This window comes from Nocardia sp. NPDC051787 (genome assembly GCF_040681325.1).
Classification (GTDB): domain Bacteria; phylum Actinomycetota; class Actinomycetes; order Mycobacteriales; family Mycobacteriaceae; genus Nocardia.
This window is the reverse complement of record NZ_JBFAYO010000004.1, coordinates 114704-171853: the sequence shown is the minus strand read 5'-3', so window position 1 is coordinate 171853 and position 57150 is coordinate 114704. Positions and strand designations below refer to the sequence as shown.

Sequence of the window (57150 nt, the reverse complement as noted above, 5' to 3'; positions counted from 1 at the left end):
ACGGATCTGGTGGAACTGTCCGGGCGATTGCATGTGCGAGGAGCCGTGACGGCGGAGCGGTTCACCTATTGGTCGCGCGGCCCCCGCGGGCCGATGCAGAGCACGGGTGTGCTGTACCTGCCCGAAGGCACGCCGCCGCAGGGCGGCTGGCCGATCGTCGCCTACGCGCACGGCACGTCGGGCATCGCCGACCACTGCGCGTTCACGCTGCAACCGCGGGACTACTACCTGACGTCGGTGTACCCGGAGCTCCTGCGCGCGGGGTACGCGGTCGTGGTCTCCGACTACGTCGGGCTCGGCACGCCCGGCATCCATCCCTACCTGGACGGGCACGCACAGGCCCGCAGCATCATCGACGGCGTGCGCGCCGCGCGTGCGGTGGCCGCCTCCCTCGGCACACGCTGGGCGGTATTCGGCCAGTCCCAAGGCGGGCATGCGGCGCTGTTCAGCGCCCAGCTCGCGCCCGGTGACGCGCCGGAGCTCGAGTTACGCGGCGCTGCCGCCACCGGGGCGCCGTCGAATCTGGATCTGGTGGTTCCGCTCGCCGGGCCATGGCTGCCGCGGTTGCCGCTGCAGAAGACCACCGCCTACTTCGGCATGCTGCTGGCCGGGCTGCGTTCCAGCGCACCCGAACTCGATATCGACGGGTATCTGACGCCGGCGGGTCTTGACGTGCTACGGATCGTGGAATCGGAGTGTGTGCTCGAGGCGGACGCAAAGGTGTCCGGTATCGGGATCGGCGCCATGCTGTCGCGGCCGCTGGACGATCCCACACTGCTCGCCGCATTGCGCGCGATGCTGCGGGTGCCGACGAGCGGTTACTCGGTGCCGCTGTTTCTCGGTCAGGGGCTGACGGACCTGGAAGTGCCCGCGCCGCTCACGCTGGAACTGATCGCCCAGTTGCGGTCCTCCGGAACCGATCTGCGCGTGGGCTGGTATCCCGACGATCATCTGGGTGCGGCCCGCGCAGCGTTTCCCGACGCGCTCGCGTTCCTGCACGCGGTGCTCGACCGTCCCTGAGTTCGCGTACTCAGCGCCAGAGCGAGCGGCAGGGTAGCCTGCGCAGGTCGGGTCGAACATCGCCGTCAACGGTGACGGTGATCCCGGCGTGCACGGCGGCCGAGGTGAACTCCCACGCCTCGGTCCGAGTCGCCGCGTATTCGAGGATCAACGCGTCCTCGGGGGTGGGTCCGTCGAAGTAGACAGTGATCCGCTGGGTCGGCGTCTCCTGGGTGTCATCGCATGAGCGAGCGTAGCGAGCGAACGAAGACACAGCCGAGCACTCGCTCGTGCTGGAGCCGAGCGCCGGCGGGGTGTCGGTATGAGCGAGTCTTTGCGCAGTGCCGTCCATGCCACCGTCTCCTTCCGGCCGGCGCGGCAGCCGCGCCGTACGACTGACGGTAGAGGGCCGCCAATGCTGAGAACATGTTCCAGGTTATCGGCTGGAAATGTCACAGATCGGGCACCCGGCGGTGGGGTACAGTCACGAGCCGGGCAGTGTCGCGGCCACCGGCTGGACAACCCAAACTTGTGAATTGTCAACATGTTCGCGGTGCAAGGGTGCCTTATGCGGGTCATGTTGTCGAGGATGGTCACAGCGTTGGATGATTCAGGAGGCACACGTTCGATGAGTCAGGACCCACGTTCGCTGGGTAGGGGAGTGGGGCGACGACGTCTCGCACGTGCGATCGGCGCGATGGCCGCGGGCATGGCGCTGGTAGTGAGCATGGCCGGTGCGGCAACCAGCACGCCGTTGTACCCGGAGCCGGATCCGGACCCCTTTTACCAGACCCCCGCGGACATCGCCGACCGCAAGCCGGGCGATGTGCTCGCGACCCGGGTGATGCCACCGCTGGCGGTCTTCCCGGAGACCACCGTCACCGTGGTGCGGTTCCGGTCGACCAATTCGGAGGGGAAGCCGATCGCCGCGACCACCACGGTGCTCACCCCGAAATCGCACCGTCCCGACGGTCCGCTGCTGTCCTTCCAGCACATCATCAACGGGCTCGGCTCGGAGTGCTCGGTCTCGCGGGTTCTCTACACCGGTGACCCGAACCTGGTCGTGCGGGAGGCGCCGGGCTGGAACGTGCTGCTCGCCCGGGGCTGGAGCGTCGCGCTGCCCGACCACCTCGGGCCGAACTTCGCGTATGGCGCAGCCAAACTCGGCGGGCAGATCACCCTCGACAGCCTTCGCGCCGTGAAGCAGGTCGCCGAGCTCGGGGTGCAGCGCAGCCCCGTGGCCATGGTCGGATACTCGGGCGGTGGTATGGCGACCGCGTGGGCGGCCGCTCTGCAGCCGAAGTACGCGCCGGAGCTGGACATCGCCGGTGCGGCCATGGGCGGTGTGCCGATGAATCTGGTGAAGATGCTCGAGGGACTGGGGTTGAACCCGCACCCGGTGTTCGGGCTGGCGCTGGCCGCGGGATTCGGGCTGGAACGGGAATATCCGCAGCGCTTCCCGCTCAGTGACCAGCTGAACGATCGGGGCTTGGCCGCTCGCGCGCAGATCGCCAACAGCTGCACCAACGACATCCTGGCCACGGGCGCCGGCCGCGGTGCGCTGGACTTCGCCAAGACGACCTCGATGATGAACGACGACACGGCGCGCGCGGTCGTCGAGGAGAACAGCCTCGAGCTCTATGACGGCGTGCCCAAGACGCCGGTGTTCGAATGGCATTCGCCGATCGACGGTCTCATCCCGATCGACTCGGTGGTCAACACCGACAAGCGGTGGTGTGCCGCCGGTGTCAAGGTGCAATCCGAGCAGATCCCGGTGCCCGACCACCTGACGGCGGCGGTTCTCGGCATCCCGGCGGCACTGAACTGGCTGGACGCCCGTTTCCGAGCGGAGCCCGCACCGAGTAACTGCTGATCGACCGGACGCGACGACCGAGCCGGACCCGTTGCCTGCGCACGGGTCTCGGCCGGTTGTTGCGATATGGATACGCGACAACACAACTCGAGTGCTTTCCCGCCTCGGGTTGCGGGTACTGACGTAGCCTGGCGTCCTGGCTCCCGGTCCGACAGGGGAGACTCGGGGGTCGAAAGCCCGTAACGCCCGGGTGCCAGAGGAATTAGCCGTCGCACCCAAAGGCGTGTGCCATGAGATATCTGCCTGCCGTTGCCGTCGCATTGCTCATCGCCGGTTCGGTCCTGGCCGCCCCTGTCGCCGCCGAGCCACCGCCCGCGCCGCCGCCCGACGTGTCCGGTGCGTTCCCGCCGCCCGGTGGGCTGCTGCCCGGTTTGCAACAGCTCATCGATCGGGTGATCCCACCGCCGCCGATCGCGCCCGTGCCGGAGTCGAGTTCGCCTACGCAGCAGGCCACCACACTGTCGCCGTCCCTGGCGGCGCTGCGCCTGGCCAGTATGCCCGCGGCCGTCGGTGACCCGATGTTCGATCTCCGTCCCGCGAACCTCGACGAGCTGGCCGAGGGCCAGGTCATCGAGGTGCGCGACGTCAGCGCGACGACGGCGCCGCTGATGCTGCTGCCGATCCGGCGCGCCCTGCTGGTGAAGTACCGCACGACCGATGTGCACGGCGCGCCGTCGTACGCCACGGCCACCCTGGTCGTTCCCGCGGCGGCCTGGCCGGGCCCGGGCCCACGGCCGGTGGTGGTGAACAACTTGCCGATCGACGCACTCGGCCGTGTCTGCACCCCGGGATACACCCTCGCCCACGGGCTGCATCCGGACACCAGCATTACCGACTTCGTTCCGCCCACAACGCACGTCGCGGCGCTGCGCGGATACGCCGTGCTGATTCCCGACCACGAGGGTCCGTCGATGGCCTACGCCGAGCCGATCGTGGCCGGTCACGCCGTGCTCGACTCGATCAGGGCGGTGCGTGGACTGCTGCCGGAGGAGTTCGGCGACAGCAAGTTCGGTATGGCGGGCTATTCCGGTGGAGCCATCGCGACACATGGGGCGGTGAAGCTGATCACCAGTTACGCACCGGAATTGGCGGAGGTGATCGTGGGCGCGGCGCTGGGCGGGGTGCCCGCGGACTACGAGATCCTGGCCCGCAGCATGAACGGGAATCTCGCCTCGGCGGTGTTCATGGGCGCGGTCTTCGGGATCGGCCGTGAGCGGCCGGAAATCCTCGCCAGGATGAACAACCTCGCCCAGTGGGTGGCGACCTCGCCGGTGAAAGATATGTGCGGCAGCAGCTATGGACTGGCGGGCCTGCTGATGCTGCCGATCGATGTCGCCGCGAATTACCCGGACCCGCTGAACTCGGCGCTGGCCGCGGACGTCTATCGGGTGACCAGGATGGAAGGCATGAAGTCGGCGGCTCCGCTCTATATCTACAACGGGGAGCAGGAGTTCTGGATCCCGGCCGAGGGTGCGCGCAACCTCTACTGGGAACAGTGCCGTCTCGGCGTGCCCGCGGTGTACCGTAGTGTTCTCGGTGAGCACATCATCGCGGGGGCGCTCGGTTATCCGGAGGCCATGGTCTGGCTGGACGACCGGCTGCGCGGGGTTCAGGCTCCCGACGAGTGCTGACCGTGTGACGGCGCCGGGGGAGGCATCCGGTAACGCGGTATGCCAGTGGTGTGCCGGTCCGGGCGGGGTGAAGCCGAGTTCCGAGAGGGCACATGAACGACAGCACGACCGCCGCGTCCGAGCAGGCAAAGGCATTGGTGGGACGGCATTACCGCTTGACCGACCATTACGAGGTGGGGCGCGAGAAGATCCGCGAGTTCGCGCGGGCGTTGCAGGACGGCCATCCGGCGCACCGATATGAAGAGGCCGCCGCGGAGTTGGGCTTCGACGGGTTGGTCGCGCCGCCGACCTTCTCCTCGATCCTCCTGCTGCTGATGCAGCGCAAGATGTTCGAGTCCGTGCTCACCGGCTACGATCTCGGCCAGGTCTTGCAGACCGAGCAGTCCATCCAGGTACACCGCCCGATCGTCGCCGGCGACCAACTGCGGTGCGACGCCTATATCGAGTCGTTCCGGCAATTCGGTGACAAGGACTTCATGGTCACCAAGAACGTGCTCACCAACCAGCACAAGGACGTGTTGCAGACCGCGTACAGCACCGCGGTGGCGCAGACCGGGGTGGATCTCGCCCCCGACCTGGGCGCCACTGTCGAAGGTGTGATCATGACCGGGCAGTCCGCGGCCGACCGGTCGGCCGCGGCGGCCACGCGGACGACCGACGAGGACGCCGGGCTGGTCGAGTGCTTCGACGAACCGGCACAACCGGATTCGTCCGGCCGGCCGCGAACGCCACGATCGATCCCCCTTTTCGAGGATTTGTCCGTCGGCATGGTGCTTCCCCCGCGAACGACGCTGCTCACCCGTGGCGATCTGGCGAATTACGCTGGTGTCTCGGGTGATTCGAATCCGATCCATTTCAGCGACCTGGTGGCGCGCAGCGTGGGCCTGCCCGACGTCGTCTCGCACGGACTACTGACGATGGGGCTGGGCGCCGGGTATCTCACATCATGGCTGGGCGATCCAGCCGCCGTGGCGAAGTATGCGGTTCGGTTCGCGACGTTCGCGCCGGTTCGGGCGACCGAGGCGAGCGCGATCGAATTCCGTGGCCGGGTCAAGGAATTGGATCCCGAGCGGCGCGCCGCCACCATCGCGCTGAGCGCCACTTCCGAGGGGCGCAAGCTGTTCGGCCGCGCGACAGCGACGGTGCTGCTGCGCTGATCCCTCCCGCCGGCATTTCGTCCAGGTGAGCAGCAGGGGCCGGTAGCCATCGCCGTGGGCGTACACCATGTCGGCATCGCACGTCGAATGGATCCGATTGCAGCCCAGCCCATCTCAGTACCACCGTCCGATGATCTTGCGAATGTGCTTGCACCTGCGCATACGCTTCGATTTCGACCGAGTTGGTGCTGGAGTGTGGAGAACGCACATGGGAGACTCGAAACATGCGTGCTTCGGTAGTGCGGCCTCGAACTGAAACCATCACTCGCGCAACGACTCCTGCCGTCGAGGGTGGCCCGACCGTTTTGCGGATGATTCTCGGCGGGCGGATGCGACGGCTGCGCGAGGCGTGCGGCATTTCGCTCGAGGAGGCGGGCGAGGCGATTCGCGGTTCGCATTCCAAGATCAGCCGGCTCGAGCTGGGCCGGACCGGGTTCCGGGAACGAGATCTGGTCGATCTGCTCGAGCTGTACGGGGTCACCGACGAGGATGAGCGCGCCGAGTTCAAGCGACTCGCCGAGCAGGCCAACACCTCGGGGTGGTGGCATCGCGACTCCGATTGGCTGCCGAAGTGGTTCGACACCTACCTGGGCTTGGAGCAGGCGGCACAGCTGATCCGCTGCTATGAGCCGCGCGTGATACCCGAGCTGTTGCAGACTCCCGACTACGCGCGCGCCCTGCTCGTTCTCGCCCATCCCCATGAGGACGAGGAGTCGATCGAGCGGCGGGTTGCCTTGCGGATGCGGCGCCAGGAGATCCTGGCCAGACCCAACGCGCCGCAGCTCTGGCTGATCGTCGAGGAGGCGGCGCTGCGGCGCAGGATCGGCGGATCGCAGGTGTGGCTGGCCCAGCTCGAGCATGTGCTACGGGCCGTGGACTCGCCGAACGTCACCGTGCAGGTGCTGGCCGATCACGTCGGCGGTCCCGCGCTCGCCGACGGCGCGTTCACCATGCTGCGCTTCGCCGAGGCGGATCTGCCCGACATCGTCTACCTCCAGCAGCTCACGGGTGCGCTGTATCTAGACAAGCACGCCGATCTCGCCGCCTATCGCGCGGTGGCGAACCTGCTTTCGGTCCACGCCGCGCCACCCGAGTACACCCGGGAACTCGTCGCGGCGCTACGCGAGCGCCAACCGGAGATCATGGATCAACCGTCGGGCTCCGCCTGACCGGATCCGCCGGCACACCACGAATACCCGGACGTACAAGGCATTTCGGCCATAGCTGGCGACCGGGCGCCCGTGGCACACTCGGGAGATGCCCCCTTCGAAGGTGCGACAGGCGATGGATTTCGGCTCCGGTAACAATCCTGTGGCCGGCGGCGGGCCCACGGTCCTGCGGATGATGCTGGGTGGTCGCCTGCGCCGCCTACGCGAGGCCCGCGGGCTCACTCGCGAAGCCGCGGGTGAGGCCATTCGCGGGTCGCATTCGAAGATCAGCAGGCTGGAACTCGGGCGCACCGGCTGCCGGGAGCGTGACCTGGTCGATCTGCTCGACCTCTACCGGGTGACCGACCCCGACGAGCGGGAGCGGTACCTGGAGCTGGCCAGGCAAGCCAACGCGTCGGGCTGGTGGGCCCGCGACAACGACTGGTTGCCGAAGTGGTTCGACACCTACCTGGGCTTGGAGCAGGCGGCGCGGCTGATCCGGGTCTATGAGCCGCGGGCGGTGCCCGAACTACTACAGACGCAGGCGTATGCCCGATCGGTGCTCGGCATGGCCCATGCCAGCGAGTCGGCGGAGTCGATCGAGCGTCGCGTCGCACTGCGTATGCGCCGCCAGGAGATCCTGTCCCGGCCGGAACCCCCACAGCTGTGGATGATCATCGAGGAAGCCGCGCTGCGCCGCAGGATCGGCGGCTCCACCGTCTGGCGTGCTCAGATCGAGCATCTGCTGCGGGCGCAGGAGCAGCCGCACATCACCATCCAGATCCTGGCCGACCACGTGGGTGGGCCCGCACTCGCCGACGGTGCCTTCACCGTGTTGCGTTTCGCCGAGCCGAACCTGCCCGACATCGTCTACCTCCAACAGCTGACCGGCGCGCTCTATCTGGACAAGGTCGCTGATCTGGACGCGTATTATGCTGTGCTGAACCAGCTTTCGGTACTCGCCCCGTCGCCGGAGCACACCCGGCGACTGCTGGAAGCGCTGCGCGACGGCGCCGCGCCGACCGTCGACGAACCAGGGGCCCGCGCACCCGCGTGACGACACGGCAGTGTGTGTTCGCGCGTGGAGCGGGCCGGGCCACAGCGAAGTATTGTCCCAATGGGACAATAAGGCGTAGGCTGTGTCCATGAGCGACGACGGAGTCGGTCTGGACGGCCGTCGGCTGCGCACTCGCCGCAGCCGCGAGGCGCTGTCGCGCGCGGCGTTCGACCTGCTCACCGAGCGGGGGCTCGACGCGGTCGCCGTGGAGGACATCGCGGTGCGGGCCGGCGTCACCCGGCGCACCTTCAGCAGGCATTTCGCCTCCATCGAGGCGGCAATTCTCGGCGATGTCGATCAGGACGTGCACCTGTTCAACGAGGCGCTGTGCCGTCGACCGCCGTCCGAGCCGCCCCTGGTCGCCTATCGCAACGCCGTCCACGACTGGCTCGCCACCGAGTACGGTGGCGCGCGCGCCGCGCTGCTGGCGCGGCGCTGGGCACTGTTCCAGCGTTTCGAGGACGAGCCCGAGCTGTTCGCCGGTTATCAGCGCATCCGCATCGACGGGCAGCGCGAATCGGTCCGGATCATCGCGGCGAGGCTGGGGGTGGATCCGCTGACGGACCCGCGTCCGGCCGCCGCCGTCGGCGCCGGTGCCGGCATGCTGCTCGCGGCGTTGCAGACCTGGGCGGCGGGCCCGGACCCGATGGGCCTGCCCGGCCTCGTCGAAGAGTTCTTCGACACCCTCCTGGCCCTCACTGCCGAATTCCGTTCCGAGGAGTCACCGTCATGTCTACCGGGTCGGTGAGCATGTACCGCCGGACGTGCCGACGCGTCGGGCTGGACCGAAATCCGCTGCGCCGCAGGGAAGACCGCCTGCAAACCGGGGTGGCCGCCCTGCTCGCCCTGGTGTTCTTGATCGTCGTTCCCGTGCTGGCGGTGACCGTCGGCGGTGCGGTCTACCGCGTGGAAACGGCCGCGGTGCAAGCCGAAACGGCGCGGCTGCGCCAGATCGACGCCACCGTGATCGAGACCGGGAAAGCGCCGCTGTACGCGCCGGTCATACCCGCACGAGTGTCCTGGAAGGACACCGAAGGCGTGACACACACGGCCGACTACCAGTCGACCACGGTGGTAGAGCCGGGTTCCACCGTGTCGATCTGGTTGAACGAAGGCGGGGCCATCGTCGAGCCGCCGTCCTCGACCCAGGCCGCCAGCAAAGCGGTACTGCTCACCGCGGGCGCGCTGCTCGGCGTCTCGGTCGTGCTCGGGGGCAGTTACTGGCTGCTGCGCCGCGGCCTGGACCGGCGGCGCCTGCGGCGGTGGGAATCGGAATGGGTGACCGCCGATCTCACCTGGGGGCACGGCTGAGCCCGAGTGCGGCGTGCCCGCCGGGCGAGGGTAGGGACCCGCGCAGCGGGCACGTCGCGTCCCGGGCCACAACGCGGCGAACGAGGGGCCCGGCACGGCTGCGACAGTAAGTCATGCGCGCACCGGTCCGCCCGTTCGGCGCCGATCATCGGAGATCCCACCACGGTCGCCTGGTTGCGTTGTGACACAACATAAACCGAGTGCGCACGGAGGCCGGATGGGGGCGGCACGCCGCGGCTTGTGCGATGTCCCAATCGCGGTCATCGGTGCCGATGAACCCTCCCGAGGGCGCGGACGGGGACTTCTCAGAGCGATCGAGACGGCTCTAGGGTGACCACGACGCAGCGCCGGAATGCGCGGTCGGCGCTGCGTCACCTACCTCGACCACCCGGAAACCACGAGGCCACAGCATTTCTGGCTGTCACGGTATTCGCCGAATTGCCCGAGTTCTTGTGATCCCGCCCAACGCGTCGGGCGGGTCCCTGATGAGTTACCTGATACGGTGGGGCATATCTCGATTTCATCACGATCAGTCGCTAACCTTCGGTAGGCATGATGGGCAGGCAGCCGAAAACGAGTACCGAGATGTTGACATCAAAACTTGTCGCACATCTGGCCGAGCACTCCGGCCACGACGCGTCCGGCGATGTGGCGACCGCCGCGCGAAACTGTTTGGCTGCGGCCGTAGAGCTCCTCGCTCCACGCAGGTCACCGGCTGAAACGCGGCCCCCGGAGATCGCCGGATTCGCTGCGCGCTGGGCGCGTGAGGGCATCGCGCTGGAAACGGTGCTCGGCGCCTACCACGAGGAAATCAAAAACGGATTGGAATTCCTCGCCGACCAGGCCGCCGACGAGCGGGCGGATCATTTTCTGGCTGGGGCGCGGCTGGCGGTCCACGTGCTGGAAATGGTGACCATGGCCGCGTCGACCGCCTATGTCGACGAGCATCGCGCGGTCGCCCGGGAACATCAGACCGCCGCTCAGACGCTGGTCTCGGCCTTGCTCGGTGGACAGGCGGTCGGCCAGCTCGCCCGGGAGACCGGCATTTCGATCGCGCGGTCCTACCAGGTGGTGGCTTTGGGCATTCCGCCGCACCCGGACGAGCGAAGACCTGGCGCGGGCGCGGTCGCCGCCCGCCGCAAGCTCCGCCGTGTCCAGGCCGCGCTGGCCGGTCCGCTCGGCTCCCGCGCGCTGTCGGTGCTGTCCGCCGCGGGCGGCACGGTGCTGGTGCCCCTGGATGACCCGCTCGCCCGCACCGGATCGTTCAGCATGACCGGCGAGGTCCTGGCCATGGTCGGCGACGGCGCCGAGGTGCCGTTGACCGCCGCGGTCGCGACCGGCCGCACCGCGCGCATCCCCGAACTCGCCGGTCGCGCGCACGACCTACTCGACCGGCTGCGTGCCGCGGGCGAGCCACCGGGGTTGTACCGAGTGGCCGAAGCGGACGACGCGCCGGGTTGTGAGCTACTCCAGCCGAGCCATATGAACATCGTCACCGCGCCCAACGATCACGTAATTGGACGCTCCGCATGACTTTTCGTCAGCTATTGTCACTGTGCCCTGTTGTCGAGGGTGAGCTAAGGAGTGCGAGTGACCACCGCGTTGTCCGATCGCCATATTCCGCGCGAACTCGAGCCCGCCGCCGAACACCTGTTCAATGACTATCTGCACAATCCCAAGACCCGGAATCCGCACGATTACGCGCAGTGGGATGATCGCTGCGAATTCACTGGGTGGGCCGCATTGTCCGGGAGCCTGGTCGATACGAATTTTCCGACGGTGAGCAGACCGCGATGATCACGAATCTGTGCATCGAAGATAGTCTGCCGTCCTATCACCGGCAGATCTCGGAGCCCTTGACCCTCGACGGCGTATGGACTGCCCGGTGCGGCGCGGCGCAACGATTCGAGGAGCAGCGCCAACGCGCGGCGGCCCGGAGGGCGGAATGGGCCACCGCGGCGCGATGAGGCTGCGCGGACCGATCACCGCGGCGATGGCGGTCATCGCCGCGGTGGCCGCTGCGCCCGTGCTCGCCGATCCGATGACGCCGACCCCGCCGACGTCGGCGACCCCGGCGCCCGCCGTCGACCCCGAGATGACCCGGACCGGCTTGATCTCGATCGAGAACGTCGCGCCGCGCCGGCAGCGGCTGGCGATCGCATCGGCGGCGATGCGCCGGATCATCACCGTCGACGTGCTGCGCGGCAGCGGCACGGGGCCCCGGCCGGTGCTGTATCTGCTCGACGGCGTCGACGGCGACGCCACCTCCGCCTGGCTGACCAAGGGAAATGCCGCGGAATTCTTCGCGGACAAGCCGGTGGATGTGGTGCTGACCGGCGGCGGCACCGGCAGTATGTACAGCGACTGGGTTCGCCACGACACCGCGCTGGGACTCAATCGCTGGGAGACCTTCCTCACCACCGAGCTACCGCCCATCGTGGAATCGCTGCTGCGCACCGACGGCCGCCGCGCGATCGCGGGGGTATCGATGGGAGCGCAGGCGGCGATGATGCTGGCGCAGCGCCATCCCGGCTGGTACCGCGCCGTGGCCGGGATGAGCGGCTGCTACTCCACCTCCGACCCGCTCGGCCACGCCGTCACCACCATCACCGTGGCCTCACGCGGCGGCAATGTCGACAACCTCTGGGGCCCGCCGACCTCACCGGAATGGGCCGCGCACGACAGCCTGCTGCACGCGGAAGGGCTGCGCGGCACCGGGATCTACCTGTCGGCGGCCACCGGCCTGCCCACCGGGGCCGACCTGGTGGCGGTCGCCAACTCGCCGACGATCGTGGAGGCGCTGCGCACCGCGGGTGGTGGTGTGGCGCTGGAGGCGGGCGCCCGAGCGTGCACCGAGCGATTCGCCGCGCGCCTGGCCGAACTGAAGATTCCCGCTACCGTCGAGTACTCCGCCGCGGGGATGCATACCTGGCCGGATTTCCAGGCCCAGCTGCCGAAGGTGTGGCAAGTGCTCGCGCCGGCGCTCGAGGTTCCCGAGTCCTCCTGAACCACGCCGCGGAATCTCCGCGGTGCGGCGGCGTTGACATCGGTATGACCTCGGCCCTGTCCTCCGTTCGGTTCTCCGTGCTCGACCGCTCGCGCGTCCGGCACGGCCAGAGCCATCCGGCCGCGCTGCGCGAGAGCATCGAGTTCGCTCGGCTCGCCGAGGAGTGGGGATACCACCGCTTCTGGGTGTCCGAGCACCACAGCGTGCCCGGCGTGGCGGGTTCGGCGCCGACGGTGCTCGCGGCGGCCGCGGCGGCCGCGACGTCCCGGATCCGGATCGGCACCGGCGGCGTGATGCTGCCCAATCATCAGCCTCTGGTCGTGGCCGAGCAATTCGGTGTGCTGGAATCGCTGTATCCGGGACGTATCGATATGGGCCTGGGCCGGTCGGTGGGTTTCACCGACGGCGTGCGGCGTGCCCTGGGGCACGACAAGCGCGATGCCGCGGACTTCGACGCCCAGCTCGCCGAGCTGCTGGCGTACTTCGCCGAGGGCGGCCGGGGCGTGCACGCCTGGCCCGCGGAGGGGCTGCGGGTTCCCGCCTTCCTGTTGGCGACCGGGTCCGGCGCCGCGCGTGCGGCCCGGTTCGGTCTGCCGCTCGTGATCGCCGCGGTGGGCGGCGAGGACCGCATGATCGAGGCCATCGAGCGATATCGCGCCGAGTTCCGTCCCGGGGTGGCGGGCGCGGAACCCTACGTGGTGGTCTCGGGATCGATCGTCATCGCCGACACCACTTCGCAGGCGTATCGGCTGTTGCTACCGGAGGCATGGTCCGCCGTGTACGCGCGCACCCGCGGCGAGTTCCCGCCCCTGATCCCGCCATCGGACATCGAGGCGCGCACCATGACCGATCGGGAACGCACGATCTTCCACGAGGGGCTGCGTGGGCACTTGTACGGCACCGAGGACGAGGTGGCCGACCAGTTGGAGCGGTTGGTGACCAGGACCGGCGCCGACGAGATCCTGGTGCATACCAGTACCTATGACCGCGCCGCCCGCTTGGCATCGCACCGCAGGCTGGCGCTGCTCACCGGCCTGCTGCGGGACCACGCCCGGGTCGACGGGCCGGATTCGGGCCGGGTCCACGCGGCGGCCTGATCAGTCGGCGGCCCGAATCGCTGGTGGGAACAGCACTTCGGCGGCGGCATAGCCGAACAGCTCGCGACCTTCGGTTCGTGCGTCCACCGCGATGGTCGCCCGTCGCCTGCGCGGATCGATCGAGGTGACCTGGCCGCGAAACTCTACCGTCCGGGTCGCCAAGGGGGGAATGCGCAAATAGTGAGTGTTGTGCGCGAACTGCGCGCGGAAACGGGTGAGCGCCGTGGGGTCGCCGAGCCAGGCACTCAGGAACGAGGCGGCCAGCCCGAGCTTCAGCATGCCGGGGGCGGCCACGGTCGGCAGACCGCTGGCGACGGCGATTCGTTCGTCGAATAACACCGGATGGGCGTCTCTGGTCACCCCGGCGTAGTTGACCAGGTCCCCGCGAGACAAGCGCACGGTCCGCGGGGGCAATTCCGTGCCCACCGCGAGGTCGGCGAAATCGACGTCCTGCTTCGATATCCGGCGTGCGGGAGCTGGTGCAAGGGAGTCGGCCGCGGCCGGGACGACGGCTTCGGTCCGGCCTTGTCGCGTCGCGATAGGGGACACGGCGACAGTGCGTACCGCCTCGGCCAGTTTCGGATCGCGACCGCCGGCGCGGGCGAGCAGCGCGCTGGAGCCGGTCTGCACCACCATGCCGTGCTGGTCGATGAGCACGCTCTTGATCGCGAGGATGTCGTAGTCGCCGTAGTGCCGGAACGATTCGACGTAGACGTCACAGGTCAGGCGGTCCCCGGCGACCAGCGGCCTGCCGAAGTCGAATACCTGGTCCTCGTGCAGAATCCGGGTCGGGTCGTACCCGGTGATCAGCGAATCCATGATTTCGCGGTGCACCCTGGTGAGAATTATCGAGCTGAAGGTCGCGGGCGCGACGAGTCCGGAATATCCGAGTTCCGCCGCGGCGGCCTCGCTCCAATGCACCGGATGGTAATCCTGGACGGCGCGGGCGAATTCCCGGATCTTTTCCCGTTCCACCCGGTAGGGGACGGCGGAACGATAACGACGGTCGACGAGCGCCCCCGCCTGATCAGCCGGATTCACGGCGGTCTCGTTCATGGTCGCTCCTGTATTGCGATGCGGTGTTGGTCGGCAGGCTCTGGTCAGGTGGGCGGGCCGATCCGCCGGAGCAGCGAAGACATCCGCTCCGCTGTCCCGGTTCCGACGATGCCGACGCCCGCGTCGAAGAGCCACGCCGCGGTCGATATGGCCGGCGGCGAACGGCACTCCGCCGCGCGAGCACCGACGCGTGTGATGGGAACCATGATGGCGGACACGGGACCTCCGAGCGGTTAGCCATCGGATGGCCACCGACGGCGAGGTGCAGGTTTATCCATGATGCCTCCGCGCGCCATGCGGAACTGTGATCGCTTGGTGATCTGGAGAATTCACCGTTTCGCCGCGGTCTTTTTGTGCTGCCTGCCCTATCGCTCGGCAATTCCGGCAATTGTCGTTGTCTTGTGGCGTATCCCTAGCCGCGCCAAAGGCATTCGTGAGGTCTCCAGACCCGATCGTTCCGCGTGGGTAGTCGCGTTGCGCGGTTCTAGCGTTGGCGCAGTTTCGGTCCCCTCGACCCGCACGAACGGTACCGGCCCTCGAACACCGTGGTTCTGCAGGAAGGCATGTAATGAAACGAAGTACCTACGGGCGCTCGTCTATCGCGGCGGTGCTGCTGAGTGTGTCGGTGCTCGCCGTCGGTTCGACCGGCGTCGGCGCGAACGCGGCGCCGCAGGAGCGGCCGACCGAGCAGACGCTCGCGGACTACATCGCCGCCGGTCGCAAGACCGCGCCGGTCGCCGACTCGGGCAGCGCGGGCACCGGCAGCGCGGGCACCGGCTCGGCGTGCACGTCGGGCAGTGGCGCGGGGTCCGGCAACGGTTCCGGAGACTGCTACGGCGGGTCCGGCAGCAGTTCGGGGTCCTCCGGCGGATTCGCGAGTGACACCGTGGGTTACGGGCCGCCGATGACGTCGTGGCTGGCCGCGTTCGGTTACGGGCTGACGCATCCGGACGCCGCCCCGCCCGGTGCCAACGATTGGAACTGCAAGCCGACGGCCGAGCATCCGCGCCCGGTGGTCATGGTGCACGGCACCTGGATGAACGCCTACAACGGCTTCGCGTTCATGGGCCAGCCGATCAAGGACGCGGGCTTCTGCACGTTCACCGTCAACTACGGCCGGTCCAACCTCCTCGAAGGGGGCGGTCTCGGTTCGGTGCTCCCCGGCGTGATGGGAACCGGCTATATCCAGGATTCGGCCAAGCAGCTGGCCACGTTCGTCGACCGGGTGCTGGCCGCGACCGGTGCGTCCGAAGTGGACATCGTCGCGCATTCCCAGGGCGGTTCGATGTCGAACTGGTACACCAAGTTCGAAGGTGGTGCCGCCAAAGTGAAGAATCTGGTCACCTACGGCGCAACGCACCACGGCACCAGCCTGATCGGCATCGGCGCGCTGGGCCGGGGGATCAACAACTTCGGCATCGACATCCTCGGATTCATCGAGATCTTCGTCGGCCACGCGGGAATCCAGCAGACGATCGGCTCGGACTTCGTCAACAAGCTCAACGAGAACGGCGACACCATTCCCGGTGTCGACTACACCATCGTGGGCAGCCGCTACGACGAGATCACCAACCCCTACGACCTGACCTTCTTGAAGGCGGCGCCTGGTGTGTCGGTGCAGAACATCACCCTGCAGGACGGATGCGAGCAGGACGTGTCCGACCACCTCACCATCATGTACTCGCCGCGCGCGCTGTCCATCGCATTGCGTGCGTTGGACCCGGTCGGCCACCCGACCTTGGAGTGCACCTTCAACCCCTGGCTGATCGGCGGCGGAGGCTCGCTCTGACCACCCGATAGACGTGCCTTCGTCGCGCGGCGTGCATTGTGCCCGACTCCGCGCCAGCTCGACGGCGGCACCGGCCGCCTCGCGTTCGCTGCTCGCCGGGACAGGATCCCCTCGAACCCGCCCCTGTCCCGGCGCGCACATCCCGGCGCGTGGCGGTGAGCCCACCGAGCGGACCTTCGCACCCGCCGCTCGGTGGGCGCCGGGGTGTCGACCCACGGCGTGCGCCGACCAGAACAGGAGCATCCGGCTATGACACGGAACGAGAAATTCTGCCGCCCTTGGATACCCGCCATCGCGGCGGTCGTGGCCCTGTTCGGGGTGGTTGCGGCGTCACCGAGCGCGACAGCGGACCCGCCGTCATCGATCACCGGCCGATGGGCCGAGGACGACCGCACCGTGCAGTTGCGGGTGTACTCCGCGGCGATGCGGCAGGACATCATGGTGAAAGTGCTGCGCCCGGCCGATCGCTCAGCGCCGCGGCCGACGCTGTATCTGCTGAACGGTGGCGGCGGTGGCCAGGACAGCGCGACCTGGCAGAAGAACACCGACGTGCTGCGCTTCCTCGCCGACAAGGACGTGAACGTCGTGCAACCCGTCGGCGGTCGCTGGAGTTATTACACCGACTGGCGCGCCCCCGACCCGAAACTCGGCCTGTACAAGTGGAAGACCTTCCTCACCGAGGAACTGCCCCCGCTGATCGGCGCGGAGTTCGGCACGACCGGTGCGAACGCCATCGCGGGGCTGTCGACGTCCGGAACCTCGGTGCTCCAGCTGCCGATCGCGAAACCCGGTCTGTACCAGGCGGTCGCGGCCTACAGCGGCTGCGCGCAGCTCAGCGATCCACTCGGACGCGAGTTCGTGAAGCTGGCCGTGGAGAGCTGGGGCGGCGGCGACACCGGCAACATGTACGGCCCGCCCGGCGACCCGATGTGGGCGGCCAACGATCCCTACGTGCACGCCGAGCAGCTACGCGGACTACGCCTGTTCCTGTCCACGGGTACCGGCGTGCCCGGAATGTACGACACCTACAACGGCACACACATGCAGCCCGGTCCGCGTGGCTATCTCAACCAGCTGGTCTTGGGCGGTGTCATCGAGGCGGCGGTGAACTGGTGCACGCACAACATGCGTGACCGCCTGAACGCACTCGGGATCCCCGCGACCTACGACTTCCAGCCCACCGGAACCCATTCATGGGGGTATTGGCAAGAGGCACTGAAGAAGTCGTGGCCGGTGCTGGCCGACGGACTCGGCCTGCCACACTGAGTTGCCGCTCATTCTTGCTGATCCAACACTGCGGAGGTGGGCCGTTTCAGCAGGTGGCGGGTGCAGAGTCGCCCGCAACCCGGAACTCGAACCGGATCGCTCCTGGGCTCTGGGCGGGCAGGACGATGGCCGCGCCGTGCCCGCGCGTCCATGTCCGGGGAACCAGGACGTAGTGGTCACCGATGCGACTGAGTGGCACCAGTCCGTCGTAGCGGAATCGGTAGGCCGAACCGGTGCTGCCATCCGTACCGCAGGCCGTCGTGCGGACATCTGATCGGGAAAGGTGCAGGTCCTTTTCGCTGTAGATGATGACGTGGGAACTGGTGGACAGTTGCGCGGCCCATTCCCGCGCCCGCGTCTGCCCGACCGCGACGGAGTAGTCGGTAGCGATCCAGAACAAATTGATACCGACCATGATGAACAGGATCGTCCATTCCGCCACGGTGGCCGCCTGCGACGGCGGGGGTGCGGTCGTGGGCAGGCGTTCCCGCAGACGTTTGCGGCGCAGCACGACCAGCATCCACAACACCAGCACGCCGGCGATGATCGACAGCGGCGCCACACATAGCCCTTTGTTGAGCGGGGTCACCACATATATCCGCGACACCCCATTGACGAGGACCGCAGCGGCGATCACCGCGATCACGGCGGTGGCCCATCGCGAGGGTTGGCGGCTGCGAATCGAATCCGGAAGCGAGATATACCCCCACAGCACGGCCATGCCGATGAGACCGACGAAAATCAGCGGCACGTACAGCGTGTCGACGGTGCGCATCAGGTACTCGCGGATGCTCGGATTCAGCGTCGTCGAGTCGACACCGAAGTAGTTGAAGAACCAGTAGACGTGCGCCCAGCCGAAGTAGAACAGTACGGCGGTCAGCAGCGTTGTCGGCGCCACCAGCTGGCCGATGGATCTCGCGACATGGGTGAACCCGTCGAACGCCGACCCCGTCGGGGGTGTCGGCGCCTGGTCAGCTGGTGGTTGTGACACGGGGCTTGCTCGTCACCGTCTCGGTGGGCGAGCCGGTTTCGGTGGGGGAGACGGTCCTGGTCGGCGAGCCGGTTTCGGTGGGCGAGCCTGTTTCGGTGGGCGAGCCGGTTTCCGATATCTCCTTCGGCTCGTAGCCTTCTTCGCCGCAGGGAAGTTTCTGCGGGGCCAGCGTCCCGGTGAGCAGCGTCAGCGTCGAGCCGGGTGTCAGGATGAGCGACCCGTTGGGCGACTGTTCGTTCGGTTCCGAATTCACTTTCGCGCCACGGAAACTGCTGTATTGGCAAACGCTGCGCTGGGTGTCGGTATCGTCCTGCGCGATGTCGACGTCGACGCAGCCTTTGCATGCCTTTTCGATCGCCTGCACCGCCTGCTGCTGGACCACCACGATCGGGACGCCCTGGAGCTCGGTGAACCCCGGAATCTGGAAGGGCGCGCCCGCCGCCTTACCGGCATCGGTTTTACCCGGTAGCCCGGGCACTCCAGGGTCCGGTGGGGCACCGGAACCAGGCGTGCCCGATAGGCCGGGCACGCCTGCGCCGGACCCAGGCGTCTGCTGCGTCGTCGCACTGCCCGATTCCTGATCCGGTATCGACGTGGCGCACCCCGACATCGCCACCGCCACTGCCGCCAGGACCATCAGCTGAACGAACATGTTCTCCCCCTCCCGCTTTCCGGCACATGAGCGCGACGGAGCGTCCGGTTGGTGCCGCACCAGCACACGTGTGGCACCACTGATCATCTCTCGAGAACGCTTGCGGCGGGAGGCAATTCTTCGCACTCGCCGGACAGCCGCGTCAGGAGGTGGTCTCGCCCGGAGTCGGAAGATTGGCGGCGCAAATGGCTTCGACGAATTCGCCGACTTGATGCTCGGGCAGCTGTCGCGCGAGATCCGCCTCGGTGATGATGCCGGCGAGCCGACCCTGCGCGGTTACCGGAAGCCGGCGGATACGGAACTCGGTCATACACGCGAGAACGTCGCTGATATCCGCGCTGACGTCGACGGTGTGCATCCGATCCGCGCCCTGGGTGAGTTCCCCAGCTGTGGTCGTCCTGGGATTCAACCCGACACCGACGACCTTCACGACGATGTCACGATCGGTCACGATCCCGACCGGATGGCCTTCGCCATCACAGACGGGGAGTGCGCCGACGTCGAGCTGGCGCATCCGCTGGGCGGCGAAGTCCATGGTGTCGCGTACGTTGATGCACTCGACATCCGGGCGCATGACGGTCTCCGCGGTGATCATGCTGAGCCTCCTCGATACGTACCGTCGCTTGCCGCTCGACCATCACTCGGATCCCGCCCCGGCGGTAGGGGACAAGGTCACAGTCTCGTCCTCTACTTCGCGGGAGCCGGGCCCGCGCACCTTCACCCTGGGCCTGCTATCTTGAACGTCGTTCAAGTTGTAGCGGAGGGTTGTCGTGGAGGGTGTCGAGAACTCTCGGGAGTCGAGAATTGGCATTTCGGCGCGCGATATGGCGCAGATCGCCGTTTTCGCGGCGCTGATCGCCGCACTGGGTCTGCCCGGGGCTATCACGGTCGGGTTCAGCGGCGTGCCGATCACGGTGCAGACTCTCGGTGTCATCCTGGCCGGAGCGGTGCTCGGGGCGCGCAAGGGCACGGCGGCGGTGCTGGTCTTCCTCGCACTCACGATGATCGGTCTGCCGCTGCTGTCCGGCGGCCGCACCGGGTTGACCGCGCTGGCGGGGCCCAGTGCCGGATACTTGGTCGGCTGGATTCCGGCGGCGCTGTTCATCGGGCTGCTCACCGCCCGGATCCTGCCGAAATACCCCCTCGTGCTCGGCCTGCTGATCAATGCCGCCGGCGGCATGCTGGTCATCTACCTCTGCGGCATCGCCGGGCTGGCCTTGCGCACGGATCTGGGGATCGGGGCCGCGATCTCGACCAATGCCGCGTTCATTCCCGGCGACCTGGCGAAAGTAGTCGTCGCGACGGTGGTGGCCAAGGGCGTCCACCGCGCGTACCCCGGCCTGATCCATGCTTAGTCCCGAACTCGGCGGCGCGGGCGATCAGCCTGCCCTCGACTTCGACGGCCGTACCCACACGTATCGCGACCTCGACCGGGCGATCGAGCAGTGGATCTCTCAGCAGGATGACGCGACCGTCTATGACGCCTCGGCCCTCTCGTTTCCGGACGCGTTGATCTGTGTCTGTGCCGCGGCTCGGCGCGGCATCCCGGTGATGGTCGAGAATCCCGACGCCCGTCCGCACCGGCCGAGCATTCCGCCTTCGGCGTTTCTGCTGGTGGCGACGTCGGGGTCGACCGGGCGTCCGCGACCGCTCGCCCGGACGGCCGCCTCCTGGTACGACAGCTTCCCGGCGTTCACCGCGATCACCGGCGTCGCGCCGACCGACCGCGTAGTGATCACCGGCCCGTTGCACGCGACCATGCATCTCTTCGGCGCGCTGCATGCGCTGTGGCGCGGCGCGTGCGTCACCGACGACCCGACGCGGGCCACCGTCGTGCATGCGGTCCCCGCGGTGTTGCGCGAGGTCGCGCGTACCTGCCCGCGCCTGCGTACCGCGATCGTCGCGGGCATCGCGGTGGACGACGGTGCGCTGGCCGCCGCCGACCACATCGAGGTCGTCGAGTACTACGGGTCTTCGGAAGTCTCGCTCGTGGCGGCGCGGCGTGTTCCCGAGCCGATGCGGCTGCTCGACGGAGTCGAGGCCGACGTGCGCGGCGGACTGCTCTACGTCCGATCCCCCTACACCGTGCTCGGTGCGCCCGAGTGGTTCGGCGTCGGTGACCTCGCCGAACTCGGGGCCGACCGCACGCTGACGGTGCGGGGCAGGGGCGACTGCGCGATCAACGTGGGCGGCACCACGGTGCTGGCCGAGGATGTCGAGCGCATCCTGGAGACGCTCGACGGAATCGCCGCCGCGGCCGTGATCGGATCGCCGCATGCCGTTTTCGGTGAAACGGTCACGGCCGCGGTGCAACTGGACGGCCTGGCCGGACTCCACGAGATCCGGGCGCGAGCGCGGCGGGTGCTGGCGAAAGAGGCGATGCCGCGTCGGTGGGTGCCGCTTCCGGCGCTGCCGAGGACCGCCGCGGGGAAAGTCGCCAGGGGGCAGCTGAAAGACTTGCTGACATGACGCCTGTCCCCGTTCTGGTGGCGCCGCGTCGCACGCCGATCGGCAGCGCGGGACACGGATTCGCCGATCTGACCACCACCGATCTGGCCGCTCCCGTGCTGCGCGAGGTACTGGCGTCGGTGCGCGGTGCAGGGATCGACGCCGAGGTGGACGACGTCGTCCTCGGCAACTGCCTGGGACCCGGCGGCGATCCGGCCCGGATCGCGGCATTGCGGGCGGGTCTGGGCGTGCACGTTCCTGGCGTCACGGTCGACCGGCAGTGCGGGTCCGGCCTGGATGCGGTGATGCAGGCCGCGTCGCGCGTGCGCAGCGGCGCGGAAGAACTCATCCTGGCCGGAGGCGTCGAGTCGGCGAGCACCGCGCCATGGCGCTTCTGGCCACCGGTCGCGGACGCCGACCCCGTGCGATACACCCGCGCTCCCTTCGCACCAGAAGGTTTTCCCGATCCCGGCATGGGAGTGGCCGCCGATGATCTCGCCCGAGCACGCGGCATCAGCCGCGCACGGCAGGACGCTTACGCGGCACGCTCGCACACCCTCGCCGCGGCGGCCGACTTCTCCGCGGAAATCGTGGCGATCGGTGACGTGCACCGGGACGAGCGCATCCGTGCGGGCATGACCGAGACCCGGCTCGCGCGGCTGCGCCCAAGTTTCGGCGTCGACGGCACGGCAACAGCGGGCAATTCGTGTGGAATCTCCGACGGCGCCGCGGCAATGGCGGTCACCAGCGAGGCAATGGCCGCGGGGCTGCCCGCGTTGCGGATACTCGGTTGCGCGGTCGCCGGATCCGATCCAGCGCTGCCCGGACTCGGTCCCGTGCCCGCGATACGGAAATTGCTGCGCCGCACCGGATTCGACGTTACCGATCTCGGCGTCATCGAGATCACCGAGGCGTTCGCGTCGGTGGTGCTGGCGGTGGCGGACGAATTGGGCTTGGACGAAGCCAAGATCTGCCCGCAGGGCGGCGCGATCGCGATGGGACATCCGTGGGGAGCGTCCGGAGCCATCTTGCTGGTGCGGTTGGCCGGCCAGATGCTGTGCGCGGACGGACCCGCGCTCGGGCTCGCGGCCTGCGCCATCGGAGGCGGCCAGGGCATCGCAGTGCTCGTGGAGCGTGTGTCGTGAGTTCGATCGTCTTCGACTCGGTCTCCCACCGCTTCGCTGACCGAAAGGTGCTGCAGGACATCGACTTGCGGATCAGCGAGCGCCGCGTCGGCATCATCGGCGCCAACGGTTCCGGCAAGTCCACCTTGGCGCGCATGATCAACGGTTTGCTGACGCCGACCGCAGGTACGGTCACGGTGGACGGCGTGGACGCCGCCCGCAAAGGCGCGCAGGTGCGGCGGAAGGTCGGGTTCGTGTTCACCGACCCGGATACGCAGATCGTGATGCCCACGGTCGCGGAGGATCTCGCTTTCTCGCTGCGGCGAACGGGCCTGAGCAAACAGGAGGTCGCAGCGCGGGTCCGGGAGATCCTGGAGCGGTTCGGGCTCGCCGACCACGCCGAGCATCCCGCGCACCTGTTGTCGGGCGGTCAGAAGCAGTTGCTCGCTATCGGCGCCGTCCTCATTCGCAGGCCGGAGGTGATCGTGGCCGACGAGCCGACCACGCTGCTGGATCTGCGCAACGCCAGGCTGATCGCGGAGGCGCTCGATGCGGTGGATCAGCAGGTGATCGTGGTGACGCATCAGCTGTCACTGCTGGAGGGTTTCGACCGCGTCATCGTCATCGACAATGGTGCCGTGGCGTTCGACGGCACTCCCTCCGACGCCGTCCCGGCGTACCGGGCCTCGGTCGAATGATCGGCGTCTACCGTCCGGGCGATTCGCCGCTGCACCGGATGCCCGCCGGACCCAAATTGGTGCTGCTGCTCGTTTCGATCGTGGCGGCCACGGTGTTCGTGCGCAGCCCGCTTCAGGTCCTGATCGCCGCGGTGATGGTGGCGGGATCGTTCGCGGTGGCCGGGATTCCGTGGCGAGTCGTCTCGGCGCAGTTGCGTCCGCTGGCGTGGATGGTGGCGCTCATCGCGGTGTTCCAGGTGTTCATCACGTCCCCGGCGCGGGCTGTGGTGGTGTGCGGTGTCCTGGTGATCTCGGTGGCGCTCGCGGCGCTGGTCACGCTCACCACGCGCGTGACGGACCTGCTCGACGCCGTCACCCGAGCGCTGGGGCCGCTGCGCAGGTTCGGCGTCGATCCCGAGCGCATCGGTCTGCTACTGGCTCTGGCCATCCGGTGTGTCCCGCTGCTGGCCGGAATCGTGCACGACGTCGCCGAGGCGCGGCGGGCCCGCGGACTGCAGTGGTCGATGACGGCGCTGGTCACGCCGACACTGGTGCGGGCGCTGCGGACCGCCGACGCGATGGGCGACGCCCTCGCGGCGAGGGGAGTCGACGATGCCTGACCTACTGGCCGCACGGATCGCCCGACAGGCCGCGGAGAACCCGGGCGCGACCGCGGTGCTCGCCCGGCGCGAGCACATCGACTACCGCGAGTTCTGGTCCCGGGTCGTCCGCACCGCCGCGGGGATCCACGGTATGCGCCGAATCGCCGTGCTGCCCACCTCCGATATCGAATCGCTGGTGGTGGTGACGGCGGCGATGCACACGGGCGTGAGTGTGGTACTGCTGCACCGCCATCTACTGCCCGCCCAGCTGAGCTGGGTGCTGGAACTCGCGAAGCCCGCAGCGGTCGTGGCCGCGCCGCATCAGCATCGGCGGCTGCTGAGGCTGGGATTCGAGGGGAACGTGCGGACCGCCGCCACACTGGAATCCGATGGCGTGGCCGGCGGTGCGCAGCCGGATGGCGAACTGCTGGTGGGCATTACTTCCGGTACTACTGGCGAGCCGAAACTCTTCGTGCGCGACCAGCGATCGTGGGCCACCACGTTGGATCGCTCCGACCGCACGTTCGACATCGGCGCCGGCGATCGCGTGTCGGTGCCCGGCGTGCTCGACCACACACATTTCCTGTACGGCGCGTTGCATGCTCTCACCCGGGGCGCGACGGTCGATCTGCGGCCGGTCGTCCAGGCGCTGACCGACGGTGCGACACATCTGTATTCGGTGCCGACGATCGCGTGGGACGTGGTGCGGGCCGGTATCGGCCCGATCGAGAGCGTCCGGGAAGTGCTGTCCTCGGCGGCCCGCTGGCCGCGCACGGGACGTCGAGCGTTACGGGAGGTCTTGCCGAACTCCTCGCTCGTGCACTTCTACGGTGCCTCCGAACTGAGTTTCGTGTCCTTCGACCGCGGGCTCGGGGCCGCCGAGGAGAACTCGGCGGGAGAACTGTTCGACGGCGTCGAGGCGCGGATTCGGGACGGCCTGGTATTTGTCCGCAGCGACAGCTGTTCGGCGGCTACCTCACCGCGGACGGCGTGGTCGACGGCCCCGTGGACGGGTGGATGACGGTGGGCGACCGGGGCCGGGTGCTCGGCGACCGCCTGTACCTGTTCGGCCGGGACTCCGAGATGCTGATCCGGGCCGGACTCAATGTGGAACCCGCCGCCGTCGAAGCGGCGCTCACCGCGATACCGGGTGTCGCGGAAGCCGCCTGCATCGGCGTGCCGGACGCGCGCATGGGGGAGGCGCCCGCGGCCGCGATCGTCGTGGACAACGCCGCACCGAGCACCGGCGAGATCTGGCGGCGGCTGCGTGCGACGCTGCCGAGTCCCAGCATGCCGGTGCAGATTCTCACCGTGGACAGCCTGCCGCGTACACCGCGGGGGAAGCTCGATCGACAGGCGCTGGCCGTGACGTTCGCCGCCCACCGCAGCGGCGGCGGGGATGCCGACGACCACTGCTGATCCCAGCACGACAACGTGATCGCGCGACCGGGTCTTCGTCATTGCCGCATACGGAGTCTTTCCGGCGCGTCGCGCAAGAAGATTCGCCCGAACGGGCAACGCTGCGGTTACCGACCTCTGATACTGGTTGGGTAGGCACGCCATCGTGCGGGCCTACGAGCCGATCTGGGAAGCGACGCACCGAGAATCGACAGGATCCGGCTATGAAGATCAAGAATCTGAATCCGCTCCCGATGGCCGACATCGGCGGCTCCGATCTGTTCATCCCGTTCCGGATGCCCACCGGTGACATCGGGTTCCTGCCCGGTGACACGTTTTCCGGCACTGAGCCGAGAGTGGGCGGGCCGAACTGGCGTTCGCCCATGCTGCTACGAAGCAACACGCACGATATGTCCAGACCGATCGAGTTCCAGTCGGCCGCGCGCGGCGCTCGGCAGCTCTGGGATTACGTCCACGACAATCCGGAGTATTCCACGGTCCTGCCCTGCGACGCGATCACCATCGGCGGCCGGATCTATTTGTGGGTGATGGTCACCCAGGGTCTGGGTAACGAGCGATGGTGCGAGATCCGGTATTCCGACGACAACGGCGAGAGCTGGACCGACAGTGGGGTTCGCTGGTCGACCAGCGCGTTCGGCGGCAAACGCATCATGATCTCCTGGGAGCGCGGTGGTGACGGCTATGTCTACGTCATCTCCACCGGAGGGCTCGTTCGGAACAAGAACATGCTGCTGTGGCGGGTGCGCGAGAATCATGCCGCGCTCACCGACCCGGCCGCCTGGGAGGGCTGGGGCTGGAACGGCCAGAACTGGGGGTGGGGCCGGGACCCGGGCAGCGACCCGCGATTCGGCATCCTGCCCGACGGCACCAGGCTCGGAGAGATCGGGCTACGCCGGATTCAGGGGAACTGGGTGATGTCCGGTTTCGACGCCGGAGCCTATGGTGCGTTCGTCAAAGTCGCCGGGAGGATCACCGACAATTGGTGGACGGCGCGAACATACCGGCCCGTGAAAGGCTCGTTCTGGGCGCCGGGCGGCCCGGATATCGTGCCCCGCCTGTACGGCTGTTACGTCCATCCGGACAGCAGGTTCGACGGTGCGTTCGGCATGATCGTGAGCGAGTGGGCGGAATCCGGTATACCCTATCGCGCCATGCAATTCCGGATCTTCGGCGTCCATGCGGCGGTCCCGATTACCTAACCTCATTCGAGTCGGCGACGAGTACACGTAAGTGCCGGTGTCCGGATTGGACGATCGTCCAAAAGATCGCAATGTCGATTCCGGTGATTCGGCCAGGGGTGCCGCGGGGCCGGTCGGTTAGATTGGAAAACGATCGCTGGTGGTGGATGCCGAAGGAGGACTCGGTGGGCGCGAATGCGGAGTCGATGGCGGGTCCGACGACGTTCGGCGAGCTAGTGACCGAGATCCACGCCCGGTGGGGTTCGCTGTCGGTATCGCACAAGAAGCTGGCTGAGCGGGTGCTGTCCGACCCGGAAGCGGTGGCGTTCATGACCGTGTCCGAGTTGGCGAGTGCGGTGGGGGTCAACGAGGCGACTGTGGTGCGGTTCGCGAACGGTCTGGGGCTCAAGGGATATCCCGGCCTGACGCGGTTGTGCCAGGAGCGGTTGCGAGAACAGGCGCAGCTGCTGCGCCGATTCGACAACCTCGAGCACTTGGTGGCCCAGGGAGCCGGGCTGATCGATAACACGGTGGTACTGGATCAAGCGAACATTGCCCGCACCTTCGCCGCCATCGAGGAAGCGACCTGGGAGGCCGTCATCGACCGGCTGGCGCGGGCGCCGCGGGTGCACGTGATGGGATTGCGGAAGTGCCACGCCCCGGCCTATCTGCTGGGCTACCTCCTGGGTCTGTTACGAGAGAACGTGGCAACCGTCACCGGAACAAGGGGGACTTTGACCGACGAGCTGCGTCGTGTCCGAGCCGGGGACTGCTTCGTGGCCATGTCGATCCACCGCTACAGCCTCGACACGGTCCGCGCGGCGCAGTGGGCCCGCCAGCGCGGCGCCCACGTCGTGGCCTTGACCGACACCGCCGTATCGCCGCTGGCGGCGTCGGCGCAGCACACTGTGTATGTCGAGGCATCCAGCGCGAGTGTGCTGCGCTCGATGACCGCCTTCACCTCGGTAGTCCAGGCGATGGCCGGCGCGGTGGCGCACGTCCTCGGTCACGAGGTACGTGAGACGCTGCTGGAGGAGGAAAAATTGCTGCGCGAGTTCGGCGTCTACTCGGCCGATACGGTCTGAGTACGTTCTGCTGACGCCTGATTTGCCGCAGGCGCCGCCGCGATCCGGACGGCGCGGCGTTGGTGCAGCAGGCCGGCGGCCACAGCGACGGTCGTCACCACCAGAGTCAGCGCGAGCGGGGTCCGGGTGCTGGATCCGAACACCATCCCCACCACGATGGCCAGCAGTGCGAGCATGACGACGTACGACATATACGGCGCGCCCCACATCCGCACCGGTAGCGCCGCGGCCTGCGCGGCGGTGCGGTGGCGCCGACCGGCGATTTGGGTCGCGCAGATACACAGGTAGACGACCACCGCGACGGCGCCCGAGGAGCTGAGCAAGAAGCTGAAGACTGCGCCGGTGGGGAGGAAGTAGTTCGCGACCACGGCGAGGAAGCCGGCGCTCGCGGCCGCAAGCACACCGGCTGCCGGAACGCCGGATCGGTTGGTGCGCCCCAACAGTCGTGGTCCCTCACCGCGCTGTGCCAGCGAGAACAGCATTCGGGAAGAGGAGTACAGCCCCGAGTTCAGGCACGACAACACAGCGGTGAGCACGATCACGTTCATGATGGTTCCCGCGCCTGGAATCTTCAGCGAATTCAGCACCGCGGTGTACGGACTTTCGGTGATCTGCGCGCTGTTCCACGGCAGCAGCGTGACGACCACCAGGACCGAACCGACATAGAAGACCAGGATGCGACCGGCGACGCTGCGCATGCTCCGGCGCACCGCGTTCACCGGATCGGCGGCCTCACCGGCGGCGATGGTGACCAGCTCGGTACCGAAATAGGAGAAGAAGACCGTCAGCGATGCGGCCAGTACCGGGGTGAATCCGTTCGGGAACAAGCCGCCCTGGCCGAGCAGGTTCGTCGTTCCCGGAGCGTTGTAGTGCGGAAACGCGCCACAGATCGCCGCGATGCCGATGCCGATGAAGACCACGATCGCCGCGACCTTGATCAGGGCGAACCAGTACTCGAAACGTGCGAACGAACTCACCGCGGCGAGGTTCACGCCGGTCAGGGCGCTCATGAAGAGGAGGGCAAACGCCCACGTCGGCAGCGCCGGGAGCAACTGGTTGGCGATCGCTCCGCCGGCGATGGCCTCGAAAGCGACTGTCACGCACCAGTGATAGGTATACACCCAGCCGACCGACAGGCCCGCCCACGCGCCGAGTTCCCGCGATGCGTAACTCGAGAACGAACCGGTCTCGGGACTTGCTGTTGCCAGTTCGGCGAGCATGCGCATCACCAGGATCACCACGAGTCCGGTGAGCAGATAGGCCAGGACGATGCCCGGACCCGCGGCCGCGACCGCCTTGCCACTGCCGACGAACAAGCCTGCGCCGATGACGCCGCCGATGCCGATCATCGTCAGCTGGCGAGTGTTGATGGTGGGCTTCAGATTTGCGGTGGGCACGATGCCTCCCAAAGACCGTGGGCTGTGACCCGGGTAACTGATGCTCAGTTATGGAACACCGCCGCCCAGTAGAGTGCAAGTAGATTTGCAAATTTGATAGACAATGCAATTTGTATGGCATAGTGAGGGCGTTGACCCACAGCACGAGGGAGTGAACCTATGTCCACGGTGTTGGTGCACAGATCCGGTGCCACCGCAACGCTGACGCTGAACCGGCCAGAGCGGCTGAACGCGGTGACCGAAGAGCTGTACGAAGCGTTGCTCGGTCATCTGGTCGGCGCCGAGTCCGATCCGGCGGTGCGTTGCGTCGTTGTCCACGGCTCCGGTCGCGCCTTCTGCGTGGGCGCCGATCTGAAGGCGCACCATTCCGCCTCGCGGACGGCCGCGGAACAGGAGCACTACCTCGGGCTCGCCCAGCGCGTGTGCGAGCAGATCCAGACGATGGCCACCCCGGTGGTCGCCGCGGTCGCGGGCTACGCGCTCGGCGCAGGGGCGGAGATAGCGGTGAGCGCCGACTTTCTCGTCATGGCCGAGGACGCGCAACTCGGTTTTCCCGAGGTGAGCATCGGAACATTCGTCGGTGGCGGAGTCACCCACCGGTTGCCCCGGCTGATCGGCCTGCGCCGGGCCACCGACCTGCTCATCCTGGGCGAGCGCTGCACCGGCAGGCAGGCTCACGAGTGGGGTTTGGCCTACGCCGCCGTCGCGGGCGACGTTCTGCTCGAGACGGCCAACAGCCTCGCCGGATCGCTGGCCGACAAGGCGCCGATGTCGCTGGCGCGGATGAAGGCCGCCCTGCGCCGGGACGATCCGCTCGAGGTCGCGCTGGAAACCGAGCCACGGCAGATTCTGGAGCTGATGGCGACCAGGGACTGGGCCGAAGGCGTGGCGGCCTTCGCCGAACGCCGTACTCCCGTGTTCGAAGGAAAGTAGACATGACCACCCTCGACGAGCGCACCGACATCGGCCACCGCACGTCCCTGCAACGGTTGCTGGATCCGCGGTCGATTGCCGTCGTCGGCGCTTCCGCCACTGTGACCAAGCGCGGATATCAAGCCGTCCGGTCGCTGCGGGAATCCGGTTTCGCCTATCCCGTCTACCCAGTCAACCCGAAAGGCGGGCGACTGCTCGGCTTCGAGGTGTATCCGGCGATCAACCAGCTGCCCTTCGGTATCGATGTTGCGCTGATCGCAGTGCCAGGCGCCGCAGTTCCCGCGGCGTTGCGGGAGTGCGCGGCGGTCGGCATCGCCGCCGCCGTGGTGCTCGCGAACGGATTCGCCGAGGTCGGCTCGACCGGTGCCGACCTCGACGAAGCCTTGGCGGCCGCCATCGCCGAGACCGGCATACGGGTGGTCGGGCCGAACACGTCCGGAACGCTGAACGTCTCTTCGGGCGCGAATCTCGTTGGGCTGCCGAATGTTCCGAAGGGGCCCATCAGTGTGGTCGCCCAGAGCGGGAACATGCTGCTGTCGCTGGTCAACGACAACAACGTGACGAAGGGGCCGGGTTTCCATGCCTACGTCGGATTGGGCAACCAAGCCGACGTCCGGTACGACGAGTGTCTCACCGAACTGGCTCGCCAGCCGGAAACCGGCGTCGTGGCGGTCCATTGCGAGGGATTCGTCGACGGCCGGGCATTCCTCACCGCGGCGGCGGCGGTGGTGCCGGACACACCGATCGTCATGCTGCGGGGCGGACGTTCCGAGGTGGGGCGCCGGACCGCGCAGTCGCACACCGGGTCGATCGCGGGTTCGGATGCGGTCGCGACCGCCGTGCTGCGGCAGGCCGGTGTCGAATTGGTCGATCGGTCCGACGAACTCGCCGTCGTCGCCGGTGCGCTGGCCACCTGCCGGCCGATCGAGCCCGGTCGCAAGGTCGTGATCCTCAGTGATGGCGGCGGCCACGCCACCCTCGCCGCCGACGCGCTGGCTGCCCGCGGCATCGAGCTCGCGAGGCTTACGGCGCAGACACAGCGGGAGCTCCGCATTCTGCTGGGGGATGCCGCGGCGGTAGGCAATCCGGTCGACGTGGCCGGTGCGACCGACGCGGATCCCCGGGTGTTCGCGGCGGCCGCGGAGGTACTCATGCGCGACCCGCACGTCGGGCTGGTGTTGATCATCGGTCTGTATGGCGGCTACCACCTCCGGTTCGATCCCGGTCTGCGCGAACTCGAGGACGCTACCGCCGACCGGTTGCTCGGCCTCGCCGCCGAGCACGGCCTTCCCCTGCTGATCCAAAGCTGCTACGCCGGTGCGGACATCGCCAACCACGATCGGTTGCGAGCGGGCGGAGTGCCGGTACTCGCTTCGATCGACCATGCTGTGCGGGTGGTGGCGGCGTTGGACCGCCGCGGTCGCGTGTTGTCCGGCGCCGACGACCATGCGGGGCTGCGGCTTCCGTTGCCAGCCCCCCAGGGCGCGGGCACTGGACGGATCGCGGGCACTGGCCTGCTCGGAGAGCCGGCGGCTCGCCGCGTGCTAGCCGATGCCGGGATCGATACCGGCGGATGGACCTTCGCGCGGACTGTCGAGGAGGTTGTCGCCGCCGTCGCCGGTTACGGGCGTTCCTGCGCTCTCAAAGTGGTGTCACCGCAGGTGGTGCACAAGTCCGACGTGGGGGGTGTGCGGCTGGACGTGACGGCTGCCGATGCCGCCGACGCGGCCCGCGCCATCATCGACTCGGTCACCGGTGCGGTGCCCGGTGCCGAGATCGACGGCTTGGTCGTCGCGCCCATGGCCGAGCCCGGAATCGAGTTGCTCGTCGGCGCTACTCGCGACCCGATCTTCGGCCCTGTGGTCGCCTTCGGCAGTGGCGGGGTGCTCGTCGAGGCGCTGCGCGACGTCACGTTCCGCGCCGCCCCCTGCACCGAGCGCGAGGCCGGGGAAATGATCGACGAAACGGTCGCGGCGCGTCTGCTCGACGGCTACCGCACCCTGCCGGCAGTGGATCGACACGAGCTTGCTCGATTTCTGGTACGCCTCGGCGATGTCGTCGCGGCGCACCCGGAGATAGTAGAACTCGACCTCAACCCGGTCATCGCGACCGGATCGCGCATCGTCCCGGTCGATGTCCGTATTGTCCTGTCCGAAAGTTCTTCTGGAGACCAGTGTGAATGAACCCCTGCTGATCGATCGTGCCGGCGACGTTGTGACCTGGACGCTGAACGATCCCGTGGCCCGCAATCCGATATCGGACGAGGACACCATCGCCGCCCTCGAGGCGGCCGTGACGGCGGCCAATCGTGATCACAGCCTCCGGGTTGCGATCCTCACCGGCGCCGGATCCGCGTTCTCCGCCGGCGGCAACATCAAGCAGATGCGCGATCGATCCGGGATGTTCGGGGGAGACCCGGCACAGCTGCGACAAGGTTATCGGCATGGTATTCAGCGCATTCCGAAGGCGCTGTATCACTGTGAGATTCCTACCATCGCCGCGGTGAACGGCCCGGCCGTCGGTGCGGGCTGCGATCTGGCGTTGCTGTGTGATCTGCGGATCGCGTCGAGCACCGCGCTGTTCGCCGAGAGCTTCGTCAAGGTCGGTCTCGTCGCCGGTGACGGTGGGAGTTGGCTGCTGCCGCGCGCCGTAGGGATGGCGCGAGCGTGTGAGATGGCGTTCACCGGGGAAGCGATCGATGCGGCCACTGCTCTGGAATGGGGTCTGGTCTCGCAAGTCGTCGAGCCCGGTGACCTACTCGACGCCGCAGGTCGACTCGCCGCTCGGATCTGTGTCAACCCGCCGCAGGTGCTGCGCATGACCAAGCGGCTGTTGCGCGAGGGCCGGCAACAGACCCTGGAGAGCCAGCTCGAGCTGGCGGCGGCGATGCAGGCCGCCGCGCATCACACCCTGGACCACCACGAGGCCCTGGCGGCTGTACTCGGCCTCCGCGCATCCACCTCCACCACGGAATGAGCCGACAGCCGGTGCCGATGAACCCATGGGAGCACAGCCACGGCGCGGATTCCTTGGTCCGCACCGGCGCGCGGCCTGCGATGGTCTGCCGTCTCGCGATCAGCTGATGTGATACGTGCGCGCCACCAGTGCGGAACGCAGATACCACAGGCCCGACGGCTGCGTCGGATCGAAACCGGTGAGCTGCCCGATCCGCTTGAGCCGGTAGTCCACGGTGTTGGTGTGCACGTGCAGCACCCGGGCGGTGCGCTGCCGGTTGAGATTGTTGGCGATGTGCCGCTGCAGCGTCTCCAGCAGTTCGGGGTGCGCGTCCAGCGGGTCCAGCAGGGAGCCGAGGTATTCGCGGCCGGGCCCCGGCCGGGTCAGCTGGTATTCCAGCGCCAGCTCGTCGAAGCGGTAGAGGCCGGCCACCGCCTGCAACCGGTGCACCATGTCGAGCAGTTCGTGCGCCTGGTCGGCGGCGGTGGGGATCTGCGCCGGGGTGGCCTCGACCATGGTGGCGGTGATACCGACCTGCGCGGCGTGCGAAAGCTGGGTGACCAGTGCGTCCAGCTGCTCGTTGTCGAGGTGGCCGGTCGGGATCAGCACGGTGCCGCCGTCCACGCTCAGTAGCGAGAGCGCGGCCTCGCCGCACCGGGTGGCCAGCTCGGCCTGGACCCGGCGCAGTTTCCTGCGCGCGACCACCTTGCCGTCCACCATGGGGTTGCGTTCCTCGCGATGCGGCGGAATCGCCACGGCCAGCACGGCATACGAGGACGCGATGGCGATGCCGCATTCGCGCGCCATGGTGGCGGTGCTGTGCCCGCCCAGCAGCGCGGAGGTCAGCGTGTGCACCGCCGTGTGGTGCTCGCTGACGACTGCCCGCAGCTCGCGGACGTAGGCCATGGAGACCGCCGAGTTGATCATGTCGAGCATCTCGACGACCATTTTGGCGCCGTCGACGAGGTTGTCGTAGTCCTTGATGGACGCGTGGGAGACCACGAGGTCGAGGCCCATCTTGAAGCCCTCGTGGATCGAGTGGTGGATGGTGTCGATCGGCACGCCCTCGCGCGCCCACCCCGCCGCGGCATCCCCGAGCCGCTGGAGCTTCTCCGGCAGGTCCTGTCCGTCCAGCATGCTCACCGCCAGCTCCAGGCACACGCGGGTGATGGTGGTGACGTCACCGGAGATGGCGTCGCCCGGCAGCGTGCCGCACGGGATGACGTTCTCGACGAAGTGGCCGACCATCTGGCGCGACAGCCTGCGGACGTCTTTCAACGGGGACGACATCGGCTTCCCCGACAGGGTGAGACTCGGCCGGGCCGAACTGTCGACGGACATTGGCGACTCCCTTCCGCCCACATTGGTGTGCAGCGCATTCACACTAATCGGTCGATCCTCGTCGCGGACCCGATCCACGGGTTCTGTGAGAGCACGGGATCCGGTCGACGCGTCGCTGTGAACGGTCACACAGGATGGGCACACTGCTGGTTCGCGACCAGGCCGGGCGCACCGCGTGGAATGGCGAGCGGTTCGTAACGTGTTGGTGGACAATAGGACATCGGTGAACCGGCGGCGATAGGTTGTCACCATGGAGTGCTATGGCGTGACCGCGAGCGATCCGAAGTCGTGGACCACGATCGCCAACAGCTTCGTTCCGATGGACTATGAGTACCGGGATCCCGACCGGTGGTATTCGGGGCTCACGGTTCAGGAATCGGCTGTCTATCGATTGCTGCGCTGGGAGCAGCGAGGCAGCAGTACGTCCTATCGCACACGGACGAATATCCGCCATCAGCCGTGCGACGATTTCTACTGGGTCGTCGTCCCCGAACAGGGCGTGTACTCGGTTCGGTACCGGGATGAGGTGATGCGGGCCAATTCCGGTCAGGCCGCGGTGACCGCACTGGACGACCTGTGCCAGTTACACATTCCGCTGTTGTCCGCGTACGCGTTCCAGGTACCGCGCGCGGAACTGGATCACCGCGTGGGACCCGTCGCCGAGCGGAGCATGACGATCGACTTGAACTCCGGCCTCGGCCGGGTGGCGCAGGCCATGATCCGCAGCACCCACGCCGAACAGGAGAACCTCTCCGACCGGGAGTTCAACGCGGTCTGCGATCGCGTCGCCGAGTTGCTGTGCCTGATCGCGCTCGGGGACAACCATCCGCAGCGCGCCCATCACGCCCAGATCGCCGCGCAGGTCCGGCAGTACGTGCGAGCCAACGTCGGACGGGGTGACCTGCGGCTGCCCGCCGTCGCGCACGCGCTGGGCTGGTCGCCCCGGCAGTTGCGGTCGGTGCTGCACCACATGGGCACCACCTACCGCGACGTGCGGCGGGACGAGGCACTGCGCGCCGCACGCGATCTGCTGGAGGATCCGGCGCGCGAGGAAGTCCCCATCCAGGAGCTGGCCGTCCGCGCCGGATTCACCCCGGCGTGGTTCTCCTCGGCGTTCAAGGCGCGCTTCGGTGAGACACCACGGGATTTCCGGCGACGCAGGATGACGGAGCTGGCCGCGCCCAATGGCGAGCGGGACCCGGTCACGCGCTGATCGAACGCAAGAGGACGGACGCAGTGGTTCGCTTCCGGCCTCTCGCGTTCGGTTACGGGGCCGATTCACCTCGCACCGGAGCTGGCCCGTTCGGATGTCTGTAGCTGCCGAGATCACCTGGGTAGCATCGTGATCGGCAGCTGCCGCAGGCGGGCGGGATCGGCGATCACCTCGTAGGCGGCGACTCGATCGCCCCGCACGGCGACCGTGAGCGCCAGCAGGAGCCGGCCGTGCGGCGCGACGAGGATGCCCACGACACCGTCGACCAGTGCGAGCGCCGCCAGCCGCGAGCGGCGGCGCAGCAACACGGTTTCCCTCGCGACTGCCGACGCGCCGCGCACCGTCGCGGGCAGACCGGCGGGGACCGCGGCCGGGTCGGCGGTCCGGAGCACGTCGGGTGCGAGAACAGTCAAGAGCCGGTCGAGATCGCCGCCGCGGGCCGCGTCGAGAAACGCGTCGACAACATGCTGCTGCGCGGCGAGATCGGCTGGGGCCGCGCCATCACCGCGCACACGTTGCCGGGCGCGACTGGCGAGCTTCTTGGCGGTCGCCGTCGTGCGGCCGACGATCGGCCCGATCTGGTCGAAGGGCACCGCGAACAGGTCGTGCAGGACGAACGCGACCCGTTCGTCGGGTCCGAGCCGGTCCAGCACCACGAGCAGCGCGCGTCCGACCGACTCGATGAGCACCGCTTCGCGCTCCGGTTCGTTGTCGTCGTCCTCGAGCCGATCCACGTCGTCGAGCGGATCCTCGCGCCGCGCCGCCGTGGCGCGCAACATGTCCAGGCAGATCCGGGACACGACCGTGGTGAGCCAGCCCGGCAGGTTCCGCACCTCCGCCACATCGTGCCGGGCCAGTCGCAGCCACGTCTCCTGTACCGCGTCGTCGGCTTCGGCCGGCGAGCCGAGCATGCGGTAGGCGACCGCGTGCAAGTGGTCGCGCTGCGACTCGAACTCCCGCGTCAGCACCTCATCGGTGGGCATCCGTCACCTTTCTGCTTCGCCGCCCGTCACCGAGATGACGGATTCGACAGCGCCCAGGTGACCGTGGCGCGGCGTCACCCTGCCGCCGTACCACCGTCGCCGACCGGGCGTGATGTGGACAGAAGGGTATTTCGTATGGTCATCGCCTATGTTGTCGCCACGGTGCTGGCGGCCGCGGCCGCGTTGCTCGCCGCGGGCATCGATGTCGTTCGGGCCGAGTGGGTTCGCACGAACATGCGAGCGTACGGGGTTCCCGAGTCGTGGCTGTCGCCGCTGGCCGTCATCAAGGCGGTCGGCGGCGCCGGGCTGCTGATCGGTCTCGTGGTGCCGCCGATCGGCGTGGCCGCGGCCGCCGGGTTGGTCGTGTACTTCCTCGGCGCGATGCTGACCGTGATCCGGGCGCGGTGGTACGCGCATATCGGATACCCGCTGCCCTACCTGGCGTTGGCCGCCGCATCGCTGGCACTGTCCATCGCGTCGTGAGCCGAGAGTGTTCGGTGGTAAGCCACGCAGCGAAGGTGACGGCTCAGTGACCGGCGCGAACCCTATCCGGCGAGGATGAACTTGGCCGCCTGTTCGCCGATGAACACCGTGGGCGCGTGCGTGTGGCCGCGGATGATCAGCGGCATCACCGAGGCGTCGGCGACCCGAAGTCCTTGCATGCCACGCACTTCCAGCCGCGGCGTGACGACGCTGGCGGCATCGGCGCCCATCCGGCAGGTGCCGACCGGGTGGTAGAGCGTGTGCGAATAGGAGTTGAGCGTCAGCTCCAGGGCGGCTTCCGGCTCGGCGGGCGCCTGCGGCGGGTAGATCAGCGGACCGAGCACCGCCTTCATCGACGGCTCGGCGGCGATGCGGGCGCACACCCGCAGTCCGGCCATGATGGCGGCGCGGTCGGCGCCCGCGCGGTCGGACAGGTAGCGCGGATCGATCACCGGCTTGGCGGACGGGTCCGCAGCCGACAGCGCGATCCGGCCGCGGCTCTGCGGGCGCAGCAGCACCGAAGCCAGGACCACTCCGTGCTCGGTCGGGTCCTGGAGGCCCTCGTAGAAGAACGGCGCGGGCGCGAAGATCAGCTCCAAGTCGGGCAGGTCCAGATCCGGCCTGCTGCGTACGAACCCGTACGCCTCGCCGACGTTCGAGGTGAGCATGCCGCGGTGGCGGATCAGGTAGTCCAGCAATTGGCGCGGCTTCTCGGCGCCGAACAGCGAATCGCCCGCCACGCCGTAGCCGAGGGCCGCGACCAGATGGTCCTGCAGATTCGCCCCCACCTCGGGCGCGTGGTGGCGCACCTCGATGCCGCAGCGGGTCAGCTCGTCACGGTCGCCGATGCCCGAGAGCATCAGCAGTTGCGGGGTGTTGATCGCGCCGCCGCACAGCACGACCTCGCGCCGCGCGGTCACCGTGTGCGCGGCGCCGCCTCGGCGGTACTCCACGCCGATGGCGCGCGTGCCGTCGAACAGCACCCTGGTGGCCAGCGCCTCGCTGTGCACCGTGAGGTTCGGACGGCGCAGGGCCGGCCGCAGGTACGCGTCGGCGGTGCTCCAGCGGCGACCTCCGCGCTGGGTCACCATGGTCTCGCTGAACCCCTCCGGCTGCGGACGGTTCGGCGGCTCGACGGCATAGCCCGCCTCTTTGACCGCGGCCAAGTAGGCGGCGGTGAGAGACCGGGGACTGCGCTGACGGGAGACGTGCAGCGGCCCCTCGGTGCCCTCGTCGGGATATTGGGCGTCCTCGACTCGTTCGATGCGGCGGAATTGCTCGACGGCCGCGGCGAAGCCCCACTCGTCACCGGCCAGCAGCGCCCATTCGTCGTAGTCCGCACGGAAGCCGCGGACCCACATCATGGCGTTCATCGAGGACGAGCCGCCGTACATCCGGCCGCGCGGCCAGTAGATCTCGCGGTTCTTCAGCTCCGGCTGGGGCTGCGTGAGATAGTCCCAATCCACCTCGGAGCGAAAGAGTTTCGCGAACCCCGCGGGGATGTGCGCGAACTTGTTCTTGTCCGGCGGACCGGCCTCGAGCAGCGCCACCGTGGTGCCGGGATCGGCGCTGAGCCGATTGGCCACCACTGCGCCGGCCGATCCCGAGCCGACGACGACGTAGTCCGCGGAAAGCCCACCTGGTTGCACTGTTCCCTCTCCGATCTGCACCGACTACGGCAAAGATACGAGCAAGCGCGCGCGGAGGGTTCGGTTTCGGCGAACCCGGATGAAGTCTCGGTCCGCGCTAGCGCAGAATGAGCTGCGCGGAGATCTCGATCCGGTCGGCGATCTCGGAATACGAGCCATAGCCCATGCCCGCCCGCACCAGCGCGCCCGCGTAGAGCAACTCCAGCGATTCGACCACGTCCGGATCCGGATCCGGGCCCAGCGCGCGGATGATGCGCTTGCGGATCTCGGCCCCGATGCGTCCGCGCAGGTGCTCCACGTCGGGGTCGCGGCCGAGCAGGGCGCTGGTGACCGCGCCGGAGAGCTCCTGTTCGTCGGCCACCAGCATGGCGATATTGCGCAGCTCGGCGATCACCCGGATCTTCGGATCCGGGTCGTCGCTGACCGGTGAGGGGGAAGCGACCAGCCGTCGCCAGAAGATCTCCGCGACCAAGTGCTCCTTGGAGGAGAAGTAGGTGTACGCGGTGGCCGTCCCGACGCCGGCCGCGGCGGCGACCATCCGGATGGTCATGCCCGCGAAGCCTTCGCGCGCAAGCACTTCCATTGCCGAGCGGGTCAGCTTGTCCACGGTGTCGGCCTGCTTGCCGGAGAGCCTGCGGCGGGTCGCCTCCAGCATGACGGAATCGGGTTCGGACATGTGTCTGGATACTACTAGGCGGGACCGAGTGGTTCAGTTCTCGGCCGCGGCGGTGCCCGCTCGCCGCCCGTAGAAGCTGCCGTCGCCCAGCGACGCGCCGCTGACATAGCCACCCGCGCAGAGGCCGGACGTGCATCGGCCCGCGGCGAACAGTCCCGCGATCGGCTCGCCGGAAACGTGCAGTACCCGGGAATCGAGGTCGGTGCGCAGCCCGCCGAGAGTGAAACCCGCGGTGAAGCCGCGCATATCGAACGCCGCCAGCGGACCGCGCAACGGGTGTACCCATTCCGGTTTCTTGCCCAGCAGCGGGTCTTTTCCGTCGGCGGCGTGCAGGTTGTAGCACTCCACCGTCGACTGCAACGACTGGCCGGGCAGGCCCATCTCGGCCTCCAGTTCGGCGATCGTCTCCGCCACCCAGGTCGGTGGCTGACGGAAGAACGGCGTCGAGGTCTCGGTGGCCAGCGCGGCCTCGTAGGAGGCTTCGTCGATCACCAGATACGCCTGGTTGTCCTGCTGGATCAGCGTCGCCTGCCCGGTCCGGCCGGGATAGGTGTCCTCCGGGATGTAGCGCTGGCCGCGTCCGTTGACCAGGATGCCGCGCGCCAGCAGTTGCGGGTCGCCGAAGAACGCCACCTCGGTGGCGTCCATGTGGGCCAGTTCCGCGCCGAGCGCCTGCGCGAGCCGGATGCCGATGCCGTCGTGTTCCTCGATCGCGGCGGCGGGCCTGCCGATCAGTCGCGGCGCGTACCGCTCGATCATCTCCTTGTGGTAGGCGAAGCTGCCGGTGGCCAGGACGACACCGCGCTCGGCGCGCACCGCCACCTCCTGTCCGTAGCGGCGGGCCAGCACCCCGACCACGCGATCGTCCTCGTCGACGATCAGCCGTGCGATCCGCATGTCGTATTCGACTGTGACTCCGAGCGCCTCCGCAGTGTCGGCCAGCGGTTTCATCAGCATGTAGCCGCCACTCTTCTGCCCCGTGCGTTTGTCGGCCATGCGCGGGACATGTCCGCGCGGAGCCGGTTTCGCGATGATGTTGAAGGGCGCGGCGTTCTCGCCGCCGGAGTACATCAGTCCCTCGTCGTGCGGCGGCTCCCAGCCCGGCTCGCCCCAGAACGCCTCGCGGAACGGCACACCGCACGCGACCAGCCAGTTGTAGTGCTCCACGCTGCCGCGGCAATAGTCGGCGATCTTCGCCTTGTCCACGCCGGGACCGAGCGCCGCGAGCAGGAAGGTTTCCATGTTCTCGGGCGTGTCCTCGAAGCCGAGGGCTTGCTGCAACGGTGTACCGCCGCCGAGGTAGATGAACCCGCCCGCCATCGCGGCCGCGCCACCCCAACCGCCGGTGCGTTCCAGGATCAGCACATCGGCACCCGCGCGCGCGGCCTCGATCGCCGCGCACACCCCGGCGATGCCGTAGCCCGCGACGACCACGTCGGCTCGGTGGTCCCACGTCGTGACGCTGCTGGCGCGCAGCGGGCGAATGCTGGTGGCATCAGACATGTTTCGGATCCTTCACTGCTCGGCGCGATCGGACCGGTCGCGTGCGGCCTTTTTCTGCTGCGCGACAATCGTGCCAACCAGCAGGTCGAGTTTGGTGCCGTTCGGCCAACCGACGTAATGGCACAAGAACACCGCGATCTCGTGTAGCTGCTCTTCGGTGAGTTCGGAATTGCGCAGCGCGGCCCCGATCTGGATGCCCGCGGTGTCGATGGCGCCCTGCGCGGCCAGCGCGCCGAGCAGCAGCAGCCTGCGATCGCGAATGGTGAGCCCGGGACGCGACCAGATGTCGGCGAAGAGGTGGTCGGCGGTGACGGCGAAATGGGCGCCGGGGTATTCCTGGAATTCGGTGCCGTACACCTCGGCCATCTTGGCCAGTCCGCGCTGCCGCACGGCGTCGGCCGAACCATTGTCGCTCATGAAAGATGCCTTTCCGATGGTGTGCCCGCCCCGACGCCGAGTCCGGGGCCGAGCCGGTCGATGGCGAGTTCGGCCAGCGGCAGTGCCGTGCCGAGCCGTTCGCCGAGTTCCAGGGCCAGGCCGAGGTCCTTCTCGCCGAGATCGCGCACGTGCCGCAGGATCGGCAGCCAGAAGTCGCCGTCCTCGATCGGCGCGGTGGAATCGCGCAGCATGATGGCGCCGGGGCCGCCGGTGACCGCGTCGGAATGCCGCACCACCTTGCCGAGCGCGGTGATGTCCAGGCCCGCCGCCTCGGCGAGCCGCTGCGCCTCGGTGGCGGCGGCGAAGGAGATGAAGTGTAAAAGATTGCGCGCCAACTTCATTCGCGTTCCCGCGCCGACCGGCCCGGCGTGCACGATCAGATCGGCGAAGCACCCGAACGGTTCGCGCACCCGCTCGAATGCCGCCGCGCTGCCGCCCACCATGACCGCGAGCGCGCCGCGGGTAGCGCCGGGTGCGCCTCCGCTGACCGGCGCGTCCACGAGTTCGACGCCGTGTTCGGCGCACACCACCGCGAGTTCCTCGGCGGTGCGGTCGCCGATCGTCGAGTGCACGGCCACCACGGTTCCGGGCGCGGCGGTCCGCAGCACTCCGTCGGGGCCGGTGACCACCTCGCGGACCTGCGCATCGTTGACGACCGTGATCGAGATGATCGCGGCCTGCTCGGCCAACTCGGCGGGGGAGGAGGCCGCGGCGGCCCCGGCTTCGATGAAGCGTGCGACCGCCTCTGGGCGGAGATCGCACACCACGAGCCCACCCGGCCAGCTCGAAAGACGTTCGGCCATCGGCGCACCCATATTGCCGAGGCCGAGAAAACCGACGCTCATGACCGAACGATCTGTCCGCCGTCGACATTGAAGATCTGCCCGGTGACCCAGCTCGCCTCGTCCGACAGCAGGAACAGGCAGGCGCCGACGAGATCCTGTGGAGTACCGATCCGCTCGAGTGGCAGGCGTTTGACGATGTCGTCGACGATCACGTCGGGGGTGACCGATTTGGTCGCGTCGGTGTCGATCGGGCCCGGTGCGATGGCGTTGATCCGGATGTTGGATCCGCCGAGTTCGAACGCCAGCTGTTGGGTCAATCCGTTGACGCCGACTTTCGCCAGGCCGTAGAAGCTGGAATACAGCCATGCGGCGGTGGACGATTGGTTGACGATCGACCCGGCGCCGCGCTTGGACATGTGCGGCCAGACAGCGCGGGTCATGTTCAGCGCGCCGTCCATGTTCACGCTCATGAACGTCTTATAGTAGTCCCACGGCACGGTGAGCAGCAGATTCAGCTTCATCTCGCCGTAGATCGCGGCGTTGTTGACCAAGTGGTCGATGCCGCCGAACTCGGCGGCGGCGAAATCGGCGGCGGCGAAATCGGCCAGCGCGGTGGCCGATTCCGGATCCGCCACATCGAGGAGTCCGAACACCGCGGTGCCGCCGTCGGTGACGATCTTCTCGACCACCGCCGCACCACCGTCGGCGTTCTTGTCCGCGACGACGACGCTCGCGCCCTCGGCGGCCAGCGCCTGCGCATAGGCCGCGCCGATCCCCTGGGCGGCGCCGGTGACGATGGCGGATCTTCCCGTGAAACGGGCCATGGAGTTCAGCTCCTCTGTGTTGTCCGGCGGTTGCGGTTCATCCGGCGGTGGCGATCAGCTTGGTTTCCAGGTACTCCTCGAATCCGGCGACGCCCATTTCGCGGCCGATGCCGGATTGTTTGTAGCCGCCGAACGGGGCGTCGGTGGAATACCAGACGCCGCCGTTGACGCTCAAGGTCCCGGTGCGCACGCGTTCGGTGACGCGCCGGACGCGGTCGGTGTCGGTACCCCACACCGAGCCGGAGAGGCCGTAGGGGGAGTCGTTGGCGATGCGGACGGCGTCCTCGTCGCCGTCGTGCGGAATGATCACCAGTACCGGGCCGAAGATCTCCTCGCGGGCGACCGTCGCGGTGTTGGGGACGTCCGCGATCAAGGTGGGTTCGAGGAAGAACCCGCGCTCGCGTTGTGGCGGCCGGCCGCCGCCGACCACGATCTGCCCGCCCTCGGCGCAGGCGATATCGAGATAGCGTTCGACCCTGGCGCGCTGGCGTTCGGAGATCAGCGGGCCGCAGATCGTGCGCGGGTCGGCCGGGTCGCCCGGCGTGATCGCGCCGAGGGTGGCCGCGGCGGCCTGCACGGCCTGGTCGTAGGCGGCGCGCGGGACCAGCAGGCGAGTGGTGAGCGCACATCCCTGCCCGGCGTGCACGCACACCGAGAACGCGGCTACCGAGCAGGCTCCCGCGATATCGGCGTCGTCCAGCACGATGAACGCCGACTTGCCGCCGAGTTCCAGGAACGCCTTCTTCAGTGTCGTCGCGGCGCCGGTCATGACGGCGCGGCCGGTGGCGGTGGAGCCGGTGAAGCTGATCATGTCGACGCGGGGGTCCTCGGTGAGCCGCGCGCCGAGCGCGTGGTCGGCAGAGGTCACGATGTTCACCACGCCGGGTGGGATGTCGGTCTCCTCGGCGATGATGGCCCCGACCGCCGCCGCGCACCACGGGGTGTCCGGCGCGGGCTTGAGCACCACGGTGTTGCCCGCCGCGAGCGCGGGGCCCAGTTTGGCGAAGTTGATCTGGTGCGGGAAGTTCCACGGCGTGATCGCCCCGACCACGCCGATCGGCTCGCGGCGCAGCACCCGGTGCGTCTTGATGCCCATCGGCTCGGCGATACCCAAATCGGTTTCCCACGCATAGGTTCGGGCGAGCCCGGCCGCGTAGCCCAAGTCAGCGACCGGGCCTTCCAACTGCGGCCCGCTGGTGAGCATGGCCGGTGCGCCCGCCTCGGCGATGGTGAGCTCGCGCAGTTCTTCGACGTGTGATCGCAGCGCGCTGCGCAGCTGTTCGAGGCAGTGGGCCCGGAAAGTGTGATCGCGCGACCAGTCGGTGTGGTCGAACGCCGTGCGTGCGGCGTCGATGGCCGCGTCGAGATCGGCCGCGTTCGCGTTCGCGGCCCGGCCGAGGATCTCCTCGGTCGCGGGGTTCACCGTCGCGAAGACTCCGTCAGCGCCCTCGACCAGCTTGCCGCCGATCAGCAGGCGCGACCCGTCGGCGGGCAGGAGGCTGTTCATAGGCTTGCTCCGATACTGTCTGGACAGGTGTACGGAATATAGTCTCGGGCGGCGAATAGTTGCAATAACAGGTTCTAACTTGATCATCCTCGCCGAGGTTACGGCCGACGGGTGGAATCTGCGGCCGTTCGTCGGTTTCGTGCCTAAGGTGCTCGATAGTTGAAGGTCGGCTCGGTACGGATTGTCGGAGGGCAGAGCCGATGGTAGTGTCCAGACACATGTCCAGCTATCTGTCTCCGCGCCCGGAGCGATGCTTTCGTGCCCCGGGAACCTGTTACCGAATAAGGAGGGCGTGAGGTGACGGCGGCGGTGCAGCCCGTGACATTCGATCCGTACGACTACCAGTTCCACGAGGACCCGTATCCGACATATCGGCGGCTGCGGCAGGAGGCCCCGCTGTATCACAACCCGGACCTGGATTTCTGGGCGCTGTCTCGGCACGCGGACGTGACCGGAGCGTTTCGCGACAGTGCGCGGTTGTCGAGTGCGAACGGCGTGTCGTTGGATCCGGCGGCATGGGGTCCGCACGCGCATCGGGTGATGTCGTTCCTGGCGATGGACGATCCGCGGCATATGCGGATGCGGCGACTGGTCTACAAAGGCTTCACGCCGAAGCGGGTCGCGGAGATGGAGGACCGCATCCGGGAGTTGACGCTGTCGTACTTGGAACCGGCGCTGGCGGGCGAGACCTTCGATTGGATCGACCAGGTCGCGGGCAAGCTGCCGATGGACGTGATCTCCGAGCTGATGGGCGTGCCGGAGGCCGACCGCACGGAGATCCGCAGGCTGGCCGACCTGGTCGTGCACCGCGATGACGGCGTGCTCGACATCCCGCCGGCCGCGGCCGAAGCATCGATGAAGCTACTGAGCTACTACGCCGAGATGGTGGCCGAGCGGCGACGTGTGCCGCGTGAGGATCTGACTTCGGCGCTGCTGGAAGCCGAGATCGACAGTGACCGGTTGTCCGACGAGGAGATCATCGGGTTCCTGTTCTTGATGGTGGTGGCCGGGAACGAGACCACGACGAAGCTGCTGGGTAACGCACTGTATTGGGGTGCGCGCAATCCCGGGGAGTTCGCGAAGGTGGTCGCCGATCCGGATCTGGTCTCCGACTGGGTCGAAGAGACACTGCGCTACGACACCTCCAGCCAGATCATCGCGCGTACCGCGACGGAGGATCTCGCCTATCACGACGGTTCCATTCCGGCGGGCGCCAAGGTGCTGTTGCTGATCGGATCGGCCAACCGCGACCCCGACGTTTTCGATGACGGCGACACCTTCCGCATCGATCGTGCCGACAAGTCCGGGTTGGCCAGTTTCGGCGCGGGCGTGCACTTCTGTCTCGGCGCGCATTTGGCCAGGCTGGAGGCGGGCGTCGCCTTGCGCGAGTTCGCGTCCCGAGTGCGCTCCTACGGCGTGCTGAAGTCCGGTATCGCGCGCGTGCATTCCTCGAACGTGCGCGGTTTCGCCCACCTTCCCATCACCGTGGAGAACCGATAGTGCCCAGATTCGCACCCCATCCGCTACGCAGGCCCGCCCTCGTCTCCGGCGCGTCCTCCGGGATCGGCGCGGCCACCGCCGCGACGCTGGCCGAATTGGGCCACCCGGTCGCGCTCGGTGCTCGGCGCGTCGAGCAGTGCGCCGAGCTGGCGGACAAGATCCGCGCGAACGGCGGCGAGGCCTTCGCGCACCGGCTGGATGTCACCGAGCCGGACTCGATCGAGGAGTTCGTGAGTGCCGCCGAGGACGCCTTGGGGCCCACCGAGATCCTGGTGTCCAGCGCGGGCGACATCGAGTTCGGCCAGGTGCACGCGATGGATCCGGAACGATTCCTGCGCCAGGTGCACGTCCATCTCGGCGGCGCGCATCGCTTGGTGCACCGGGTGCTGCCCGGCATGCTGCGCAGGCAACGCGGTGACGTCGTGCTGATCAGCTCGGACTGCGCGCCGGAGCCGCGTCCGCGCACCGGCGCCTACAGTGCCGCGAAGGCGGGCCTGGAGGCGATGGCCGTGCAGATGCGGAGGGAGCTGGAGGGCACCGGGATTCGCGCCTCGCTGGTGCGGCCGGGCCCGGCCCTCACCGGGATGGGCATGGATTCCACCCCGGAGGTCGTCGGCCCACTGCTGGAGGACTGGAAGACCTGGGGATTCGCCAGGCATCCGTACATGTTGCGCGCGAGCGACCTGGCCGCCGCGGTGGTCGCGGTGGTGTCGACGCCGCGGGGCGCGCATCTGGTCTTGGTCGAGGTGCAACCCGAGGCGCCGGTGCGACCGCTGGATGCCTCGTCCGACGGGGAGAACGGAAGCTGACGATGCGAGTTCTTGTCGATCTGGATCTGTGTCAGGGGCATGCGGTGTGTCAGGACGAGGCGCCGGACGCGTTCCACGTTCCCAAGCGCGGCAAGGTGGAGATTGTCCATACCGCCGATTCGTCATCGCGGGCCGACGTGGAGCGCGCGGTCCGCTACTGCCCGACGCAAGCCTTGTCGATCATCGCGGACGACTGAGCGAAATCTCCGGTCCCGGCGGGTAGGCATGCGCTGCCGGGGCGAATACCATGGACGAAAACCGGAACGTGTTCTAATTTAGGTCCGGTATCCGGCCCGGCACCTGCGACGATGCCCGACGTCATGGAGAAGACCCGATGAGCACAGCACACACCGAGAAGGCGGCGGGCACCCTGCCCGCCAGGATCACCGGGGAGCTGATCGAGCGGCTGACCGGCCTGATCGCCGCCGACGGTAGCGCGGCGCCGTTCCCGATGACGGAGGTCTACACCGGCGCGCCGGTCGGCGATCTGCCGCAGTCGACGCCGCAGGACGTGCTGGCCGCGTGCGCGAAAGCCCGTGCCGCGCAGACCGAATGGGCCGCGCGGCCGCTGCGGGAGCGGTTGCGCGTTTTCGAGCGGGCGCATGAACTGATCCTGCGCGAAGTGGAGACCATCGCCGACCTCATCCAGATCGGCTGCGGCAAGACCCGCCGCATGGCGGTCGAGGAATCCTGCGACGTGCCGATGGTGATCAGCCACTACCTGAAGACCGCGCGCCGCGTGCTGCGGCCGAAACGGCGCGGCGGTCCGATGCCGCTGCTGACCACCTCGACCGAGGAGCATCGCCCCAAGGGCCTCGTTGCGGTGATCGCCCCATGGAACTTCCCCTTCGCCATCGCCCTGTCCGACGCCATGCCCGCCCTCATGGCGGGCAACGGCGTCGTACTGAAGCCGGACAACAAGACCGCGTTGTGCGTGCTGTTCGGCGTCGAACTGCTGCACCGCGCCGGGCTGCCGCGCGGACTGGTCCAGGTGGTGTGCGGTGCGGGACCCGACATCGGGCCGACCCTGATCGACAGCGTCGATTTCGTCATGTTCACCGGTTCCACCGCCACCGGCCGGATCGTCGGCGAACAGACCGGACGCAACCTCATCGGATGCAGCCTGGAACTCGGCGGCAAGAACCCGATGATCGTGCTCGCCGACGCGAACCTGGACGAGGTGATCCCCGGCGCGGTGTTCGCGGCGTTCGCCAACTCCGGGCAGGCGTGCATGCACATCGAACGGATCTACGTGCATCGCGACATCCATGACGAGTTCCTGCGCCGATTGGTCGCGGCCGCCGCGGAATTGAACGGCAAGATCGGCGCCGCCTACGACTACACACCGGAGTTCGGCTCCTTGGTCTCCCCGCAGCACCTCGAACGGGTCGCCGCCCACGTCGAAGACGCCCGCGCCAAAGGCGCCACCGTGCACGTGGGCGGTATAGCGCGCCCCGACATCGGTCCCGCCTTCTACGAAGCCACCGTGCTGACCGGCGTGACCCCGGAGATGACCCACGCGACGCTGGAGACCTTCGGCCCGGCCGTCACCGTGTATCCGTTCTCCGACGAGCAGGAGGCGGTCCGGCTCGCCAATGCCACCGACTACGGGTTGAACGCCAGCGTGTGGAGCCGCGATCCGGCGCACGCCGAACGGATCGCCGCCCAGCTGCAGGCGGGCAATATCAACATCAACGACGGCTTCGTCGCGACCTACGCCGCCAAGGCCACGCCGTCGGGCGGGGTGAAGCAGTCCGGCGTCGGCACCCGCCACGGTGACCAGGGCCTGCTGAAATACACCGACACCGTCAACGTCGGCGTGCTCAAACGGCAGGTACTCGCCGCACGGGCGGGCCAGCCCTACGACAAGCAGCTGAAGATGACCCTGATGTCGCTGCGGCTCATGCGCCGAACCAAACTGCGCTGAGCCGAGTCGGCCGGGTTACCTGTCGATCTTCGCCCGTCTCAGTCCGCTCGGGGGGCACCTGGGGAGCAACCGCAGGACCGTCGGACAGTCAATTCGGACGGGACGACAGTGGTCACCGGCCCGGTGACATCGCCGGTCAGTCGATCGTGGAGCATTTGGGCCGCACGGCGGCCGAACTCGAGCGGATGGCGGCGGATCGTGGTCAGCGGGGGCTCCATCAGTTCGGCATGGCCGACATCGTCGAAGCTGATAACTCGGGTGCTCATGGCCCGTCCGGCGTCGTGGAGCGCGCGATAGACGCCCAGCGCGATGTCGTCGCTATGACAGATGATGCCATCGAACGCCGGTTGGTTCGCGAGCAGTTGGCGCCCTGCCGCGAGACCACCGCGCGCGGTTGTCGGGGAAGTGATGTCGATGAGCCGCTCCAGTGCGAGGCCATGGCGTTCGGCCGCGGCCCGCGCTCCGGCGAGATGGTCCCGCCGGGCAACCGAATCCGTCGGCCCGCCGAGATAGGCGACAGTGCGGCAGCCGTGCCAGAACAGATGATCTGCCGCCAAATCGCCATCAGCGACGTCATCGGTGTGCAAGTAGAGATCAGGGTCCTCACCCGCGGCGCGGGTCAAGAACAGCAGTGGGATCCCGCGGGCAGCAAACGATTCGAGAGCAAGCGGATCGGTCGTGAAGGCCGGAACCATCACCACACCGGCGACGTTGCTCTCCTGGAGAAAAGTGACCAGCTGCGCCTGGCGGTCGACATCGTTGAGGGTGTTCGCCAGCAACGACACGTAGCCTAGCCGGGCCAGCCGCTCTTCGAGCCCGACGATCACCTCGGCGAAGAACGGATTCGTCACAGTGGTGACCACTACGCCGATGACATTGCTGCGACCGGCTCGCAGCGAAGCAGCACTTCGGTTGTAGATATAGCCGAGTTCGTCCATCGCCTGCTGGACGCGGTCACGCGTCCGTTGCGACACCCGGCCGGTGCCGCGGACGACCAGGGACGCGGTCGCCCGGGACACGCCTGCCAGGATTGCTACGTCCTGCAAGGTCGCGTATCGGGTCTCATCCTGCTGCTTCGTCAACTGTTGCACCCGCCTCCCCTCTCCGCGTCGGCGCGGTCGGTCCAGTTGCCGGTGCTCTTCCCGCGCAGCGAACAACCGCCGCACGAGCGCGGTCGACCTGCTCGCGCGCGATGACCGGAGCCAACCCGAGGTGCGCGTCGGGCTCGAGCAAAGTCTCGATGGCCTGGCCGTCGAGCTTACCGGCGACGCGGGGATCCGCGGCAAGAGCGGCAGCGAACTGTACGTCGGTGGTTATCGCGGTGTGTGCTGCGTCATAGACCAGCTCATGTGCGGTCTGCCGACCAAGGGTTCTACCGAGCCGCAGCATGATCGCCTCGGACAAGATCATCCCATCGGACAGGTCGAGATTGCGGCGCATGCGTTCTCGATCCAGACGCAGTCCGGCGACGACGACTTCGATGCGGGCCAATGATTCCGCGGTCAGCTCACAAGCACGCCGCTGCGTCTCGAACAACAGGGACGAGGCGTTGTCGGCCTCATGCTCGCCCATTGCCGATTCGAGCGCCAGCGGTGCCAATGCCCGAATCTCGGCGGTGATACCGATGACGTCCTGACACAGCTGCGGATTGCGTTTGTGCGGCATCGTCGAGCTGCCCACTGTGCCGGCCGGGATCGGCTCCTCCGCCTCCTGGTACTCCGTCTTCATCAGCTGATAGATCTCGCGGGCGATCTTTCCGCTGGTGGCGGCGACCAGCCCGAGCACGGTGACCAGTTCGGCCTGATGATCGCCGATGCTGCGGGAAGGAACGGCCATCAGACCCAGCCCCAGCCGGTCGGCGATGAGTCGCTGCAGCTGCGGGGCCTGCTCGCCCAGCGACGCAGAGGTTCCCGCGGCGCCACCGAGCAGGGCGACGAACAGTCGCGGCCCCAGCTGGTCGAGCCGCTCGAGATGGCGCAGATACTCGTCGATCCACGCGGCGCTCTTGTATCCGAAAGTGATCGGCACAGCGTGCTGCCCGTGCGTGCGGCCGGCCATGAGCATGTCCGCGCTGCGGTCGGTGAGTTCGGCGAGCGCGGCGAGGATGCTCAGCAGCTGTTTCCGGATCAGGATGCAGGCGCGACGCAGCAACAAGGTGTCGCCCGTCTGAGTGATGTTCTGGGTGGTGGCTCCCCAGTGCACCCATCCGCCGTGTGGTGGCTCCACGGTGCGGCTGAGCTCGACGATCAACGGCATCAACGGGTGGCTGGTTCGCTCCATTTCGGCTTCGATGCGAGCTACATCCAGCCGGTCCAGCTGACAGCCGCGCGCAATGGCGGGGCCGGCTTCTGGTGGAATCAGGTCCAGGTCCGATTCCGAAAGGGCCAGCGCCGCTTCCACATCGAGCCAGCACTGCCAGCGCGCCAACGTATCGAACATCGGTTCCATCCCGCTCGGCGGCACCCGGCCGGACGTGAATCGCTTTGCCATGTGTCAGTACCTGTCTCTGTCGTGGTCAGATGCCCGCATGGGTGACTACCGTCGCCGCAGGCCGTTGCCGCCGGTTGTGTTGCAGGATGTTGTTGATGATGAGAACGGCGAGGATCAACGTGATCTGCAGCGTCCCGTACGCCGCGGCCGTGCCGAATTCGGACGAATAGATGCGGCGGTAGATCTCCACCGACAGCGGCGGATAGCTGGCCGGATAGACGACCACCGACGCGACGTACTCGCCCACACCGTCGACGAAGGCGAGCAATGCCCCCGCGACGATGCCTTTTGAGACCAATGGGATCGTGACCGTGCGCAGGACCCGCAGCGGTCCTGATCCGAGACTGAGGGCGGCCTCCTCCAGTGCGGGATCGACAGTGCCGAGCGCCGCGCCGGTCGACCGGAAGACCAGTGGCACGAATCGAACGAAATACGCGACGGGCAGGATCCACAAGGTCCCGACCAGCGAGATCCCGAGATTGCTCGGTTGCGGTTCGTTGAACGCGGTGACGAGGTTGACGCCGACGACAGTGCCGGGCAGGGCCCACGGCAGCATCACCATGATGTCGACCACGCCGCGGCCGGGTCCGCGCCAGCGGGCGACGATGTATGCCGCGGCGACACCGATCAGGACGGCTCCCACGGTGGCGAGAAAGCTCATTTGGATGCTGACCGACATCGGTAGCAGGCTGCCCGGATCGGTGAACAGCGTGGCGTAATTGCCCAGGGTGTAGGCCGGCGGCAGGATCTGGGTCGTCCACGAGTTGTCCACCGAAAACGACACCAGCACAACGGTGAGCACGGGGGCCATCAGCATGAGAGCCAGCACGGTCGCGCCCACCGCGGCAACCCAGCGTATCGGCCCTCGGCTCGCGGTCCGGTCACGCTGAATTCCCTTGGACAGACTGCGGTGCACACGCCGACCTTGATACCAGCGCATCGAGAGCAGAAAACAGATCGACACGACGGCCAGCCCCGTCGCTTGAGTGGCAGCCAGTTCAGTGTTACCACCGGTTTTGGTGGCGACGATCTGCATTGTCAGCGTCTGCACGTTGTAGAGCTGCGGAGCGGTGAACGACGCCATCGAGATCATGAACGTCAGCAGGGCCCCGGATACCAGCGCCGGAGTCAACATCGGCAGGACAACCGTGCGCCACACCCGAATTCGGCTCGCGCCGAGGTTGTACGCGGCGGCTTCCAACGACGAGTCCATCCCGGCCAGACCCGCGGCCACCGGCAGATAGAAGAACGGGAACATGGTGAACACGTGCACCAGCACCACACCACCGACGCCGTTCACCGCCACCGTGCCTGGATCGACACCGAACCAGTGCGACAGTGTCCGCGGCACAATTCCGGTCACGCTGTAGAGCAACACGAACGACACCGCGCCGATCAATGGCGGCAGTGCCATCGGGACAATTGCGGCGATCTCGAGAATCCGGCGGCCCGGAAACTCGAAGCGGTTCACCGCGACCGCGAGCAGAGTGCCGATGATGCCGCACCCGAGAACCGACGCAAGCGAGATGCCCACCGACAGCACCAGCGCCGTGCCCGACCCACCGTGGAGGAACGTCTCGTAGTTCGCCAGAATGCCTTCGCCCCGCGTGCTCGTGACTGCGGTGTGAACCATCGGAACGACAACGAAGAGGAGGAGAACCGCCAGCACCGCCACCGTGGGCAGGTAGATGAACCTATCGCTGGAACTGCCCGGCAGCCGGCGACGCAATTCCTTCCAGCGGCCCGGCGCGGATCCCGGCGACTTCGGGGCGTCTGGGACGGGCGAGGCGTTTTCGGCAGCGACGGCGGTCATGACTGCACCAACCATGGTTGCCCGGAACCGATGCCGATCGCGACATCGTCACCGATCCGTGGCCGGCCGATCGCGTCGGGCATGCTGATCCGCAACGTCAGATCCGGCGTTGCCACGGTGTAAGTGCTGGCCGCGCCGATGAATTCGATGCCGGTGACTATTCCCTCGACCACCGCTCGTTCTGGGGTGGTGAATTCCAAGGTTTCCGGTCGCAGTGACAGGGCGAGTTCATCACCGGCACTGATGGGGCCGAACGCCGGTATCGGTACCGTAACGGACGACCCGCCGGCGAGCCTGACGCAGACCTCGCGATCGTTCACGTCGACCACCGTCACCGGCACCACATTGCTGCGCCCGATGAAGCGGGCCACAAAGGCCGTAGCGGGGCGGTGATACACGGCCGACGGCGTGTCGATCTGATGTACACGACCACGATCGAGCACCGCGATACGGTCGCTCATCGCCATCGCCTCGGCCTGATCATGGGTGACGTAGACGGTCGTGATTCCGGCTTCCGACTGCACCCGCCGGATCTCGGCACGGGTTTCCTCCCGTAGCTTCGCATCCAGGTTCGACAGCGGTTCGTCCAGCAGTAGTACCGATGGCGCGATGACCACTGCCCGGGCGAGTGCGACGCGCTGCTGCTGTCCACCGGAGAGCTGGTCGATCCGGCGATGTCCGTATCCGGCGAGCCCGACCTGTTCGAGCGCCACGCCGACACGTTCGGTACGCGACTTCTTGTCGACCTTGCGCGCTCGCAGCCCGTACGCGATGTTCTCGGCGACGGTCATATGGGGAAACAGCGCGTAGTTCTGGAACACCATGCCGGTGTCCCGGCGGTTCGGTGCCGTTCTCGTGACGTCCTTGTCTTCGAACAAGATTCGGCCCCGCGTCGGGGCGACGAAGCCCGCGATGATTCGCAGCAGGGTGGACTTGCCACAACCGGACGGGCCGAGCAGGGTGAACAGCTCGCCGGCGGCGATAGTGGCGTGCATGGATATGTCGGTGGTGGTGTCGTAGGTCTTCTGAATGTGATCGAGTTCGATCGGTATCACGATGTCTCCAACTGGACCGGGGCTTTACTGCGGCTTTGTCAGCGGTGGTTCTTGATGTTCTGAACCCAATAGTCGATCCACTTGTCCTCCTCGCGATTCACCGTCGCCCAATCCACCGGCATCTCGTGTAGACCGATTCCGGCCAGCCAGGCCGGATCCCGTGGGAGCGGCACCGTCGGGAGCTGAAACGTCTGGTCGGCCAACATCTGCTGAGTGGACAGGCGGAACAGGAACTCCAGGAAGGTGTCTGCATTGCCGCCATGCGGTCCGTTTCTGATCTTGCCGACACCATCGAGCTGCGTCAGCACACCCGACGTGGGCACCACCGGCGTGAACGGCGCACCATTGGCCCGTTGTACCAGGATGTCTTGCAGATTCCAGACACTGATCGGCGCCTCTTGCCGTCGCATACGCAGAAACAGGTCGTTCGGATTCGGAGCGTATGCCACGGTATTGCGGTCCAGAGCGTGCAGGAAGTCGTAACCCTGCTGCGGGTTGCCGGTCCCGGCAAAGGAACGACCGATCAAGGCGCCGTAGATGCTGCGCATCGTTCCCGACGCCGCGACATCACGGATCAGCAGCTTGCCCTTCTGCGCCGGCGCGATCAGGTCGTCCCAATCCTTCGGCGCCTGCGCGGCATCGACCATCGCGTGGTTGTAGAAGATCAGGTTGGCCGTGCGCATCTCGCCCAGCCACAAATTGCCCGACCCCCGAAACGGTTCCGGAACATGGGCGATGGCGTCATCACGAGCAGGAGCCAGCAGACCGGCTTGCACGGCTTTGCCGAATTGCTGTGGTGTGCCGCCCCACCATATGTCCGCCTGGGGGCGATGCGCCTCGGCCCGGACTCGCTCGAACGCCTCGCCCGCCCCCAGGGTCAGCACCCGCACGCGTCCCTTGTACTCCGGGTTCGCGGCCTCGAACGCGTCGATGACCTTTCGCGAGATGCTGCTCGGGCGCGCCGTGTAGATGGTCAGCGCGGTGGCGGTGGGCCCGGATGTCAGCCCACACGCAGACCCCGTGCATGCCAGTACCGCTGCCAGCAACAGCACAACCCACGACTTAGTGGCCTTCATCGATGAACGCCCTCTCGCGCAAAACACGTGACCTCCGCGACTACTGAGAGCGAAAAGGCGCGCCGGGTAGCCATACTCGAGGTGGTGGTAGATCGATCTACCACCCGGCTACAGGGAACCATCCCCGCAACGTGCCGTCAATAGGTACGCGGCCAACCGACGAGCCCGCAGAGCGATCTGTCCAACGCCGGCCGGGTCCGAATCGACATCGATGGTTTCAGCCCGAAGCGCCGTATCGACGGTGCCACCACCCCGGTTCATCCGATGTGAGCGCTCCCAATCGTCGGTGTACTGTCCGTCCGAGTCTTCCTCGAGCACCGATCGGAGGTCGCCATGGCGGCGCCGCCACTGCACCGCACGCCCACCTCGGCCCAGTTCTCCCCCCGGGCGGGCCAGTGATCACCACCCGCCGGAAGCTGGCCGACGGCCGGGAGATCCTGTACTTCGACGCTGACCCCGGCGTTCCGCGCACCGTGGCCGATACTCGCGAGCTGCCGCAGACGACCACACATTCGCAGCGGCGCTTCGATCCGCTACTGGGGGAGTGGGTAGTGATCGCCTCGCACCGGCAGACCCGGACTTTCTTGCCGCCCGCCGATCTATGCCCGCTGTGCCCGTCCACGCCGGAGCGAGTCACCGAGATCCCCGAATCCGACTATCAGGTGGTTGTTTTCGAGAATCGGTTCCCGTCGCTGTCCACTGGTCACGAAGACCCGGCCGGTCCCGATGCAGCGCCGGATGCCGACGGGTCGGGATCGACCGGCGCGACCGTCGCGGGCTCACCGCTGACGCCGCTGCGCGACGGTTTCGGCCGCTGTGAAGTGGTGTGCTTCACCAGCGAGCACGACTCCTCGTTCGCCCAATTGGATCCCGAGCGCGCCCGATTGGTGGTGGACGCCTGGGCGCAGCGCAGTGCGGAACTGGCCGACATCGATGGCATCGGGCAGGTGTTCTGCTTCGAGAACCACGGCGAGGAGATCGGGGTGACGCTGTCGCATCCGCATGGACAGATCTACGCCTACCCATTCGTCACACCGCGGGTGACCAGGATATCCGATAACGCAAGGCGATATCGAAAAGCCCACGGCGGCAACCTGTTCGGCGACCTGTTGGCCAGCGAGCGGGCGGCCGGGCTGCGGGTAGTGGCGGCCAACGAGGAGTGGACGGCGTTCGTGCCGCCGTTCGCGCGCTGGCCCTACGAGGTGTTGCTGTATCCACATCGTCGCGTCGCCGACCTTCCCGAACTCGATGCCGCGCAGCGCGACGCATTCGCGACGCTGTATCTGGATGTGCTGCACCGCTTTGCGCACTGCTTCGCCAGCCCGATGCCCTATATCGCCGCGTGGAATCAGGCGCCGACGCCGAGATCGGATGTACCTCGCGAGGATTGGTGGCTGCACCTGCAGTTGTTCTCGATCCGCCGGTCGGCGGACAAGTTGAAGTACCTGGCCGGCTCGGAGTCCGGAATGTCGGTGTTCATCAGCGACACCACGCCGGAGATGGTCGCTGCCGAATTGCGGGAGGCGCGGTGACGAGCGGGGTATGGGCGGCGCCCGGACGGGTCAACATCATCGGCGAGCACACCGACTACAACGACGGCTACGCCCTGCCGATCGCCGTCCCCCAGGTGGTGACCTGTACTGCGACGGCGACCAGAGATGGCTGGGCACGGGTCTCCTCGCGGCAGCATCCCGGCGAGCCGGTGAACGCGCCGATCGCGGGACTGGCCGAGGCCGACGTGTCCGGCTGGGCCCGGTATCCGCTCGGCGTGGTGCACGAATACTTTCGTCGCGGACACGCGGTCGCGGGCGTGACATTGGAGCTGAACGGCGCGGTGCCGGTCGGCGCCGGGCTGTCCTCCTCGGCGGCGGTGGAGTGTGCGGTGGCAATAGCGTTGCGCGACCTGTTCACGCTGCCTGTCGCCGACACCGACCTCATCGATATCGGCCGGGCCGCGGAGAACACCTACGTCGGCGCGGCCACCGGCACCCTGGATCAGTCGGCTTCGGTGCTGTGCACCGCCGGGCACGCGTTGTTCCTCGACTTCGGCAAGGGCGAGCACACACAGGTCCCGTTCGATCTGGCCGCGGCGGGGCTGCAGCTGCTGGTGGTCGACACCGATACCCCGCATCAGCTGGTCGACGGCGAATACGGCAAGCGCCGCACCGAATGTGAGCAGGCGGCCGCGGCGCTCGGCGTGCGCACGCTGCGCGAAGTCATCGACGT

Annotated in this window: 52 protein-coding genes and 1 pseudogene (2 of these 53 only partly in view); 33 read left to right on the top strand and 20 right to left on the bottom strand. The window is 67.8% G+C overall.

What is annotated here, in order from left to right; translation table 11 throughout:
* Window positions 1-1020 carry the 3' portion of a lipase family protein gene (locus AB0M45_RS05985; RefSeq protein WP_364323406.1) on the top strand. The gene continues 90 nt to the left of window position 1, outside the view, so 1020 of the gene's 1110 nt are visible here — the last part of the coding sequence; the start codon falls outside the window, past its left edge; it ends in the stop codon at window positions 1018-1020.
* Between the two features lie 10 nt (window positions 1021-1030).
* Here the strand turns inward: AB0M45_RS05985 and AB0M45_RS05980 are convergent, their stop codons facing one another.
* Window positions 1031-1351: a hypothetical protein gene (locus AB0M45_RS05980; protein ID WP_364323404.1), complete on the bottom strand. Its 321-nt coding sequence runs from the start codon at window positions 1349-1351 to the stop codon at window positions 1031-1033.
* Window positions 1352-1696: 345 nt separating this feature from the next.
* On the opposite strand from AB0M45_RS05980, the gene AB0M45_RS05975 reads away from it, so the two are divergent.
* From AB0M45_RS05975 to AB0M45_RS05925, 11 genes are all read left to right on the top strand, one after another.
* The gene (locus AB0M45_RS05975) at window positions 1697-2872 is read left to right on the top strand and encodes a lipase family protein (protein WP_364323667.1); all 1176 of its coding nucleotides are present in this window, start codon (window positions 1697-1699) and stop codon (window positions 2870-2872) included.
* Window positions 2873-3102: 230 nt separating this feature from the next.
* The gene (locus AB0M45_RS05970; protein WP_364323402.1) at window positions 3103-4503 is read left to right on the top strand and encodes a lipase family protein; all 1401 of its coding nucleotides are present in this window, start codon (window positions 3103-3105) and stop codon (window positions 4501-4503) included.
* A gap of 92 nt (window positions 4504-4595) precedes the next feature.
* Window positions 4596-5660: a fused (3R)-hydroxyacyl-ACP dehydratase subunits HadA/HadB gene (locus tag AB0M45_RS05965; protein WP_364323400.1), complete on the top strand. Its 1065-nt coding sequence runs from the start codon at window positions 4596-4598 to the stop codon at window positions 5658-5660.
* Between the two features lie 311 nt (window positions 5661-5971).
* Window positions 5972-6829, top strand: a complete 858-nt coding sequence (locus AB0M45_RS05960) for a helix-turn-helix transcriptional regulator (RefSeq protein ID WP_364323398.1) — start codon at window positions 5972-5974, stop codon at window positions 6827-6829.
* An 88-nt stretch (window positions 6830-6917) separates the two neighbouring features.
* Entirely contained in the window at window positions 6918-7865 is a 948-nt protein-coding gene (locus AB0M45_RS05955; RefSeq protein WP_364323397.1) for a helix-turn-helix transcriptional regulator, read from the top strand.
* Between the two features lie 88 nt (window positions 7866-7953).
* Window positions 7954-8613 (top strand): helix-turn-helix domain-containing protein, encoded by a 660-nt coding sequence (locus AB0M45_RS05950; RefSeq protein WP_364323395.1) that lies wholly within the window; start codon window positions 7954-7956, stop codon window positions 8611-8613.
* A complete protein-coding gene (locus AB0M45_RS05945) occupies window positions 8595-9176 on the top strand; it encodes a hypothetical protein (protein WP_364323393.1) in 582 nt (193 codons plus the stop codon). The genes AB0M45_RS05950 and AB0M45_RS05945 overlap by 19 nt, the downstream gene beginning before the upstream one ends.
* 585 nt (window positions 9177-9761) lie before the next feature.
* A complete protein-coding gene (locus tag AB0M45_RS05940; protein WP_364323391.1) occupies window positions 9762-10709 on the top strand; it encodes a transcriptional regulator in 948 nt (315 codons plus the stop codon).
* A gap of 57 nt (window positions 10710-10766) precedes the next feature.
* Window positions 10767-10973 carry a hypothetical protein gene (locus tag AB0M45_RS05935; protein ID WP_364323389.1) on the top strand — a complete coding sequence of 69 codons (207 nt, stop codon included), beginning with the start codon at window positions 10767-10769 and terminating at the stop codon, window positions 10971-10973.
* A 166-nt stretch (window positions 10974-11139) separates the two neighbouring features.
* Window positions 11140-12183, top strand: coding sequence for an alpha/beta hydrolase family protein (locus AB0M45_RS05930; RefSeq protein ID WP_364323387.1), 1044 nt, complete (start codon window positions 11140-11142; stop codon window positions 12181-12183).
* A 44-nt stretch (window positions 12184-12227) separates the two neighbouring features.
* Window positions 12228-13280, top strand: a complete 1053-nt coding sequence (locus tag AB0M45_RS05925; protein WP_364323385.1) for an LLM class flavin-dependent oxidoreductase — start codon at window positions 12228-12230, stop codon at window positions 13278-13280.
* Here AB0M45_RS05925 and AB0M45_RS05920 read toward each other — a convergent pair whose 3' ends face one another.
* Window positions 13281-14336 carry a fused (3R)-hydroxyacyl-ACP dehydratase subunits HadA/HadB gene (locus tag AB0M45_RS05920; RefSeq protein WP_364323383.1) on the bottom strand — a complete coding sequence of 352 codons (1056 nt, stop codon included), beginning with the start codon at window positions 14334-14336 and terminating at the stop codon, window positions 13281-13283. It lies immediately after the preceding gene.
* 568 nt (window positions 14337-14904) lie between these two features.
* Here AB0M45_RS05920 and AB0M45_RS05915 point away from each other — a divergent pair.
* Complete coding sequence (locus AB0M45_RS05915; RefSeq protein ID WP_364323381.1) at window positions 14905-16125, top strand: lipase; 1221 nt, start codon at window positions 14905-14907, stop codon at window positions 16123-16125.
* A gap of 249 nt (window positions 16126-16374) precedes the next feature.
* Window positions 16375-17391 carry an alpha/beta hydrolase family protein gene (locus AB0M45_RS05910; protein ID WP_364323379.1) on the top strand — a complete coding sequence of 339 codons (1017 nt, stop codon included), beginning with the start codon at window positions 16375-16377 and terminating at the stop codon, window positions 17389-17391.
* A gap of 46 nt (window positions 17392-17437) precedes the next feature.
* On the opposite strand, the gene AB0M45_RS05905 is transcribed toward AB0M45_RS05910, so the two are convergent.
* The 3 genes from AB0M45_RS05905 to AB0M45_RS05895 all read right to left on the bottom strand — a co-directional run bounded on the left by AB0M45_RS05905 (window position 17438) and on the right by AB0M45_RS05895 (window position 19629).
* Window positions 17438-18382, bottom strand: a complete 945-nt coding sequence (locus AB0M45_RS05905; protein ID WP_364323377.1) for a hypothetical protein — start codon at window positions 18380-18382, stop codon at window positions 17438-17440.
* Entirely contained in the window at window positions 18363-18767 is a 405-nt protein-coding gene (locus AB0M45_RS05900; protein ID WP_364323376.1) for a hypothetical protein, read from the bottom strand. Before AB0M45_RS05900 ends, AB0M45_RS05905 begins: the two co-directional genes overlap by 20 nt.
* A gap of 409 nt (window positions 18768-19176) precedes the next feature.
* Window positions 19177-19629 carry a CBS domain-containing protein gene (locus AB0M45_RS05895; RefSeq protein WP_364323374.1) on the bottom strand — a complete coding sequence of 151 codons (453 nt, stop codon included), beginning with the start codon at window positions 19627-19629 and terminating at the stop codon, window positions 19177-19179.
* A gap of 175 nt (window positions 19630-19804) precedes the next feature.
* Between AB0M45_RS05895 and AB0M45_RS05890 the strand changes: the two genes are divergently transcribed.
* The 8 genes and pseudogenes from AB0M45_RS05890 (at window position 19805) to AB0M45_RS05855 (ending at window position 27567) form a co-directional block, all read left to right on the top strand.
* Window positions 19805-20389: a biotin transporter BioY gene (locus AB0M45_RS05890; RefSeq protein ID WP_364323372.1), complete on the top strand. Its 585-nt coding sequence runs from the start codon at window positions 19805-19807 to the stop codon at window positions 20387-20389.
* Window positions 20382-21503, top strand: coding sequence for a synthetase (locus tag AB0M45_RS05885; protein ID WP_364323370.1), 1122 nt, complete (start codon window positions 20382-20384; stop codon window positions 21501-21503). Before AB0M45_RS05890 ends, AB0M45_RS05885 begins: the two co-directional genes overlap by 8 nt.
* The gene (locus tag AB0M45_RS05880; RefSeq protein ID WP_364323368.1) at window positions 21500-22627 is read left to right on the top strand and encodes a thiolase family protein; all 1128 of its coding nucleotides are present in this window, start codon (window positions 21500-21502) and stop codon (window positions 22625-22627) included. Before AB0M45_RS05885 ends, AB0M45_RS05880 begins: the two co-directional genes overlap by 4 nt.
* Entirely contained in the window at window positions 22624-23304 is a 681-nt protein-coding gene (locus AB0M45_RS05875; RefSeq protein ID WP_364323366.1) for an ABC transporter ATP-binding protein, read from the top strand. Before AB0M45_RS05880 ends, AB0M45_RS05875 begins: the two co-directional genes overlap by 4 nt.
* Window positions 23301-23903 carry an energy-coupling factor transporter transmembrane protein EcfT gene (locus AB0M45_RS05870; protein ID WP_364323364.1) on the top strand — a complete coding sequence of 201 codons (603 nt, stop codon included), beginning with the start codon at window positions 23301-23303 and terminating at the stop codon, window positions 23901-23903. The genes AB0M45_RS05875 and AB0M45_RS05870 overlap by 4 nt, the downstream gene beginning before the upstream one ends.
* Window positions 23896-25304 (top strand): annotated as a pseudogene (locus AB0M45_RS05865) (AMP-binding protein). Before AB0M45_RS05870 ends, AB0M45_RS05865 begins: the two are co-directional and overlap by 8 nt.
* Before the next feature lie 203 nt (window positions 25305-25507).
* Window positions 25508-26503 (top strand): DUF4185 domain-containing protein, encoded by a 996-nt coding sequence (locus AB0M45_RS05860; RefSeq protein ID WP_364323362.1) that lies wholly within the window; start codon window positions 25508-25510, stop codon window positions 26501-26503.
* A 71-nt stretch (window positions 26504-26574) separates the two neighbouring features.
* On the top strand, window positions 26575-27567 hold the full coding sequence (locus tag AB0M45_RS05855; protein WP_364323360.1) for a MurR/RpiR family transcriptional regulator: 993 nt from the start codon (window positions 26575-26577) through the stop codon (window positions 27565-27567).
* Here the strand turns inward: AB0M45_RS05855 and AB0M45_RS05850 are convergent.
* A complete protein-coding gene (locus AB0M45_RS05850) occupies window positions 27546-28964 on the bottom strand; it encodes an amino acid permease (protein WP_364323358.1) in 1419 nt (472 codons plus the stop codon). The two genes, AB0M45_RS05855 and AB0M45_RS05850, sit on opposite strands and share 22 nt — an antisense overlap.
* A gap of 159 nt (window positions 28965-29123) precedes the next feature.
* On the opposite strand from AB0M45_RS05850, the gene AB0M45_RS05845 reads away from it, so the two are divergent.
* The 3 genes from AB0M45_RS05845 to AB0M45_RS05835 are packed head-to-tail and all read left to right on the top strand — an operon-like array spanning window position 29124 to window position 32873.
* Window positions 29124-29897: an enoyl-CoA hydratase/isomerase family protein gene (locus AB0M45_RS05845; protein WP_364323356.1), complete on the top strand. Its 774-nt coding sequence runs from the start codon at window positions 29124-29126 to the stop codon at window positions 29895-29897.
* Between the two features lie 2 nt (window positions 29898-29899).
* Window positions 29900-32080 (top strand): acetate--CoA ligase family protein, encoded by a 2181-nt coding sequence (locus AB0M45_RS05840; RefSeq protein WP_364323354.1) that lies wholly within the window; start codon window positions 29900-29902, stop codon window positions 32078-32080.
* On the top strand, window positions 32073-32873 hold the full coding sequence (locus AB0M45_RS05835) for a crotonase/enoyl-CoA hydratase family protein (protein WP_364323352.1): 801 nt from the start codon (window positions 32073-32075) through the stop codon (window positions 32871-32873). Before AB0M45_RS05840 ends, AB0M45_RS05835 begins: the two co-directional genes overlap by 8 nt.
* 99 nt (window positions 32874-32972) lie before the next feature.
* Here the strand turns inward: AB0M45_RS05835 and AB0M45_RS05830 are convergent, their stop codons facing one another.
* Window positions 32973-34193 carry a helix-turn-helix domain-containing protein gene (locus AB0M45_RS05830; protein ID WP_364323350.1) on the bottom strand — a complete coding sequence of 407 codons (1221 nt, stop codon included), beginning with the start codon at window positions 34191-34193 and terminating at the stop codon, window positions 32973-32975.
* 265 nt (window positions 34194-34458) lie between these two features.
* Here AB0M45_RS05830 and AB0M45_RS05825 point away from each other — a divergent pair, with 265 nt between their 5' ends.
* A complete protein-coding gene (locus tag AB0M45_RS05825; RefSeq protein WP_364323348.1) occupies window positions 34459-35406 on the top strand; it encodes an AraC family transcriptional regulator in 948 nt (315 codons plus the stop codon).
* 113 nt (window positions 35407-35519) lie between these two features.
* Here AB0M45_RS05825 and AB0M45_RS05820 read toward each other — a convergent pair whose 3' ends face one another.
* Window positions 35520-36389, bottom strand: a complete 870-nt coding sequence (locus AB0M45_RS05820) for a sigma-70 family RNA polymerase sigma factor (protein WP_364323346.1) — start codon at window positions 36387-36389, stop codon at window positions 35520-35522.
* Window positions 36390-36524: 135 nt separating this feature from the next.
* Here AB0M45_RS05820 and AB0M45_RS05815 point away from each other — a divergent pair, with 135 nt between their 5' ends.
* On the top strand, window positions 36525-36872 hold the full coding sequence (locus tag AB0M45_RS05815) for a DoxX family protein (protein WP_364323344.1): 348 nt from the start codon (window positions 36525-36527) through the stop codon (window positions 36870-36872).
* 62 nt (window positions 36873-36934) lie between these two features.
* On the opposite strand, the gene AB0M45_RS05810 is transcribed toward AB0M45_RS05815, so the two are convergent.
* The 7 genes from AB0M45_RS05810 to AB0M45_RS05780 form a co-directional block, all read right to left on the bottom strand.
* On the bottom strand, window positions 36935-38521 hold the full coding sequence (locus tag AB0M45_RS05810) for a GMC family oxidoreductase N-terminal domain-containing protein (protein WP_364323665.1): 1587 nt from the start codon (window positions 38519-38521) through the stop codon (window positions 36935-36937).
* 97 nt (window positions 38522-38618) lie between these two features.
* Complete coding sequence (locus AB0M45_RS05805; protein ID WP_364323342.1) at window positions 38619-39197, bottom strand: TetR family transcriptional regulator; 579 nt, start codon at window positions 39195-39197, stop codon at window positions 38619-38621.
* Between the two features lie 33 nt (window positions 39198-39230).
* Complete coding sequence (locus tag AB0M45_RS05800) at window positions 39231-40700, bottom strand: FAD-dependent oxidoreductase (protein WP_364323340.1); 1470 nt, start codon at window positions 40698-40700, stop codon at window positions 39231-39233.
* A 12-nt stretch (window positions 40701-40712) separates the two neighbouring features.
* Window positions 40713-41117 (bottom strand): carboxymuconolactone decarboxylase family protein, encoded by a 405-nt coding sequence (locus AB0M45_RS05795; RefSeq protein ID WP_364323338.1) that lies wholly within the window; start codon window positions 41115-41117, stop codon window positions 40713-40715.
* On the bottom strand, window positions 41114-41983 hold the full coding sequence (locus AB0M45_RS05790; protein ID WP_364323336.1) for an NAD(P)-dependent oxidoreductase: 870 nt from the start codon (window positions 41981-41983) through the stop codon (window positions 41114-41116). The genes AB0M45_RS05795 and AB0M45_RS05790 overlap by 4 nt, the downstream gene beginning before the upstream one ends.
* Window positions 41980-42747, bottom strand: a complete 768-nt coding sequence (locus tag AB0M45_RS05785; RefSeq protein WP_364323334.1) for an SDR family oxidoreductase — start codon at window positions 42745-42747, stop codon at window positions 41980-41982. The genes AB0M45_RS05790 and AB0M45_RS05785 overlap by 4 nt, the downstream gene beginning before the upstream one ends.
* A gap of 37 nt (window positions 42748-42784) precedes the next feature.
* Entirely contained in the window at window positions 42785-44254 is a 1470-nt protein-coding gene (locus tag AB0M45_RS05780; RefSeq protein WP_364323332.1) for an aldehyde dehydrogenase, read from the bottom strand.
* 318 nt (window positions 44255-44572) lie between these two features.
* On the opposite strand from AB0M45_RS05780, the gene AB0M45_RS05775 reads away from it, so the two are divergent.
* From AB0M45_RS05775 to AB0M45_RS05760, 4 genes are all read left to right on the top strand, one after another.
* Window positions 44573-45754, top strand: a complete 1182-nt coding sequence (locus AB0M45_RS05775) for a cytochrome P450 (RefSeq protein WP_364323330.1) — start codon at window positions 44573-44575, stop codon at window positions 45752-45754.
* Window positions 45754-46563, top strand: coding sequence for an SDR family oxidoreductase (locus tag AB0M45_RS05770; protein ID WP_364323328.1), 810 nt, complete (start codon window positions 45754-45756; stop codon window positions 46561-46563). Before AB0M45_RS05775 ends, AB0M45_RS05770 begins: the two co-directional genes overlap by 1 nt.
* Before the next feature lie 2 nt (window positions 46564-46565).
* Window positions 46566-46760: a ferredoxin gene (locus AB0M45_RS05765; RefSeq protein ID WP_364323326.1), complete on the top strand. Its 195-nt coding sequence runs from the start codon at window positions 46566-46568 to the stop codon at window positions 46758-46760.
* A 137-nt stretch (window positions 46761-46897) separates the two neighbouring features.
* The gene (locus AB0M45_RS05760) at window positions 46898-48490 is read left to right on the top strand and encodes a succinic semialdehyde dehydrogenase (protein ID WP_364323324.1); all 1593 of its coding nucleotides are present in this window, start codon (window positions 46898-46900) and stop codon (window positions 48488-48490) included.
* A gap of 38 nt (window positions 48491-48528) precedes the next feature.
* On the opposite strand, the gene AB0M45_RS05755 is transcribed toward AB0M45_RS05760, so the two are convergent.
* Genes AB0M45_RS05755 through AB0M45_RS05735 form a run of 5 tightly spaced genes read right to left on the bottom strand, consistent with a single transcriptional unit; the run spans window position 48529 to window position 54924 of the window.
* Entirely contained in the window at window positions 48529-49581 is a 1053-nt protein-coding gene (locus AB0M45_RS05755; RefSeq protein ID WP_364323322.1) for a LacI family DNA-binding transcriptional regulator, read from the bottom strand.
* Window positions 49553-50980 carry an adenylosuccinate lyase family protein gene (locus AB0M45_RS05750; protein ID WP_364323320.1) on the bottom strand — a complete coding sequence of 476 codons (1428 nt, stop codon included), beginning with the start codon at window positions 50978-50980 and terminating at the stop codon, window positions 49553-49555. Before AB0M45_RS05750 ends, AB0M45_RS05755 begins: the two co-directional genes overlap by 29 nt.
* A gap of 25 nt (window positions 50981-51005) precedes the next feature.
* Window positions 51006-52793, bottom strand: a complete 1788-nt coding sequence (locus tag AB0M45_RS05745; RefSeq protein ID WP_364323318.1) for an iron ABC transporter permease — start codon at window positions 52791-52793, stop codon at window positions 51006-51008.
* Entirely contained in the window at window positions 52790-53848 is a 1059-nt protein-coding gene (locus AB0M45_RS05740; protein ID WP_364323316.1) for an ABC transporter ATP-binding protein, read from the bottom strand. The genes AB0M45_RS05745 and AB0M45_RS05740 overlap by 4 nt, the downstream gene beginning before the upstream one ends.
* 38 nt (window positions 53849-53886) lie before the next feature.
* Window positions 53887-54924 carry an extracellular solute-binding protein gene (locus AB0M45_RS05735; protein WP_364323314.1) on the bottom strand — a complete coding sequence of 346 codons (1038 nt, stop codon included), beginning with the start codon at window positions 54922-54924 and terminating at the stop codon, window positions 53887-53889.
* 416 nt (window positions 54925-55340) lie between these two features.
* Here AB0M45_RS05735 and galT point away from each other — a divergent pair, with 416 nt between their 5' ends.
* Window positions 55341-56456: a galactose-1-phosphate uridylyltransferase gene (galT, locus tag AB0M45_RS05730; protein ID WP_364323663.1), complete on the top strand. Its 1116-nt coding sequence runs from the start codon at window positions 55341-55343 to the stop codon at window positions 56454-56456.
* A protein-coding gene (gene galK / locus AB0M45_RS05725) for a galactokinase (RefSeq protein WP_364323313.1) crosses the window boundary here: on the top strand, window positions 56453-57150 show its 5' portion. 400 nt of this gene lie beyond the right edge of the window; the window shows 698 of its 1098 coding nt (coding positions 1-698); it begins with the start codon at window positions 56453-56455; its stop codon lies off the right edge, out of view. The genes galT and galK overlap by 4 nt, the downstream gene beginning before the upstream one ends.

What these genes read in the sequence shown, in the direction of transcription:
- AB0M45_RS05980 (WP_364323404.1), bottom strand. Translation starts at nt 1,351, where the DNA reads ATGGACGGCACTGCGCAAAGACTCGCTCATACCGACACCCCGCCGGCG.
- AB0M45_RS05975 (WP_364323667.1), top strand. Translation starts at nt 1,697, where the DNA reads ATGGCCGCGGGCATGGCGCTGGTAGTGAGCATGGCCGGTGCGGCAACC.
- AB0M45_RS05970 (WP_364323402.1), top strand. Translation starts at nt 3,103, where the DNA reads ATGAGATATCTGCCTGCCGTTGCCGTCGCATTGCTCATCGCCGGTTCG.
- AB0M45_RS05965 (WP_364323400.1), top strand. Translation starts at nt 4,596, where the DNA reads ATGAACGACAGCACGACCGCCGCGTCCGAGCAGGCAAAGGCATTGGTG.
- AB0M45_RS05960 (WP_364323398.1), top strand. Translation starts at nt 5,972, where the DNA reads ATGATTCTCGGCGGGCGGATGCGACGGCTGCGCGAGGCGTGCGGCATT.
- AB0M45_RS05955 (WP_364323397.1), top strand. Translation starts at nt 6,918, where the DNA reads ATGCCCCCTTCGAAGGTGCGACAGGCGATGGATTTCGGCTCCGGTAAC.
- AB0M45_RS05950 (WP_364323395.1), top strand. Translation starts at nt 7,954, where the DNA reads ATGAGCGACGACGGAGTCGGTCTGGACGGCCGTCGGCTGCGCACTCGC.
- AB0M45_RS05945 (WP_364323393.1), top strand. Translation starts at nt 8,595, where the DNA reads ATGTCTACCGGGTCGGTGAGCATGTACCGCCGGACGTGCCGACGCGTC.
- AB0M45_RS05940 (WP_364323391.1), top strand. Translation starts at nt 9,762, where the DNA reads ATGTTGACATCAAAACTTGTCGCACATCTGGCCGAGCACTCCGGCCAC.
- AB0M45_RS05930 (WP_364323387.1), top strand. Translation starts at nt 11,140, where the DNA reads ATGAGGCTGCGCGGACCGATCACCGCGGCGATGGCGGTCATCGCCGCG.
- AB0M45_RS05925 (WP_364323385.1), top strand. Translation starts at nt 12,228, where the DNA reads ATGACCTCGGCCCTGTCCTCCGTTCGGTTCTCCGTGCTCGACCGCTCG.
- AB0M45_RS05920 (WP_364323383.1), bottom strand. Translation starts at nt 14,336, where the DNA reads ATGAACGAGACCGCCGTGAATCCGGCTGATCAGGCGGGGGCGCTCGTC.
- AB0M45_RS05915 (WP_364323381.1), top strand. Translation starts at nt 14,905, where the DNA reads ATGAAACGAAGTACCTACGGGCGCTCGTCTATCGCGGCGGTGCTGCTG.
- AB0M45_RS05910 (WP_364323379.1), top strand. Translation starts at nt 16,375, where the DNA reads ATGACACGGAACGAGAAATTCTGCCGCCCTTGGATACCCGCCATCGCG.
- AB0M45_RS05895 (WP_364323374.1), bottom strand. Translation starts at nt 19,629, where the DNA reads ATGATCACCGCGGAGACCGTCATGCGCCCGGATGTCGAGTGCATCAAC.
- AB0M45_RS05885 (WP_364323370.1), top strand. Translation starts at nt 20,382, where the DNA reads ATGCTTAGTCCCGAACTCGGCGGCGCGGGCGATCAGCCTGCCCTCGAC.
- AB0M45_RS05880 (WP_364323368.1), top strand. Translation starts at nt 21,500, where the DNA reads ATGACGCCTGTCCCCGTTCTGGTGGCGCCGCGTCGCACGCCGATCGGC.
- AB0M45_RS05870 (WP_364323364.1), top strand. Translation starts at nt 23,301, where the DNA reads ATGATCGGCGTCTACCGTCCGGGCGATTCGCCGCTGCACCGGATGCCC.
- AB0M45_RS05860 (WP_364323362.1), top strand. Translation starts at nt 25,508, where the DNA reads ATGAAGATCAAGAATCTGAATCCGCTCCCGATGGCCGACATCGGCGGC.
- AB0M45_RS05855 (WP_364323360.1), top strand. Translation starts at nt 26,575, where the DNA reads ATGTCGATTCCGGTGATTCGGCCAGGGGTGCCGCGGGGCCGGTCGGTT.
- AB0M45_RS05845 (WP_364323356.1), top strand. Translation starts at nt 29,124, where the DNA reads ATGTCCACGGTGTTGGTGCACAGATCCGGTGCCACCGCAACGCTGACG.
- AB0M45_RS05840 (WP_364323354.1), top strand. Translation starts at nt 29,900, where the DNA reads ATGACCACCCTCGACGAGCGCACCGACATCGGCCACCGCACGTCCCTG.
- AB0M45_RS05830 (WP_364323350.1), bottom strand. Translation starts at nt 34,193, where the DNA reads ATGTCCGTCGACAGTTCGGCCCGGCCGAGTCTCACCCTGTCGGGGAAG.
- AB0M45_RS05820 (WP_364323346.1), bottom strand. Translation starts at nt 36,389, where the DNA reads ATGCCCACCGATGAGGTGCTGACGCGGGAGTTCGAGTCGCAGCGCGAC.
- AB0M45_RS05815 (WP_364323344.1), top strand. Translation starts at nt 36,525, where the DNA reads ATGGTCATCGCCTATGTTGTCGCCACGGTGCTGGCGGCCGCGGCCGCG.
- AB0M45_RS05805 (WP_364323342.1), bottom strand. Translation starts at nt 39,197, where the DNA reads ATGTCCGAACCCGATTCCGTCATGCTGGAGGCGACCCGCCGCAGGCTC.
- AB0M45_RS05800 (WP_364323340.1), bottom strand. Translation starts at nt 40,700, where the DNA reads ATGTCTGATGCCACCAGCATTCGCCCGCTGCGCGCCAGCAGCGTCACG.
- AB0M45_RS05795 (WP_364323338.1), bottom strand. Translation starts at nt 41,117, where the DNA reads ATGAGCGACAATGGTTCGGCCGACGCCGTGCGGCAGCGCGGACTGGCC.
- AB0M45_RS05790 (WP_364323336.1), bottom strand. Translation starts at nt 41,983, where the DNA reads ATGAGCGTCGGTTTTCTCGGCCTCGGCAATATGGGTGCGCCGATGGCC.
- AB0M45_RS05785 (WP_364323334.1), bottom strand. Translation starts at nt 42,747, where the DNA reads ATGGCCCGTTTCACGGGAAGATCCGCCATCGTCACCGGCGCCGCCCAG.
- AB0M45_RS05780 (WP_364323332.1), bottom strand. Translation starts at nt 44,254, where the DNA reads ATGAACAGCCTCCTGCCCGCCGACGGGTCGCGCCTGCTGATCGGCGGC.
- AB0M45_RS05765 (WP_364323326.1), top strand. Translation starts at nt 46,566, where the DNA reads ATGCGAGTTCTTGTCGATCTGGATCTGTGTCAGGGGCATGCGGTGTGT.
- AB0M45_RS05760 (WP_364323324.1), top strand. Translation starts at nt 46,898, where the DNA reads ATGAGCACAGCACACACCGAGAAGGCGGCGGGCACCCTGCCCGCCAGG.
- AB0M45_RS05750 (WP_364323320.1), bottom strand. Translation starts at nt 50,980, where the DNA reads ATGGCAAAGCGATTCACGTCCGGCCGGGTGCCGCCGAGCGGGATGGAA.
- AB0M45_RS05745 (WP_364323318.1), bottom strand. Translation starts at nt 52,793, where the DNA reads ATGACCGCCGTCGCTGCCGAAAACGCCTCGCCCGTCCCAGACGCCCCG.
- AB0M45_RS05735 (WP_364323314.1), bottom strand. Translation starts at nt 54,924, where the DNA reads ATGAAGGCCACTAAGTCGTGGGTTGTGCTGTTGCTGGCAGCGGTACTG.